Raw genomic sequence first — 55,518 nt, forward strand, 5'->3', positions numbered from 1 at the left:
CTGCTGGAGCGGATCCGCGAGACTGGCTCCATCTCTGCCGCCGGCCGGGCGCTGGGTATGTCCTATCGGCGGGCCTGGCTGCTGGTGGACGACCTGAACCGCATCTTCCGCGAGCCGGTTGTGAGCGCCGCGGTCGGCGGCAAGCATGGCGGCGGTACGGTGCTGACCGGGTTCGGCGAACAGGTGATCGACCATTACCGCGCGGTCGAGCGCGAGGCGCATGTGGCGACCGCCCACCGGCTGGCGGCGCTGGCCGCGGGGATCAATCCGGATTACGGCGCGGACAAGCAGGTGGACGACGGGAGCTTTGCCGGCGATCCGGGGGTGGGGCCAGGGTGTGGACGGTGAGGCTGTCGGTCGTCGACTGAGTATGCGGGTTGAGCTGGGTGCGCTTGCCCCCTCCCTAACCCTCCCCCGCGTTCCGCGGGAGAGGGAACTGCCGCTTTCTTCCCCTCTACCGCCGAAGGCGGGGGAGGGAGGGACCCGCGGCGGAGCCGTGGGAGGGAGGGGGGCGATGGCTTTGCCGAAACAAAAAGGCCGGGCGAACTGCCCGGCCTTTTCTTATCCAACCCAACGTGCCGCCTACGCGAACGCCTTGTATGCAATCAGCGTGAAGGTGTCGCGGACGCCGGGAAGCGTCTGCACATGCTCCGTCACGAAGCGGCCGATGTCGTCGTCCTGCTTCAGGTAGCATTTCATCAGCAGATCATACTGGCCGGAGATGGAATGCACCTCCGACACCTGTTCGATCAGCTGCACCGCCTGATCGGCGACTTCATAGGCGCGACCGAGATCGCATTTGACCATGACGAAGATGGTCTGCACGGGCTCAGCCCTCCTCGGTCGAGGCTTCGCTGGACGGACGCGGGCGGGCCGAGCGCAGCATGAAGGCCGGCATGTGATCGCCGAAGCCGATCACCGGCACATCATCGTCATCGTCGTCGCGGCGGCGGCGGCGGTCGCCACGGTCACGGTCGCGGCGCGGCTCGTTGCTGCGGCGGGATTCGGCGGCGGCCAGCGATTCGCGGGGCTGGCGCTCCTCACGAACCGGACGGTCTTCGCGCACGGAACGCTCCTCGCGGACGGGGCGCTCTTCACGGGCCGGACGCTCCTCGCGGGGAGCGGCAGCCTCCTCACGCGGGGCGCGCTCTTCACGGCCGCCGCGGGGCGGACGGGCTTCCGAGCGGCTGTCCGGCTTGGCACCACGGCCGCCACGACCACGGCCACGACCGCGGGAGCTGCCGTCTTCCTCGCCGAACTCGGCCGTCTCCAGGCCGTCGATGGCGATCATGGGAATCTCCCGCTTGATGAGGCGCGTGATTGCGCCGACAAGTTTCGTGTCGTCCGGCGTGGCCAGCATGAAGGCCCTGCCCTGCTTGCCGGCACGGCCGGTGCGGCCGATCCGGTGGACATAGTCGTCGGGGGTCAGCGGCACGTCGAAATTGAAGACGTGGCTGAGACCCTGGACGTCGATGCCGCGGGCGGCGACGTCGGAGCAGACCAGCAGTGAAATCTCGCCCTGCTTGAACCGCTCCAGCGTCTCAGTGCGCTTGGACTGCACCATGTCGCCGTGCAGCGCGCCGACATTGAAGCCGTGGCGCTCCAGCGACTTCTGCAGGACGGCGATGTCGCGCTTGCGGTTGCAGAAGATGAAGGCGTTCTTGACGTCCTCGGTCTGCAGCAGATGGCGCAGCGCCTTGCGCTTGTCCATGTCATGGACCAGCACCATCGCCTGGGTCACCGTCTCCGCCGGCGAGGCGGGCGGAGCGACGCTGATCTCCAGCGGCTGGGTCAGGAAGGCATCGGCCAGACGACGGATTTCCGGCGGCATCGTCGCCGAGAAGAACAGGGTCTGGCGGTTCTTCGGCAGCTTGCTGACGATGCGCTCGATATCCGGGATGAAGCCCATGTCGAGCATGCGGTCGGCCTCGTCGATGACGAAGACCTTGATGTCGTTCAGCATGATGTTGCCGCGCTCGAACAGGTCGATGAGACGACCCGGAGTCGCGATCAGCACATCCACGCCACGGTCGAGCTTCTTCACCTGTTCGGTGAAGGTCTCGCCGCCGATCAGCAGCGCCATGCTGAGCTTGTGGTACTTGCCGTAGGTCTCGAAGCTTTCCGACACCTGGGCTGCCAGCTCGCGCGTCGGCTCCAGGATCAGAGACCGCGGCATCCGCGCGCGGGCACGGCCCGACGCCAGGATGTCGATCATGGGCAAGGTGAAGCTCGCCGTTTTGCCGGTGCCCGTCTGCGCGCAGCCGAGCACGTCGCGGCGTTGCAGGACACAGGGAATTGCCTGTTCCTGAATGGGCGTCGGTTGGGTGTAACCCTTGTCCTCGATGGCGCGCAGGACGTCAGGGCCAAGCCCAAGTTCCGAAAAAAGCATCCAACCTGTTTCTGTTCTGGAGTGCGGAAATCGAGCGTTCGACGCCCGATGCCTGGATGAGGCCGAAGAATAGGAAGTCAAAGCTGCATGTCAATAGATCCGATGTTCCGAAACCGAAAATTGGCGCGAAAACACACTGCGTTGGCGAATTCGGCGCTCTGCGCTAGGCTGTCGTCCGGCAGTACCGCGAGTCGCGGCGCTTGCCGGCGCCCCGATGGGGGGCTGTCCGCTTCAAATGGAACGGTCGAGAGCATTTGATGATTCTTCGTGCCCAGGAATCGGTGCTGGTGGTGGTGGATGTGCAGGAACGGCTGCTGCCGGCCATCCACGACTCCGAGCGCGTCGTCCGCAACGCCGCGATGCTGCTGAAGGGTGCCGCCGCCCTGTCGGTGCCTGTGCTGGTCACCGAGCAGTATCCGCGCGGCCTGGGGCCGACGGTGGACGCGGTGCGCGCCCACCTGCCGGAAGGCTCGCCGGTGATCGAGAAGATCACCTTCGGCAGCACCGGCGAGCCGGCCTTCAATGCGGCGGTCGAGGCGTTGAATCGCCCGCAGATCGTGCTGTGCGGCACGGAGGCGCATGTCTGCGTGATGCAGACCGCGTTGGGGCTGCGCCAGCAGGGCCACGCGGTCTATCTGGTCGCCGACGCGGCGTCGTCGCGCACCCCTGCCAACCACGCCATGGCGCTGGAGCGGATGCGTGCCGCCGGCGTGACCATCGTCACCACCGAGATGGTGCTGTTCGAGTGGATGGAACGGGCCGGCACGCCGGTCTTCAAGGTCGTCAGCGCACTGGTGAAGTGAGCGCAGGAGAAGCCGCATGTCCGCTAACTCTACCAGCTCTGCCGGCCGCCCGGCCCTGATCCTGCTGCCCGGCATGCCGCTGGACGCGGCTCTGTGGGACCATCAGGTCCGGCACCTCGGCGACATCGCCGCCCCGCAGGTGGTCGAACTGGCGGATTGCCCCAGCATCGCGGCGATGGCCGACAAGGTTCTGGCCCAGGCGCCGGAGCGCTTCGCCGTCGCCGGCCTGTCGATGGGCGGTTATGTCGCGCTGGAGATTCTGCGCCGCGCACCGGAGCGGGTGGAGCGGCTGGCCCTGCTCGACACCAACGCCCGCGCCGACACGGCGGAGGCGACGGCGACCCGGCGGGAGGCGGTGGCGCTCGCCCGTCAGGGGCGCTATGGGCAGGTGATCCGCGCCGCCCTGCCCCGCCTGATCCACCCGGACCGATTGGCCGATGACGGATTTGTCCGCTCGGTTCTGGCACAGATGGAGCGCGTGGGCGTCGACGGCTATGCGCGGGAGCAGGAGGCGATCATCAACCGGGTGGACAGCCGGCCGGGGCTGGCCGCCATCCGCTGCCCGACCCTGGTGATCTGCGGGCGCCAGGACATCCTGACGCCGCCGGCCCTGCATGAGGAGATGGCGGACGCCATCCCGGGCGCCCGGCTGGTCCTGATCGAAGACTGCGGCCACCTGTCGGCGATGGAACAGCCGCAGGCGGTCACCGCGCTGATGCGCGACTGGCTGCTGCGGGACTGATTGGGCTCAGCAGTCGGACCCATTGCAGAACAGTTCCGCCCGCGGGCTGGGGAACAGCGAGAAGGTCATGTCGCTGATCAGGCTGCGGAAATCCGGATCGTCCGGCCCCTGCGGCCGGTCGAGCCACCCGGTGGCGGAGGTCAGCGCGGCACCCGATCGGCAGAACGCCCCCTGCACGACGATGGCCCCGCCCGGTGGAGAGGTCCGGATCGGGCCGTTCGTGCAAAGCTCCGAGTTCAGCGTGTTTTCCGCCACATTGAAGGCCAGCACCACCTTGTAGTCGCGCCGCGCCGTATCGTTGGGCGTGGTGGTGAGAGTGGTCTTCACGCCCATCACGCGGTTCTGCATGTGCGGCAGCACCTTCTCCGCGAAGCGCTCCGGCGGGAGGCCGAAGGGGTCGCCGTGCAGCACCACCCGCAGGTCGCGATTCCCCGCCGCATAGGCGACTTCGCTGCGCGTGTAGGCCGGGGTCGGCTCGCTCGCCACCACCCGCTCGTTGGAGCAGGCCGCGAGAGTCGAAGCGCCCAGCAGGAGGGCGGCGAGCGGCGGGAGCATGCGCATGATGTGATCGTCCGTTGATGTCGCTGCCCCCGATATGGGGAGCGGTGCCGCACCGGACGAGTGGGTCGGCCCGGTGCGTGACCTGAGCGTCACACGTCCTTCAGCCATTTGTCCGCGACGTGGCCGATCAGCGACGGATAGCCGGGAAGCTCCGGCCCGATCAGCGGAAGATCGAATTCGGCGACGATCCGCGCCACGGTCTCGTCGGTCAATTCCAGCCCGAGCGCACTGGCGCGGCGGGCGATGACGAGTTCCTGGCCCCAGACATAGACCCGCCGGGCGCCGGTGTTGCGCGCCATGATCCGGGACTGCTCCATCCGCTCGTCACCGTTGATCGGCAACCAGATGTCGGTCATCAGCGTGTCGGCCGGCTCGTCGGTGCGGAATTCCAGCGCATCGCCGTTGACGATGGTGATCTTGGCCACTGCCTCCGCCGGAAGCTGGTCGAACAGGCCGACGCTGCGGTTGACCTCGATCACGTCGGGATCGAGTTCGACGACCGTGACCCGCGTCACTTCCGGCCGCAGGGCCGCGTTCACCGCCGCCCAGCCCATGCCCATTCCCATCACCACCGTATGGCCGGTGGCGGCGCGGACGCCGATCTCCTGGCTCTCGATCTCCATCGGCGTCATCGACATCCAGCAATGAAAATCGCCGTCCGCCTCGCGCCGCAGCAGGGTGGCTGTACCGCTCGTCAACAGCGCCGAACTCCAGTAGCCGGCACTGAGCAGGATCGGCGCCACCCGCAAACGCCAGCGCCCGACCTCGCATGGCTGGTAGCGGGGAACGAAGAGGTCGGTGACGAAGGGAAGCAACGGTGACAACACGTCGGCGACCATCTCGGGCGGGATGGGATCGGGCGCATTGTCGGCACCGGAATGGGTCAAGGGGGGCATGCGCCTCCTGCGGGTCGGGCCGTGATCCGCGAGACTGTCTCCCGGAATGGCGGCATCGCGAATGTTAGCCCAGAAGGCGCATTCCCCAAAACGGCGAAATGGGTGTGGAAAATTCTATCCAGACTTCAGGGCTGGTCGTCGGCGTCCGGCATCATGCCGGTTCTGAGGTATTCATATGCGCGCCAGCGGTCGTCATGCGGCATGCGCGCCCGCCGCAGGGGTTCGGCTTCGACGAACAGCATACGACGGCGGAACGCCATCGGGCTTTCGACCAGCAGGATCGGCTTTTCCGCCTGCACCCCCGGAGGGAACCAGGGGCGGCGAAGGAAGCGGCAGGCTTCTTCGGTCCAGTCCGGTGGCGTGCCGAGATGCCAACGGCGCACCAGATGTTCGCCCACTGCCCCAGCATAGGCATCGAAGACGTCGTCGCCGAGCAGTTCCGGCGACTCCTGGACCCGGGCATAGCGGCTGGCCTCGTCCCGGTCCATGTAGAATTCGTCGAGGAATTCGCCCAACGCCACCGAGAATGTCTGCTGACCGGACTTATAGCGTCGGACGGCCGCGGCCAGCGTTCCAGGACGGCGGTTCAGGTCGTCGGTCATTCTCGCACCCCCGGTCGGCGTAGCCTTGAACGATGTCGTCGATCTTGGCGGCGATGCGCGCATTTATTCCGGGAACCTGCGGATAGCAGAGCGTCACGAGTTCAGCCAACTGCTCTGGCGTTGCCAAGCCTGTGACATCCATCAGAAAATAAAGGTCCCGCCTGTCCCGGGCCAGACCTTCGGGATCGTCAAGCCGGTTGGCGAGCAACTTCATCGCCAGCATGTATTCGGGGGTCGGCAGGTAGACGCGAAGACCGACCGGCCCCTTTTTGGGAAACTCCCCGAACGGAAGCAGGTTCGGCTGAGGATTGCCCTTCGGCGGAGCGACGCTCTTCACCGCCTGATTGAGCCAGTCTTCGGGTAGGCCGAGACGGCGCCCAACAGCATCGGCCAACTGGTAGCCGCGGCTGCGTTCGCTGAGAAACACCGCATCGACGTCTCGTGTCACGTCGCGGATGTTGCCGGCAAGCAAAAGACACGATCCCCCGTAAACCGCGATGTCGATGACCTTGCCGTCCTGTGCGGCAAGGTCACCCATCATCTCGAACGCCTGTTCCAGCAGGTTCCTCGACAGCTCCACGAAGCCTCCGCCGATCTCGCGCCTCCGCGCCGCCGCCATCAAACGTCGATGTCGTCGGCCTTCACGAACTTCGCATTGTCCTGGATGAACTTGAAGCGCAGCTCCGGCCGCTTGCCCATAAGGTCTTCCACCAGCGACCGCGTGCGCTCGCATTCCGGCTTTTCCTCCGGATCCGCGGCATTGGGCACGACCACGCGCAGCAGCGAGCGCTTGGACGGGTCCATTGTCGTGTCGCGCAGCTGGGCCGGCATCATCTCGCCCAGGCCCTTGAAGCGGCTGATGTCGGGCTTCTTGCCCTTGAACATCTTCGACAGCAACTCGTCCTTGTGGGCGTCGTCGCGGGCGTAGACCTGCTTGTTGCCGTGGCTGAGACGGTAGAGCGGCGGCAGGGCGAGGTAGAGGTGGCCCTCCTGGATCAGGCCCGGCATCTCGCGGTAGAAGAAGGTCATCAGCAGCGAGGCGATGTGGGCGCCGTCCACGTCGGCGTCGGTCATGATGATGACGCGCTCGTACCGCAGCTTGTCGGTCGAGAAGTCCTTGCCGATGCCGCAACCCAGCGCCTGGGTCAGGTCGTTCAGCTCCTGGTTGGCCTTCATCTTGTCGACGGACGCGCTGGCGACGTTCAGGATCTTGCCGCGCAGCGGCAGGATGGCCTGGGTCTCGCGCTGGCGCGCCTGCTTGGCGGAGCCGCCGGCCGAATCGCCCTCCACCAGGAACAGCTCGGTGCCCTCCGGGGAGTTGCGCGAGCAGTCGGCCAGCTTGCCGGGCAGGCGCAGGCGGCGGGTGGCCGACTTGCGCGTCATTTCCTTGGACTGCTTGCGGCGCGCCCGCTCCTCGGCCTTTTCGATCAGGCGTTCAAGCAGGCCGTTGGAGCTCTGAGGATCACCGGACAACCAATGGTCGAAGTGGTCCTTCACCGCGGTCTCGACGAGGCGCTGCGCCTCCGCCGTCACCAGCTTTTCCTTGGTCTGGCCCTGGAAATGCGGTTCGCGGATGAAGACCGACAGCAGGACGCAGGCGTCGCCCATCACGTCGTCGGCGGTAACCTGCCCGGCGCGCTTGTTGTTCGTCAGCTCGCCATAGGCCTTCAGGCCGCGGGTCAGCGCGGTGCGCAGGCCGGCCTCGTGCGTGCCGCCCTGCGGGGTCGGCACGGTGTTGCAGTAGGTGTGCGAGAAGCCCTCGTCATCGTCGGGCCACGCAACCGCCCACTCCACCCGGCCCTGGCCGTTGGGGAAGTCGAGCGCGCCGGCGAAGGGCGCCCGCGTCAGCGTCTTACGGTCCTTCAGCGCGGCGTTCAGGTAATCCTGAAGCCCGCCGGGGAAATGCAGGGTTTCCGAAGCGGGCGTGGTGGCATCGACCGACAGCAGCGAGGGGTCGCAGCTCCAGCGGATTTCGACGCCGCGGTAGAGATAGGCCTTGGAGCGCGCCAGCCGATAGAGCCGATGCGGTTCGAAGTGAGCGGACTCGCCGAAGATTTCCGGGTCGGCGTGGAAGCGGATGGTGGTGCCGCGCCGGTTGACGTTGCCGCGATGGGCCAGCGGCCCCTGCGGCAGGCCGCGGCTGTATTCCTGGACGTAGAGCTGCTTTTCGCGGGCGATCTCGACGGTCAGCCGGTCCGACAGGGCATTCACCACCGACAGGCCGACACCGTGCAGACCGCCCGAGGTCTGGTAGACCTTGTTGGAGAATTTTCCGCCGGAGTGCAATGTGGTCATGATGACCTCCAGCGCCGACTTGCCCGGATATTTCGGGTGGTCGTCGATGGGGATGCCGCGCCCGTTGTCGCGCACCATCACCGTATAGTCGGCGCCCAGTTCCAGGTCGATTCGGCTGGCGTGACCGGCTACCGCCTCGTCCATGGCGTTGTCCAGGACCTCCGCCACCAGATGGTGCAGCGCACGGTCGTCGGTGCCGCCGATATACATGCCCGGTCGGCGCCGGACAGGCTCCAGCCCCTCCAGAACCTCGATGTCCTGGGCGGAATAGCTGTCGGCCTTGGGGGCCGTGTTCTCGAAAAGATCGCTCATGACGGGATGATAGGAATTTCGTCAGGGGTGCGCAAGCGCGTCCTGGGCCGTTTATAGTGCGGTGCCACAGGCTTTGGGGCAGGAATTTTTCGTGACGCCGGAGGAAGCATGAGCGCAGCGGACACATATGACTTCGACAATGGCCCTGCCCTGCGGGCCATCGCGATGCCGGCGGACACCAACCCGAACGGCGATATCTTCGGCGGCTGGCTGCTGGCGCAGATGGATTTGGCCGGCGGCACGGTGGCGGTGCGGCGCAGCCATGGCCGCGTCGCCACCGTCGGGATCGAGGCGATGACCTTCCACAAGCCGGTCTTCGTCGGCGACGAGGTCAGCTGCTTCGCCCGCATCGAGAAGGTCGGCCGCACGTCGCTGCGCGTCCGCATCGAGACCTGGGTGCGGCGCGAACGCTCCGGCTCCGATCCGATCAAGGTGACGGAGGGCGTGTTCACCTACGTCGCCATCGGCGAGGACCGCAAGCCGCGCGAAGTGCCGCCGGAGTAAGACGCCTCAGGCAGCCGGCGCCTTGACGAAATGCTGGTGGCCGTGGTCGCACTGGCCGCGGGCGTGCTTGTCATCGCAGCTTTCGCCGGAGGTCAGGCCAATCCAGGCGTGGAGCGTGGTGGGGTCGAAGCCGGCCTCGCGACGGTCGCCGACCTGGATCAGCGGGCGGCGGATCAGCTCGCGGTCGGCCAGCAAGGCGGCCAGCGCCATGGACTCGTCGAGGGCGGCGGGCTTGACGGTGCCGGACTTCACCGCGGCGGCGCGGCGGTTGAACCAGGCGTCGACCTCCCTGTCGCCGAAGAAGGCGCGGAGATCGGCCGCCGTCAGATCGGCGGTGGCGATGTCGCGTTCGACCAGCGTGTGACCGGCGGAGGTCAGCTGCTGCTTCTGCTTGGCGTTCGCCGGGCAACCGGCCAATCCATAGAAAATCACCTCGGCCATGGGGCACTCCGCTGCTGGATGGGCGATCCTGATCCGGGCAGCAATCAGGACCGATTTCGTCCAGTCTAACGGCGGTGCAGCATGAAAAAGGGCGCGACATTCTGCCGCGCCCACATTTTTTCTATGGGTATTCCGAAGCGGTCGGCAGGCTCACTTCTGCAGGCGCTTCAGGGCGTCCTCGACATACTGGTTGGTGTAGGTCTTGGACAGGTCGATGTTGGCGGACGCCACTGCCGGATCGAAGGCCTTCAGCACCTTCAGCGCGGCTTCGGCGCCGTCCTGGGTGAAGCGGCCGTCGGGCGAATAGGTCGGCTTGGAATGCTCGAAGGCCTGGGCGTAGAGGTCCTTGTTGCCGAGGAAATACTCCGGCGGCAGCACCTTCAGCACATCCTCCGTGCTGGCCTTGTTCAGCCACAGCATGGTGCGGACGAAGACGTCGGTCAGCGCCTGGGTGGTCTTCGGGTTCTCCTTCACGAAGTCCGGCTTGGCGTAGAGTACGGCGGCCGGATAGGGGCCGCCATAGACGTCCATGGTGCCCTTGGCCGTCCGGGTGTCGGCCAGCACGGTGATGTCGCCATCGGCCTCGGCCTGGCTGATGACCGGGTCGAGGTTGACGATGGCGTCGATCTCACCGCGCTTGATCGCGGCGATGGCGCTGGGGCCGCCGCCGACGCCGATGACCGAAACGTCGTCCGGCTTCATGCCCAGAGAGGTCAGGACGTAGTTCAGCATGAAGTTGGTGGAGGAGCCGGGGGCGGTCACGCCGACCTTCTTGCCCTTCAGGTCCTTCACCGACTTGACGGTGCCGGCCTTGTTGACAGCGGCCAGCACGATGCCGGGATAGCGGCCGAGCTGCGTCACCGCGACGATCGGCTGGCCCTTGGCCTGCATCTGGATGGTGTGGTCGTAGGCGCCGGTGACGACGTCGGCCGAGCCGCCGATCAGGGCCTGCAGGCTCTTGGCGCCGCCGCCGAAGTCGCTGATCTCGACGTTCAGTCCGGCATCCTTGAAGTAGCCCAGCCGCTCGGCCAGCGTCAGCGGAAGATAGTAGAGCAGCGGCTTGCCGCCGACTGCAATCTTGATGTCGGTCTTCTCGAGCTTCTGCTGGGCGGCGGCCAGTCCGGCGGTTCCCAGAGTTAGGGCGACCGCGGCGGCCGCGATCAGCGATTTGAATTTCATTGGTTTCCTCCCTTTTTCGATTTCCCTGTGGGATTTCAGTGCTGCCCGCCGCTGGTATCCTGCGGGCGCCAATGCAGAAGCCGCTTTTCGATCATGGTGACGGCGGTGTCGATCAGGACGACGAAGATCGTCAGCACCAGCATGCCGGAGAAGACGCCGACGGTGTCGAACACGCCCTCCGCCTGATGGATGCGGTAGCCCAGCCCGGCGGCGGAGCCCAGATACTCGCCCACCACCGCACCGACCATGGCGAAGCCGACGGCGGTGTGCAGCGAGGAGAAGACCCAGGACAGGGCCGAGGGCAGATAGACGTGGCGGAACAGGTCGCGGGAGCTGGCGCCCAGCATACGGGCGTTGGCCAGGACCACCGGGCTGACCTCCTTCACGCCTTGATAGACGTTGAAGAAGACAATGAAGAAAACCAGCGTCACCCCCAGCGCCACCTTCGACCAGATGCCGAGCCCGAGCCACAGCGCGAAGATCGGCGCCAGAACGACTCGAGGCAGTGCGTTGGCGGCTTTGATGTAGGGGTCGAAGACGATGGAGACCAACGGCGCGCGGGCGAACCAGAAGCCGAAGGCGATGCCCGCCACCGTGCCGATGACGAAGGCCAGCGCCGTTTCCAGCAGCGTGATGCCGAGATGGTACCAGATGACGCCCGAGGCGAAATCGGCCCAGGTACGGGCCAGCACCGCTCCCGGCGTGCCGAAGAAGAAGGGGCTTAGGATCTTGGTGTCGGTCAGGACATGCCAGATCAGGAAGAAGGCGATCAGGACGCCCAACTGAAGCAGCAGGATGGCCGGACGGCTGGGCAGGCGTTTGGCGTGGGATCTCATATTCGTCACCGCAGCTTGGTCTGGGCGTAGCCCTTCAGCACCTCGTCGCGCAGCTGCGACCAGATCTCCTGGTGCAGGGCGAGAAAGCGCGGAGTCATGCGGATTTCCGCCACGTCGCGCGGGCGGTCCAGATCGATGCGGTATTCGCCGATCAGCCGCGCCCCCGGCCCGGCGGACAGCACCAGCACCCGGTCGGACATGGCGATCGCCTCCTCCAGGTCGTGGGTGATGAAGACCACCGACTTGCGGTCCGCCGCCCACAGGTCGAGCAGCTCGTTCTCCATCATCTGGCGGGTCTGGACGTCGAGCGCCGAGAAGGGCTCGTCCATCAGGATGATCTTGGGATCGACGATCAGCGTCTGGGCCAGCGCCACGCGCTTGCGCATGCCGCCCGACAGCTGGTGCGGGAAGCGATCGCCGAACCCCTCCAGCCCGACGCGCGACAGCCAGGGCCGGGCGCGGTCCCGCGCCTCTGACTTCGAGACGCCGCGGAATTCCAGTCCGGCGGCGACATTGTCGAGCGCCGATTTCCACGGCATCAGCGCCTCGGCCTGGAACATGTAGCCGGCCTTGGGATTGATGCCGGTCACCGGCTGCCCAAAGGACAGCGCGCGGCCTTCGCTGGGCTTCAGCAGGCCGGCGGCGACGTTGAGCATCGTCGATTTGCCGCTGCCGGTCGGGCCGACGATCGACACGAACTCCCCATCGGCGACGGTGAAGCTGGCGCCCTGTACGGCGGTGTAGGAACGTCCCCGGCCGTCGGGTGAGGGAAAGGTGCAGGTCACGCCTTCCAGCTGGAGGGCGGGCGCCGCGGCGGCCTCGGCCATGTCGGTATGGTCCTTATCTTTTTGGCGGTGCGGTTCGGCGGGCGATGCGCTTTGGTTGGAATGCCATACTGTCCGAACTGAAGCCTATCGGCAACCGATTGAGATCTCCGTGGAATCCGAAAGGAGCCATTCCGCAAACGCACCGCTTACGGTGTCAAAGAAGGGACGCGGGCCCTTATCGGTTGCCGCGGCGGCCCGCCGTCCAGCATCAATGCTTCCATCAATGGCATAGATCGAAAGCCAGTCCTTTTTCCTTCGCGGAGCCGATATGCCCACGCTGCCGAAACGCCCGTTGATCGCACTTGCCGTCCTGGCCGCCCTGCTCGCCGCGTGGCTCGGTTTCGCCGCCTGGTACGATCACCACCAGCGGGCGGACGAGCGGCCGGCCACCTACAGCGCGCTGATCGAGCAGGCGGGCCGTGGGGAGATCAGCTCCATCACCTTCGCCAACGGCACCGGCCATGCGGTCGCCGCCGACGGCAGCCGCTACCGCGTGGTCATGCCGGTCACCGACGATCTGCTGAAGGAACTGCGCGCCCACACGGTCGCCATCTCCTTCGAAGAGGGGCCCGGCGGGCTGATGGCGCAGACGGTGGGCGTGCTGGACCGCGCCGCGCCCTTCGTGGTGGTGGCCCTGCTGATCGGCGGGCTGCTGATGAGCGGCGGGCAGTTCTTCGGCATGGGCCGCGCCACCCGCGTGCGGCCGGAGGACACCAACACCGTGTTCGCCGACGTGGCCGGCGTCGACGAGGCGAAGGAGGAGCTGCGCGAGACGGTGCAGTTCCTGAAGGACCCGCGCCGCTTCGCCATGGCCGGCGCCCGCGTGCCGAAGGGCATCCTGCTGGTCGGCCCGCCCGGCACCGGCAAGACCATGCTGGCGAAGGCGGCGGCGGGCGAGGCCGGCGTGCCGTTCTTCGCCGCGTCGGGGTCGGATTTCGTCGAGATGTTCGTCGGTCTGGGCGCGGCGCGCGTGCGCAGCCTGTTCAAGACCGCCCGCGCCAACGCCCCCTGCATCCTGTTCATCGACGAGATCGACGCGCTGGCCGGCAAGCGCGGCGAATCGACCAGCCATTCGGAACGCGAGCAGACGCTGAACCAGCTTCTGGTGGAGATGGACGGGATCGTCGAGGGGGGAGAGGTGGTGGTCATCGCCGCCACCAACCGGTCGGAGATGCTGGACCCCGCCGTGCTGCGCCCCGGCCGCTTCGACCGCCACATCCATGTCAGCCTGCCCGACGTGGCCGGGCGCGAGGCCATCCTGGGCGTCCATGCCGGCCGCCTGACCCTGGCCCCGGATGTCTGCGCGCGGACGGTGGCGCGCGGCACGCCGGGCTTCTCCGGCGCGGAACTCGCCAACCTGACCAACGAGGCGGCGCTGTCGGCGGCGCGCCAGGGCCGCGTCGTCGTCACCATGGCGGATTACGAGGCCGCCAAGGACCGCGTGCTGATGGGAACGGAACGCCGCAGCCTCGCCCTGACGGCGCACGAGCGGCGGCTGATCGCGGTGCATGAAGCCGGCCACGCGCTGGTGTCCTTGCGCTGCCCGCAGGCCGACCCGATCCACAAGGCCACCATCATCCCGCGCGGCGGCGCGCTGGGCATGGTGGTGCGGCTGCCGGAGGGCGACCGCGTTTCGGTCTCGCGCGCCAAGCTGATGGCCGACATCGCCGTCGCCATGGCCGGCCGCGCGGCGGAGGAGATGGCTTTCGGTCCCGAACACGTCACCACCGGGGCCGAGGCCGACTTCCGCGCCGCCACCGATCTGGCCCGTCGCATGGTCACCGCCTGGGGCATGAGCGAGGAGATCGGCTTTGTCGCCCATGCCGCGGCGGAACCGGGTGCGCGGTCGGAACGGACGGCCTGGCGCATCGACGAGGAGGTCCGCCGCCTCACCGACGAAGGCATGGAGCATGCCCGCCGCCTGCTGCGCACCAACCGCGACGCACTGGACGGGATCGCCCAGGCCCTGCTGGAGCGTGAGACCCTGAGCGGCCACGAGATCGCCGAACTGGCCGACCGCGAGCAGGAGCGCGCCACCGAAGCGGCCTGAGGCCGGGCAAGGACAGTCCGGCACTTTCCGGGGCGCTACCCTGATAAGGAAATGTCCCGCATTGCGGCATGGGTGCATACGGGGGTAGACTGACCCTTACGCGAATAGGGGTTACAGGAGAGGGGCGCGATGACGGGGCCGCTATCCCGCCGCAGGGTTTTGAGAACCGCGCTGCCTCTTCTTTCCGCCCTGCCCTTCCTGGTCTCCCGGCCGGCGGCGGCGCACCAGACCCCCGCCGTCATCCGAGTCGGCGCCTACGAATTTCCGCCCTATGTCGACGAATCGGGCGGCGGCGTCACGCGCGACCTGCTGGACCTGTTCAACACCGCGCAGGATGAATTCCGGTTCGACATGGTGAGGACCGCTCCGCAGCGGCGCTATGACGATCTGGAACAGGGGCGGTTCGACATGATCGCCTTCGAATGCCTCAGCTGGGGCTGGCAGGATCGTCCGGTCGACGCAACCCGGCCCTTCCTGCGCGATGCGGAGGTGTTCGTCGCCAGGGCGGCGCCGGGAATAGACCAGCATTATTTCGACGACCTGAGCGGCAAATCGATTCTCGGACGGCTGGGCTATCACTACGCCTTCGCCGGATTCGAGGCAGATCCCAAGCTGCTGGAACAGCGCCATCACACCCGCGTCACGGTGACGCACGAGGGCAATGTCCGCAGCGTCGTCGCCGGCCGGGCCGACCTCGCCATCGTCACCCGCTCCTTCCTGACCCGCTTCCTGCAGCGCGAGCCGGACCTGGCCCGGCAGGTCCTGGTATCCGAGCGCACCGACCAGATTTACGAGCACACCATCCTGACGCGGCACGACCGCAAGATCACCGCCGGCTGGCTCGATACGCTGTTGGACCGGCTGCAGGCGGACGGACGGCTGGAGACCCTGTGGCGGCGCAGCGGAATCCTCGCGTGAGGCGGCGATCCTCTCTGCTGGCGCGGGTGGCCGGAGCCATCCTGCTGACGACGGCGAGCATCGGTGCTGCCGCCATGCTGCTGTCCGAGCAGATCGTCGAGGGGCAGCGCCACCAGGATCTGCTGCACCGGGCGGAACTGGTCGCCGCCACCCAGGCCGACGCACTGAGCGGCCCGGTGTGGGAACTCGACAACCGCAGCGCCGAGCGCATGATCGAGGCGCTGACCGTCCGCGATCCGGCCATCCGCTCTATCGCCGTCTTCGAGAGCGACCGCGAGGAACCGCTGGCACGCACCTCGTCGGGAGACGTCGGGGATGGCGCCGGTCGAATCACGGTCGAGCGCCCCATCGTCCTGCATGGGCGCGAGGGACGGGTGCAGACGGTCGGGCATCTGCGCATCGTCTATTCGACGGCCGAGGTGCGGCAGGCGACGTTGAACGCGCTGGTTCCGGTGGCCGGGCTGTTGCTGCTGTCGCTGCTGGGTGCGATGGCGGCGCTGGGGCTAACGCTGAACCGCATGGTGCTGCGGCCGCTGCGGCGGCTGACCCAGCTGGCCAGCGCCATGGCGCGCGGCGATTACGGCGCCCGCATGGATGCCGGGCGGAGCGACGAGATCGGCGTGCTGGCCGACGGCTTCAACCGGATGGCGGCGACGGTGCAGGACCATACCAGCACCCTGGAAAGCCGGGTCCGCGAACGGACGGAGGCGCTGGCCGCCACCAACCGCGCCATCATGGACAGCATCAATTACGCCCAGCTGATCCAGTCCGCCATCCTGCCGTCGGCCGATGCGCTGTCGGCCGGGCTGACCGAGCATTTCGTGCTGTGGCGCCCGCGCGATGTGGTGAGCGGCGATTTCTATGTCTGCCGCGAGGTGGCGGACGGCTTCGTCGTCGCGGTGGCCGATTGCACCGGCCATGGCGTGCCCGGCGCCTTCATGACGATGACCGCCAGCGCCATGCTGAACAACGCACTCGACCAGATGGGCGCGGACGATCCGGCGGCGGTGCTGGCCGCCGTCGACCGCAAGGTCCGCGCCGCCCTGCACCAGGAGGGGAAGGCGCGCAGCGGGACGGACTGCTTCGACAATGGTCTTGACCTGGGGCTGTGCCACATCCGTCCGGCCGAAGGACGGCTGGTCTTCGCCGGCGCCCGCGTTCCGCTGCTGATGGTGACCGGCGGCGAGGTGACGGAGTTGCGCGGCGATCGCCTGAGCCTGGGCTATCGCCCCACCGCGAGCAGGCCGGTCCCCGAAGACGCCCCGGGTACTGCCGAGTCGCCCTTCACCAACCACAGCATCGCCCTGCGCCCCGGCCAGACCTTCCTCATCGGCACCGATGGGCTGGTGGACCAGAATGGCGGTGAGCATGGGCGCAGTTTCGGCCGGAGCAGGCTGCGCCAGCTGCTGAGCCAGGGCGGCGACGGACCGCTCGACCGGCTGAAGTCCGACCTGGAAAGCTCGTTGGACCGCTTCCAGGGTAACCGCGAGCAGCGGGACGACATCACCCTGTTCGGCTTCCGCGTGCGGCTGACCGACGCAGCCGCCGTTTCCGGCGCCGGATCCAGCCGCTACGCTGCGTAAAACTCCTGACCGCCTCCCTCAAATCTGTTACAGAGATGCTATTTTTTGTGACAGGTTGTGACGGCAACCCGTCGCGGACGGCAGAAGCCTGCCGAGTTTCTTTCAAAATTTAGGCATCCTAGGGTATGCTGCACCCGCTGAAGTGGTGATTGGGGAGAGCACGGCATGGCAGGTCCGACGATCGTCGTGGTCGAAGATGAGAATTCCCTGCGGTCCGACATGGTCGAGTATCTGTCGAGCTGCGGATTCGATGCGATCGGCGCACGCGATGGGGCGGAACTGGACCGGCTGCTGCGGAACCGCAACGCCGCCATCATCATCCTGGACGTGAACCTGCCGGACGAGGACGGGTTCAAGATCGCGGCCCGGCTGCGCGACAGCCATGGCGCCGGCATCATCATGGTGACCGCGCGCAGTTCCACCGTCGACCGCGTGGTCGGGCTGGAGATCGGCGCCGACGCCTATCTGGTGAAGCCGGTCGAGCTTCGCGAACTGGAAGCACAGGTCAAATCGCTGCTGCGCCGCCTGAGCGAGCGCGCCGCGGAAACGGCGATCCAGGCCGCCAACGGGACCGCAGGCGCCGAGGCCGGCGATTCTGCCGACGAGGCGCGCTGGTCGCTGGACCCTACGGAATGGAGCCTGACCAACCCGGCCGGGATCCGCATCAGCCTGACCAGCATGGAGATGAAGCTGACCAGCCTGCTGGCCGCACAGGCCCGCAAGCCGGCGACGCGCGACCAGATCTCTCAGGCGCTCTACAACCGCCGCTGGAACCCGGAAGACCGCTCCATTGACACCGTCGTCGGCCGCCTGCGCCACAAGGTGGAGGGCGCCATCGGCGGACCGGCCCCGCTCAAGTCGGTGCATGGGGTCGGCTATGTCTTCTCCGCGCCGATCCGGGTGGTCGGCGCCGCCTAGGGGTGGGTCAGTCCCAGGCTGGCAAACCCTGGCCCGGCGACGCCCGATCGGGCGTGCGGCGGGGGAACAGCAGGGTGAAGCTGGTGCCGCGATCCGGCGCGCTGTCCACGGTGATCGACCCCATCAGCGCACCGACCACCAGATTGTGGACGATGTGCAGCCCCAGCCCGCTGCCGCCACGACCGCGCCGGGTGGTGAAGAAGGGCTCGAACACTCTGGCGCGATGCTCCTCGATCATGCCGCGCCCATTGTCGGTGAAGCGAAGGCGGACGGTGTCGGGATCGGGACAGTCGACCGTGATCGTCATGTCCCCTGCCCGTCCGTCGGCGAACGCATGGGTCAGCGCGTTCATCACCAGATTCGACAGGATCTGCGAAAGCACGCCGGGATAGCTGTCCAGTTCCAGGTCGGCCGGGCAGCTCACCGCGACCGCATGGCCCGATGGCCGGAGCTTCGGCTGCAGGCTGACCAGCGTTTCCTGGATGTAGGCGGCGAGGTTGACGCTGCGCCGTTCGGCGCTGGCACGGTCGACCGCAACCTGCTTGAAGCCGGCGATCAGCTGCGCCGCCCGTTCGCAATTGCCGAGGATCAGGTCGGTGGTGTCGGTCGCGGTGGCGAGATAGCGGGTGAACTCCGCCTTGCCAAGCTCGCCTTCGGCGGCCCGCCGGCGCATCACCAAGGTGGCGTCGGCCAGATGCGAGGCGCAGGAAACGGCGATGCCGACCGGCGTGTTGATCTCGTGGGCCACACCGGCGACCAGCGCACCGAGGGAGGCCAGCTTTTCCGACCGGATCATCGCCTCCTGCGCCTCGCGCAGCCTGTCCAGCGCCGCCTCCGCCTCGCTGCGCCGCCGCTCCAACTCGTGGTTGGCGTCGCTCAACTGGGCCTGCAGCCGGTCGCTGACCCGCACGAGGCGCTGCTGCTCCCGCGTGCTGAGTTCGAAGGCGGCGATCAGGTCGCGGAACTCCGGCAGGCAATCGGGCGCCAGCGCGCCCAGCCTCGTCTCCAGCGCGCGGGCCTTGGCAAGCGCCTCCTCCTCCGCGGCGAAGAGGTTGAAGCTCACGGGACCCCGCCGGCGGGCAACTCCCGCATCTGGAAGACGACATGCCGCAAGTCCTCGGCGAAGTCCTCGCCGAGTTCGCGCATCGATTCGTCATTCTCTTCGACGCACCAGGTCACCGTCACCGGCCGCCCGCCCCGGGCCACCGTCTCCAGCATCTGGAAGATGTTCATCAGCGCCTTGGCGCTGGAGCTGTTGAAATAGAGAAGCTCCATGTCGAAGCGGATGGCGCCGCCGTCCGGACGGTCGAGAAAGCTGCGCAACGCGTTGAACACCGGACCGAAGAACCCGGCGACGTCGTCCGGGTAGGATTCTCCGGTCATGCGTAAATGGCCGACGGCGAAATCGAAGAAGACGCCCGGCGTGCGTCCGGTTGCGGGGATGATCAGGCTGTCCATGTCGTATCGCTCGGTTCGGCCGCTCACACGCGGACCTTGAGGCAGAAGAAGCTGCGGTCCGCGTCCATCGCATCGAAATCATAGTCGATGGGGTCGCTGGCCCGCCGTGCGATCTCGATCAGCCCCAGGGTCGCGCCACGGCTGCCGTCGTCCGGCTCCTCCCGAAGCTGTTCGCGGTAATAGGTCTTGATGCCGTCGCGATCCAGACTCTTCAAATGGTCCAGCCGCTCCTTCAGGCGCGGGACCTCGCTGTTGCGCACGGTGTTGCCGCAGACGATGAAGACCTTGCCCCCCTCCATCCCGATGGTGACCATGCCGGCACTGAGTTCCACCGCGCGGCCGGCGCTGCCCGACACCTTTTCCGCGGAATAACGGATGATGTTCTGCATCTGCTCGACGAAGACCGAGAAGACGCGGCGAATGGTGGGACCATCGGCCTCTTCCAGCGCCATTTTCTCGCGCAGTGCTTCGCCGAGGGAGTAAAGTATCCCTTCCGACAAGTATCCGCTGAAAGAGAACACGATCCCCCTCTCGTCGAGATCGCGTTTAATCGACGAATATTGTTGGGCGAGCATGGTTGTGGCCTGAGGTTCCACAGGTGCCGGGAGTCAGCCGACTATGTCATTTCCCTTGGAAAAGGGCCATAGTCTTTCGGGCATCGGGCTCTTGGGCAGCCGCGACATCGGGCTGCATCACACGGGAAGCACGACCCGGAAGGTCGATCCCTTTCCCAGCGTGCTGTCGACCGCGACGGCGCCGCCATGCAGATGAACGATCTGCTGCACCGTGTGCAGACCGATGCCGGTGCCCGGCACGCCGGACGCGCCCGACCCGCGGAAGAAGCGGTCGAACAGGCGCGGAAGCTCCGGTTCGGGAATGCCGCGGCCATGGTCGGTCACCTCGATCACCGCCATGGCGCCGTCGGTATCGCCGTGAAGATGGATCGCTTCGCCAGGACCGGAATATTTGACGGCGTTGTTGACGAGATTGGTCAGGACCAGCGCGATCAGGTTGGCGTCGACCTCCGCCCGCCGCGGCAATCCGGCCAGGGTCATTCGGAATTCACGGTCGGGATAGGCGACGCGGAACGGCCGGACGACATTGGCGATCAGGTCGGCCAAGTCGACCTCGGCCCGCTCCAGCACGAGGGCGTTGGTCTGCAGCCGCTCGTCGGTCAGATGGGCGTCGATCAGGCCGGTCAGACGCTGCACACTGCTACGGATCACCGCCAGCCGTTCCAGCATCTCCGGTTCCACCTGCCCGGCCCGCATCGCCAGCAGCTGCGCCGCGCTGTCGATGATGGCGAGCGGCGTGCGGAATTCGTGGCTGACCATGCCAAGGAACTGGCGCTGCCGGTCGCGGGCGAGCAGTTCGTGCTCCAGTGCCCGCTCCACCCGTTCCTTGGCCAGGATCAGCGCCTTCTGATTGGCGGCCAGTTCAAGCGTGCGCTCCTCCACCCGCTGCTCCAGCGAGTGGTTCAGCGCCACCAGTTCCTCGTACAGGCAGACATTGTCGAAGCCGATGGCGACACGGTTGCAGAACAGCTCCAGCAGGCGGTGCTCGTCCGCGGTGTAGGGCTCCGCCCGTTCAAGCCAGAAGACGGTCACGCCATGCTCGCGCGTGCGGAAGACCAGGACGCAATGGCCGTCGTGATAGAGGTTGCGCTGGGTCAGCAGGGCGTCCGCCACTTCCGTCGCCGCGCCGATCGACAGGACATCGGCCACCGGCAGCCCGATGCAGCCGGAAAAGACCCCCAGCCCCGCCACCACGGCGACCGTCCGGCTGCCATCGGCGCGGTCGACCGGACGGCAGGCCAGAACCGCCGGCGCGCTGCCGTGGTCGACGACGCGGGCGATCTGCTCCACCAGCCGTTCGACGAAAGCGCGCATCGGCCGCATCTCGAACAGCGGGGCGGAGGCGCTGAGAATCCGTTCCAGCCCCTGCCTGTTGCGCTCGATCGTCACGATGTCGCGCCAGGCGCGCAGCCCGCTGACCAGCGTGGTGAACAGACGCTGCGCCGTCAGCTCGCTCTTGGCCTTGTAGTCGTTGATGTCGTAGCCGACGATGACGTCCCGCTCCGGCGCCTGACCCGGCTGGCCGGTGCGCAGGATGATCCGCATGCGGCGGTTGCCCAATTCCTCCCTGATGTGGCGGACCAGCTTCAGGCCGGCATCCTCCGTCTCCATCACCACGTCGAGAAGGGCGATGGGCAGGTCGGGCCGCTGGGCGAGGACCGCCTTCGCCTCTTCCGCCGACAGGGCGCTCACCACCTCGAACGGGCGTCCGTCGAAGTCGAAGTCGCGCAGCAGCACCGCGGTCATGGCGTGAACCTGGGGATCGTCGTCCACCACCAGGACGGGCCAGGGCGTACCGGACGGCCGTTGAGAACTTGCCACCGTCGCAGCGCCGTCCTCCGGGCCGAACAGCAGTTCGTCGTCCAGCCCCCCGTCCATTCCCGCCATCCGCCGCCCCCGTCACACTATGCGTGATTGCCTATGCCTGCCGCAATGGAACCACCGTACGGTGCCGCTTCCAAGACCGATAAGGCGGATTGACAGCATTCGTTTCAATTTGTCGCATATGAACGAAGAGTCATGTACGGCAGAGCCAATGTTGTGCAATGCTTTATTACGACAGTGCATAACGGAGTGTCCGGAAAGTAAGGGTGCGAAGCGTCGACGACCACGGCGTCCCTGCCCGGCCGGCGCCGCCATGGCCGTCTCGCCTTTGTGGTTCACCGGGATTCTCATTTTCAGGGGCATCGAATTCGGGCCGTCGATCGACGCCCAGGATCGAAGCGATACGGAAGATGCCGACCATTCAGAGAATTTGTAGGCAGTTTTATCACGACATGGTTGTTGAGTGACGGGCGTTGACCTTTGCGCTATTCTCGAGCCTCGCCATACCCCCCGCAAACGGACGACCTCCCCCCGATGACCCCTGCCGGCTTCGAACAGGATGCACATGCCGCAGGACCCCCTGGCACCATCCGTGGTGGACGCAAGGCCGTTTCACCGGCAATTCTGGCGCTGCTGGCGGTCGCCCTCGCCCTTACGGCCGCCCTGCTGGTGTTTGCGGCCTATCAATACCGCAGCCAGGTGATCGACGAGGCGGAGACCCACACCGCCGCGATCGCACGCGTGCTGGAGGAGCATGCAGCCAAGACACTCGGCATCCATGCCGCCACCCTGTCGCATATGGAGTGGATGGTCGATGACCTGGGATGGGACCGGATCGACAGTTCTCCCCTGCTGCACGAACGCCTGAAAGCCATGGCGGCCCAGTCGCCGGAGGTGCAGTCCTATTGGATCACCGACGAGAGCGGACGCGTCCGCGTCAGCAGCTTCGAATGGCCGATGCGCCCGCTGAACGCGAGCGACCGCGAATATTTCCGTGCTCTTGTAAACCCCGGCAGCGCCTTCCACATCGGCCCGCGGTTGACGGGCAAGATCAACTCCGAGATTTTCTTCACTCTCAGCCGCCGGATGGAACTGTCGAACCACCAGTTCCAGGGGGTGGCACAGATCTCCCTCCTGCCCAGCTATTTCGCCGACTTCTACCGTTCGGTCCTGCGAGGGTCGAGCGACGTCATCCTGCTGATGCGCGAAGATGGCGAGGTGCTGGTCCGTACCCCGCAGAACGCCCCGGCCAATCGCACCGACATCGGACGGTTGCCGGAACTGATCTCGGTCCCCGACAGGAACGGCGTCTTCCATGCGGTGACGCCCTCCGACGGGGTCGAGCGGCTGATGGCCCGCCGCAAGGTGCCGGACATGCCGATCTATGTGGTCTACGGCACCGACGTCGGCTCCATCGAAAGAGCATGGCACGACCGGGTGATGCCCTACGCACTGTTCGCGACACCGGCACTGGGACTGCTTGTCCTGCTTGGCGGCATCGCACTGCACCGGTCGCGTCAGGCCGCCGAGGCGCAGGAGGCATTGCGCCGCTCCAACGAGGCACTGGAGGACCGGATCACCGAACGCACCCGGCACCTCGACCAAGCCTTGGCCGACAAGGAGGTGTTGCTGCGCGACATCCATCACCGGGTGAAGAACAATCTGCAGGTGATCCTCAGCCTGCTGGAGTTGCAGGCGCAACGCGCGCCGGAACTGGAGGCGCCCTTCAGCGAGGCGCTGACCCGCATCAACACGATGGGACTGATCCACGAGCAGATCTACCGCGCCACCGGCATATCGGCGGTCGCGCTCGACAGCTTCATCGAGGCGCTGGCCGGGCATCTGAACAGCTTCCACAGCCGCCCAGGCAGGACCATCACCATCAGGCATCGGGTGGAACCGCTCAGCCTCGACCTCAACCGCGTGGTGCCCTTCGCCCTGATCCTGAACGAAGTGGTGTCGAACGCGTTCAAGCACGCCTTCACCGGCCGCTGTACCGGCACCATCGACATCATAGTGACGGCGGAGAACGGATCGCTGCATCTGACGATCCAGGACGACGGCACCGGTGCCCCCGAGCCGGAGGATCCCTCCACCCCCGGACGGCGGTCGATGGGCATGGACCTGATCCGGGCCTTCGCCCGGCAAATACGCGGCGAGTATCATTTCACCAGGGGAGCCGGCACACGGTTCGATCTGGTCTTTCCGCAGGAGAGCGACGCCGTTTAGACGCTTTCGGATGCTTCGATGAGCATCTGAAAGACTTCAGCGTTTGCAACGTTTGACGGGGCCGGGCTTGGGAGAGTTGGCCGCCACACCGGTGGTGGAGCCGTTGCCAGAGCCAGAGCCAGAGGCCAAGCCGTTCGGCGGTTCTTCGGCTTTCGGGAGCTTTTCCGCGATGCCGAACGCCAGTTCGCGCCGCCGCAGTTCAGCCAGGATCTCGTCGGGGGCGATGTCGAAGTCGGCCAGCAGCACGACCAGATTATACAAGAGGTCGGCCGCCTCCATCACCAGTGCGCCGCGGTCGCCGCGCATCGCCTCGATCGCCACCTCGATCGCCTCCTCCCCCACCTTCCGTGCCATGCGGGCTCGGCCCTGCGCCAGCAGCTTTGCCGTGCGCGAGGCTTCAGGGACGGAGGAAGGCTCGCGCCGCAGGGTTTGCACGGCCTCGTGCAGGCTGCGGAGCGGATCGGGACCGATGTATTGAACCATGTCCCTGAAATCGTTTTTCAAACCGGCGCTGTCAAGACGTTGGTTGGTCGACTAAACATTTCACCGGTGCCACTGGACGATCGGATCGCTCCCGGCCACTGACAATAGTCAGTGATACTGATTGATTTGGTATTTGACCATTGGCTGAAGGAAATCTCTGTATAGCTGTAATTTTTGCAGCAGCCAGCAATGCAAAGGCAGCGTATTTGGCATTGGGTATACCAGTATATAGTCTCCTCAACAGCCCGATGGAGACGACAATGACCACCACCACTTTCCAGCCCGGCACCGACAACCACACTTCGAACGACGCCCTGCACGCCGTCGCCGAATTCCCGGTGGCCTGGTTCGAAGCCACCCCGGCCTATCTGGTCCTTGGCCCGATCGGCGCCTTCCTGCGCGAATGGGCCGCCGCCACCCCGGCCGGCTTCGTCCTGAGCCTGCTGAAGCGCTGACGCCCGGCCACCCCGCGCAACATCCGATCAACGGAGTCGATCATGAGCATCCTCAGCCTTCATCACGGCGACCATGGCGTCCATAGCGACAGCCAGACCCTGCACCCGGTCCGCGACTTCGTCGCCGACTGGCTGGAAGCCACCCCCGCCGCCATCCTGCTGCGTCCGGTCGGTGCGTTCCTGACGGACTGGGTGAAGTCCACCCCGGCGGTGATCCTGTTCCAGTCCCTGCACCGCTGACCAAGTTCCAAGAACAAGAAAATTCGAGGGTTTGAAAGGCGACCGCGGCACAGCCCAATCATTCGGGCGGCCGCGGCCTTTTCTTTTTTGGGAGGTCCGCTTACGGCCTGCGCCTCAGGCGCCGCCGCGGACATCCTCGACCAGCAACTCCAGCCGCGGAAGATCGCGCACCACCAGCGCATCGGAGCGGCGTTCCAGCATCCCGTCGCGGGTCAGGTCACTCAACACGCGGGCCACGGTCTCGCGGGTGGTGCTGACGCGTGCGGCAATGTCGGAATGGACGGGGATCGGCGTAATGACCGCGGACGCGCCCTGCCGCGATGCGCGCCGGGCAAGGCGCAGCAGTTCCGCATGGACCCGGTTGTTGGCGCCGAGGGTCGACAGTTCCATGATGCGGTCGGTGGCGCCGCGCAGCTTGTCGCACAAGCGCAGCATCATCGCCATCGCCAGTTCCGGATGGGCGGTCACCAGGGCCTGGAAGGGCTTCGCCGGCAGGAAGGCGATCAGCGCCCCCTCCTCCAGCGCCACCACCGACGCGGAGCGCGGCCGGCCGTCCAGCGCCGACATCTCTCCCACCAGTTCCCCGGCATCGATATCGCTGAAGCTGATCTCGCGTCCGCCGGCCGAGTGGCTGAGCACCCGCACCCGCCCCTCCACCACGAACCCGACGTCACGGGTCTCGGCCCAATGGTCGATCAGCTGCTCATCCGGAGCGAAGCGGCGCCAGCGGCATTGGCGTGCCACCGCGGCGCGCTGATCGGCGGAAAGCGGACGCAGCAGCTCGATGCGGTCCAGCCCGGCGGCCGGCGTATCGGCCGGTGTGTCGGACAGCGCATTGGCCAGACTGTCGGATTTGCTCATTTCGGCCTTCGGCACGGGAAGTTCCGGAGCCGCCCCGGACTGTTTGTTGCGCCAAAGGATAGCGTGACCTGCGCAAAGGTGGAAGGCGCTGTGACCAATGGCCGGTGTCAACCCTCCGTTAACGCCGAACGCGCAGAAGGGAACGACGCCTCGCCGACCCGTCCCTCAACCGCACCCCGTTCATCGCTGCCGGAGCGCCGATCATGACCAGCCTGTTCACCGTGCCCACCGCCCGTCGTGTCGATTCGCAACGGCTGCTGTCGGTCGCCCTGATCCCCTTCGCCGCGGCCATCGCCATGGCGAGCACGGTCGCTGCCACCGGCTTCACCGCCAGCCCGCTGGGCGAGGCGAACAGCACGCTGGGCTTCCTGCTGGATTTCGTGAAGTTCTGCTATCTGGCCGTCGCCATGGCCCATCTGTCCGGCGCCATCGCCGACCGTACCTGCGGCGGCATGGCCGCCGGCCTGTCGATGGACGAATTCGACGCGCCGGAACCGATGTCGCGCGAAGAGTTCTGGCGTGCCTTCCCCAATCACGTCGACGGCGCCGCCATCGCCGGGGCCGTCACCCTCTTGTGCGTGATCGCCGGATCGCTGGTCGGCTGACCCATCACCGCCAAACGGCAGTTGAGAGAGGGCCGCGCTTGCCCCACTATGGCGCGGACAGACGATCGGCGGATGGGCGGGCGTGAGCGGAGATCAGACTGAACCGAAGGTCCCCGGCAAGGGTCAGGTGAAAGCCCAGACGAAGACCCAGGCGGCAGAGCCGGCGCGGCACCGCCGCGAGGGTATCGGGTTTATGGGGAGGCTGCGCGCCTATTTCCTGGCCGGCATCCTGGTGACCGCCCCCATCGCCATCACCGTCTATATCGCCTGGTGGTTCGTCTCGCTGATCGACGGCTATATCCGGCCGCTGATCCCCAGCACCTACAATCCCGAAAACTACCTGCCCTTCTCGATTCCCGGCATCGGCGTGCTGGTGGTCATCGTCGCCGTCACCCTGATCGGCGCCTTCACCGCCGGCTATGTCGGTCGTCTGGTTCTTGGTGTCGGCGAGGGGGTGGTCGGGCGCATGCCGGTCGTCCGCTCCGTCTATGGCGGGGTGAAGCAGATCTTCGAGACGGTGCTGGCCAAGAAATCCAATGCCTTCCGCGAGGTGGTGGCGATCCAGTATCCGCGCCCCGGCGTGTGGTCGCTGGGCTTCATAACTGGCGCCGCCCACCCGGAGGTGCAATTGCAGCTGGCGGGCGTGGCCGACGATTTCGTCAACGTCTTCATTCCCTGCGCGCCGCCCACCGCCGGCTATCTGGCGATGGTGCCGCGCCGCGAGGTGACCGTGCTGAACATGAGCGTCGAAGACGGGCTGAAGCTGGTGATGTCCGGCGGCATCGTCGTCCCGCCCGAGCGGCGCCCGACGCTGGTGGAGCCGCCGGCCGGCCCCGACCAGGATGGCCCCAACCAGGATGGCAACGACGATCAGCCCGACCGCAAGGTCTTGGCCGCCGCGTCGCGTTCGAACAGGTAGAGCAGGGTCCGCAACGCCTGCCCGCGCGGGCTGGCGAGGTCGGGGTCGCGGTCCACCACCAGCCGGGCATCGTCCCGCGCGACCGCCAGCAGGTCGCCATGCACGGCAAGGTCGGCCATCCGGAAGCCGGGCAGCCCCGACTGGCGCGTGCCCAGCACCTCGCCGGCACCACGGAGGCGCAAATCCTCCTCGGCGATGACGAAGCCGTCCTCGGTGTCGCGCAGGGTCTTCAGCCGCGCCCGCGCCGTCTCCGTCAGGTTCGAGTCGAACATCAACAGACAGCTCGACGGCTTCTCACCGCGCCCGACCCGGCCGCGCAGCTGGTGCAGCTGGGCGAGTCCGAAGCGCTCGGCATGCTCGATCACCATCACGGTCGCCTCGGGCACATTGACGCCAACCTCGATCACCGTGGTGGCGACCAGCACGTCCAGGCTGCCCTCGGCGAAGGCGGCCATCACCGCGTCCTTGTCCGGCCCACGCATCTTGCCATGGACCAGCCCAACCCGGTCGCCGAAGGTGGCGCGCAGGAAGGCGTGGCGCTCGGTGGCGGCGGCGAGATCGGTCTGTTCCGATTCGTCGACCAGCGGGCAGACCCAATAGACCCGCGCGCCTTCCGACACCTTGCGCTGAATGCCGTGGACCACCTCCTCCAGCCGGTCGAGCGCGATGGTGACGGTCTGCACCGGCTTACGGCCGGCCGGTTTTTCGGTCAGACGCGAGACGTCCATGTCGCCATAGGCGGTCAGCGTCAACGTGCGCGGAATCGGGGTGGCGGTCATCACCAGCACGTCCACCGCCCGGCCCTTGGCCGACAGCTGCAGGCGCTGATGGACGCCGAAGCGGTGCTGTTCGTCGATCACCGCCAGCGCCAGATCCTTGAAGGCGACATCCTCCTGGAACAGGGCGTGGGTGCCGACCAGCAGCGGCAGCTCGCCCGAGGCCAGCCGATCCAGCACGGCCTGCCGCGCTTTCCCCTTGTCGCGGCCGGTCAGCAGGCCAATCTCCACGCCCGCGGCCTTGCACAGCGGCGCGAGGCTTTCGGCGTGCTGGCGGGCCAGGATCTCGGTGGGGGCCATCAGCGCGGCCTGGGCGCCGGTCTCCACCGCGTTCAGCATCGCCATCAGCGCGACCACGGTCTTGCCGCTGCCGACGTCACCCTGGAGGAGCCGCAGCATCCGCCGCTCCGCAGCCATGTCGGCGTAGATGTCTTCCAGAGAGGCCGCCTGCGAACCGGTCAGCGAGAAGGGCAGCGCCGCGAGCGCCGCTTGACGGAGCCTGCCGTCGCCCTCGGTCGCGCGCCCGGCCAGCCGGCGTTGGCTCGCCCGCACCAGCATCAGCGCAAGCTGGTTCGCCAGCAGCTCGTCATAAGCGAGACGGCAACGGATCGGCGCGGTGGCGGCGAGGTCGCCCTCATCCTCCGGCGTGTGGGCGCGCTTCAGCGCCTCGGCCCAGGTCGGCCACTGCCGGCGGGCGAGCCATGCCGGGTCCTGCCATTCGTCGAGCGCCGGAATGTCGTTGAGCGCAGCGCGCACCGCCTTGCGCAGGGTCTTGGCCGGCAGGCCGGCGGTCATCGGATAGACCGGCTCCACCAGTTCCAGCTCTTCCTTGGCATCGACCGGGACGACGGCGTCGGGATGGGTGATCTGGGCGGTGTCGTTGAACCACTCCACCTTGCCGGAGACGACCATGGTGGTGCCGGCCGGGATCTGCTTCGACAGCCAGTCGCCGCGGACATGGAAATAGACCAACTCCAACACGCCGGTTTCGTCGGTGCAGCGGATCTTGTAGGGATGGCGCGGGTTCACCGGCGGCGCATGCGAATCGATGCGCACGGTCAGGGTGGCGATGCGCCCGTGCGGCGCCTGCGCGATCTTCGGCGAGAAGCGGCGGTCGACGACGCCGCAGGGCAGATGCCACAGCAGGTCGACGACGTGGGCGCCGGCGAGCTTCTCCACCAGCTTGCCCAGACGGGGGCCGAGGCCGGGAAGTGCCGTAACCGGTTTGAACAGCGGAAACAGGATGGCGGGACGCACTGGCGGGACGCTACCGGGAAAGCCTTCGAGGGCTTCCAGAAAGCCGGGTGGACCCAGCCACGTCAAGGCCACTGAACGGCATCTGAGAAAAGAAGGGACGGCGGAGCGCACCCGAGGCCAGGGGCCTATGGTGGGGGGCAACGTCGGCCTTGGATTTGGCCACGGACGCGCTCCGCCGATAGGTACCATCCGGAGGCAAACGGGAGAACCGGACGGTCATATCCGATGGCAGGGGACCATCGGGAAGAGACACCAGATAAGAAGACGCTCTCGTGACGGGCCGGTGTTTCAGGGGGGCTGGCCCGACCGCGTCACAGGAAGGACAATAGCCCGGCCGCCCTGTCCCCAACCTGACTCGCCCATGAAATCCACTTCATGAACTGCGGCCGCCTTTTTGGTGATGTCCATCGATGAACTGCCGGTCCACGGCACATGCCTGAGTCCCGGGAGCCGTCGAGCAGAGAAGGTCACTGAAGTTCTTTGATGGCGGTTGGAAGGGAAGCGTGATCCCGTCACCAGAAACGGCAGGCAACCGGCGGCTCCAGAGAATCCGAAGTGGTAATTCTTAATCCCCCGCCGGGGATATCTGGCATTTAAAGTTCTTTTAACCCTATTCGACGCCTAATCGGCCCCGCGGGACATTCGATCCCGAGAAGACGCTCTACCGATCATTAGACCCACACGACACCAAGGGAGCTACCCATGCCCGCACAGAAGGTCGCCGATGAAGTCCGCTTGGCCAGCCGCATCCATGCGCGCCTGCTGGACGCCTTCATCGACTTGACGGAGCGGGAACTGGCCGGACTGGCCCCGGGCTTCGCCGAGGAAAGCCTGATCGAGGCGCTGGAGGCATTGCGCGCCGCCCGCAAGAACTACGGCACGACCGCCGGGGTGATGGTCGTCTCGAACCTGGAATTGCCGCAGGCCTCCAACGCCGCCTGATCCCGGCGGGCTTCGTCGAACCCTCAGACGGAAGCCGGCTTGCGGCTGCGTGGCTTGCGCGCCTTGGGGGGCTCGGAAGTCGTGGCTTCCGGTCCGATGGACTTCACCACTGCCCGCGGCTTCGCGTTGGTGGTCTTGCGCGGGGCCTTCACCACCGCGACGACCGGGGCGACGTCGACAACGGCCGCCGCTTCGGCCAGGATCGCACGTTCGGCCTGGAGCCAGTGGTCGGCGTCACGGCCGTGGGGACAGCCCTCGGCCAGCCAGATCGCATAGGCGCGGTCACGGATGCGTTGTTCGAGATCCACGCTCATCACATCTCCCCAGGGAAGGTGGTTGGGTTTGCTGCGATGCGAAGACTGCACAATTCGCGACATACACGCAACCGAGCGGATCGTTATCGGCCCTCCGCCGCAGACCGCCGTACTCCCCGGCCGTCACTCCGATGACGTTTCGCCGTGGTCGGGCTGCCGGCTCTGCTGGACTTCGCGCCATTTGGCGACGTTGCGGTTGTGGTCGGACAACGACTTGGCGAAGACATGGCCACCGGTGCCATCGGCGACGAAATACAGGAACTCGTGCCGCTCAGGCTTCATCACCGCCTGGATCGACGCCTTGCCCGGATTGGCGATGGGACCCGGCGGCAGGCCGGTCGCCACATAGGTGTTGTAGGGCGATTCGAACTTCCAATCGTTGCGGGTCAGCGCCCGGCCGAGTTCTCCACTGCCATCGGATAGCGCGTAGATCACCGTCGGGTCCGACTGCAGCTTCATACCGGCTTCCAACCGGTTGACGAAAACTCCCGCCACCCTGGGCCGCTCGGCGGCGATGCCGGTCTCCTTCTCGACGATGGACGCGAGGGTCAGCGCCTGCTGCGGCGTTTCGAAGGGAAGGTTCTGGTCGCGGGTCTTCCACGCCTCCGCCAAGGTCTGGGTCATCGCCGTCTGCATCCGCTCGATCAGGGCGCTGCGGCTGTCGCCATAGGCGTAGTGGTAGGTCTCCGGCAGGAGCGAGCCTTCCTTCGGCGGCTTCGCGAGATTGCCGGTCAGCATGGTTTCCCGCTCCAGAAGCGCCACCACCTGGGCCGAGGTCAGCCCTTCCGGCACGGTGAGGCGATGCACGACGGTGCGGCCCTGGCGCATCTGCTCCAAGACACCTTCGATGCTGATTCCTGCGGGGAACTGGTATTCGCCGGCCTTCAACTCACGGAAGGTGCCGGACAGCTTGGCCGCGGCGACGAACACCAGCGGCGAACCGATCACGCCGGAGTCGCCCAGCGTGATGGCAATGGCCTCAAGCCCGCTGCCGCGCGGGATGACGACCGTCTCAGCCTGCTCCAACGGTCCGGCGGCCGAATAGCGCTGGTAACCCCAGACGCCGATTCCGCCTGCCGCACCGACCGCGAGGGCCAGCGTCCCCGCGAAAATCCGGAGACCCCAGCCCATCGTTCACCTCTTGAAGACTGCAGACCGCAACGTCGGTGGGAGCTTCGCTTACGCGAATTCCTTGAACACCAGCGAGGCGTTGGTGCCGCCGAACCCGAAGGAGTTCGACAGCGCCGCACGCACGCGGCGCTCCTGGGCGACCTTCGGCACCAGATTGACGCCCATGCAGCTTTCCGACGGATTGTCGAGATTCAGCGTGGGCGGCACGATGCCGTGGTTGATCGCCTTGATCGAGTAGATCGCCTCGACCGCACCGGCGGCCCCCAACAGGTGGCCGATGGCCGACTTGGTGGAGGACATCGCCAGATTGTTCATGGCGTCGCCGAACAGGCGCTTCACCGCACCCAACTCGATCTCGTCGCCGAGCGGCGTCGAGGTGCCGTGGGCGTTGACGTAATCGATGTCGGACGGGTTCAGGCCGGCGCGCTTCAGCGCACCCTTCATGGCGCGGAAACCGCCATTGCCGTCTTCCGCCGGGGCGGAGATGTGGTAGGCGTCGCCCGACAGGCCGTAACCGACGACCTCGGCATAGATGGTGGCGCCGCGCTTCTTGGCGTGCTCCAACTCCTCCAGCACTACGACACCGGCACCCTCGCCGATGACGAAGCCGTCGCGGTCCTTGTCATAGGGACGCGAGGCCTTTTCGGGCGTGTCGTTGAAGTTGGTGGACAGCGCGCGCATGGCGGCGAAACCGCCGACGCCGAGCCGGCTGACCGCCGCCTCCGTGCCGCCGGCGACCATGATGTCGGCATCGTCCCACATGATCAGACGGGCGGCATCGCCGATGGCGTGCGCGCCGGTCGAGCAGGCGGTGACGACCGCGTGGTTGGGGCCCTTGAAGCCGTGCTGGATCGAAATGTGGCCGGAGGCCAGATTGATCAGGCAGCCGGGGATGAAGAAGGGCGACAGGCGGCGCGGACCCTTTTCATGCAGGGTCACGGCGCCGTCGGCGATGCCCGGAAGGCCGCCGATGCCCGAACCGACCATGACGCCGGTCCGCTCGCGCTCTTCATCGGTCTGGGGAACCCAACCCGAATCCTTGATTGCTTCCTGCGCCGCGGCGATGGCGAAGATGATGAAATCATCCATCTTGCGCTGATCCTTCGGCGAAACGAAGGAGTCGGCGTTGAACTCGCCTTCACCCGTTCCGCGCGGGAGCTGCCCGGCGACTTTGGAGGCCAGGTCCGAAGCATCGAACCCCGTGATGCCGCGGATTCCCGACGTTCCGGAAATCAGCCGCTCCCAGTTCAGCGCGTGGCCGACGCCGAGCGGCGTGACCATACCGAGTCCGGTGACGACGACACGTCTCATGAGGCTGTTCCTTGACCTTTCCTCGAATAAACTGTCGACGATCTGGTCGTCGACGGCCAGGCCCCGCGCTGCTGGTATCGCAATTGCGGTTCGCCTGGCCCTCGGGGGCTCAATGCCCGCGGCCCGATCAGGCGGCGGCGTTGGCCTTGATGAAGTCGATGGCGTCCTTCACCGACAGGATCTTCTCCGCGGCGTCGTCCGGGATCTCGACACCGAACTCTTCCTCGAAGGCCATGACCAGCTCGACGGTGTCGAGGCTGTCGGCGCCCAGATCGTCGATGAAGGAGGCGTTCTCCACCACCTTCGACTCCTCGACACCCAGGTGGTCCACAACGATCTTCTTCACGCGCTCGGCGATGTCGCTCATCTTTTAAGACCTTCCAATCCTTGAAACCGCTCGGGATAATCCGGTCGGAGCAACACGCCAAGAACGTGCCGTCCTGCCGCGAAAAGCCCCGTCCGATAACACATTTCAGCAGCCTTGACCAGCACCCGCGAGGGAGCCCGGTTGGCGCCGTTCTTCACACGTGGCGATGCCGCCCCGTCGGATCCTCATCAGATCATGGCCATGCCGCCGTTGATGTGCAGCGTCTGGCCGGTGACGTAGGCGGCCTCCTCGCTCGCGAGGTACACGACCCCGGCGGCGATCTCGTCCGGCTGGCCCATGCGGCCGGCCGGAATGGCGGGGAGCAGCTTCTGCTTCTGCTCGTCGTTCAGGGCGTCGGTCATGGCCGTGGTGATGAACCCCGGCGCGACGCAGTTGACGGTGATGTTGCGCGAGGCCAACTCGGCGGCCAGCGACTTCGACATGCCGATCAGGCCGGCCTTGGACGCAGCATAGTTGGCCTGCCCCGGATTGCCGGTGACGCCGACGACCGACGTGATGTTGACGATGCGGCCCCAGCGGCGCTTCATCATGCCGCGCATGGCGGCCCGCGACAGGCGGAAGGCCGCCGTCAGGTTCACGTCGATGACCGACTGCCAGTCCTCGTCCTTCAGGCGCATCGCGATCTGGTCGCGGGTCAGCCCGGCGTTGTTGACGAGGATGTCGATCTTGCCCAGGGCCGCCTCGGCGTCCTTGAACAGCTGCTCGGTCGCCGCGGCCTCGGACAGGTTGCCGGGCACGACGAAGGCGCGCTCGCCCAACTCGGCGGCCAGGGCCTCCAGCGGAGCGACGCGGGTGCCGGACAGCGCGACGGCTGCGCCCTGGGCATGCAGCGCACGGGCGATCGACGCGCCGATGCCGCCGGACGCGCCGGTGACGAGGGCCGACTTGCCGGTCAGGTCAAACATGGATGGCCTCACGAGGCTGATGTATCACGGGTCTGAAGGGATCACAGGGTCTTCAGGAACGACTCGACATCGGCCGGCGTTCCGACCGACACCGCCGTCAGATCCTTGTCGATGCGCTTGGTCAGCCCGGCGAGAACCTTGCCCGACCCGACCTCGACCAGCCGCTCGACACCCTGCTCCTTCATATAGAGCACGCATTCGCGCCAGCGGACCATGCCGGTCACCTGCTCGACAAGCAGGCGGCGGATGGCGTTGGGGTCCGACACCGCCGAGGCGGTGACGTTCGCCACCACCGGAACCACCGGGGCGGAAATCGTGACGTTCGCCAGAGCCTCCGCCATGGCGTCGGCGGCCGGCTGCATCAGCGAGCAATGGAAGGGAGCAGACACCGGCAGGCGCACCGAGCGCTTCAGCCCGCGTTCCGCCGCCAGGGCAATGGCGCGGTCGATGGCGTCGGCGCTGCCGGAAATCACCACCTGCCCGACAGAGTTGTCGTTGGCGATGCTGCACACTTCGCCCTGGGCGGCGTCGGCGGCAATGGCCTGCGCCTGGTCCAGGTCGGCGCCCAGCAGGGCCGCCATGGCGCCCTTGCCGACCGGAACCGCCTTCTGCATCGCCTGCCCGCGCAGCTTCAGCAGGCGCGCGGTGTCGCCCAGCGAGAAGGCGCCGGCGGCGCAGAGCGCCGAATATTCGCCCAACGAGTGGCCGGCGACGAAGGTGGCATGCTTGGACAGGTCGACCCCGCCCTCGCTCGCCAGAACCCGCATCACCGCGACGCTGACCGCCATCAGGGCGGGCTGCGCGTTCTCGGTCAGGGTAAGGTCGGCCTCCGGGCCTTCGACCATCAGTCGCGACAGCCGCTGGTTCAGCGCGTCGTCCACCTCTTCGAAGGTGTGACGAGCGACTTCGAACGCTTCGGCGAGTTCGCGGCCCATGCCGACAGCCTGGCTGCCCTGCCCCGGAAAGACGAACGCCCTGGTCATGCTTCGGTGAAACCCTGGATGAATGCGCCCCGCCCCTGCGGCGGCACCATGGATTGGGCGACAGTCATACCCTCACTTTTGAGCAAGTCAAGCGACGCGCGATGACCAAAGCGACAATGGTGCGATAAAACGCCACGTATTGACGCAGAAGGCCCACGAAAAACCGCCGTGCGGAAGGGGTTGTTCGTGGGCTGACCCAGACGTACCGCAAATCGGGTCTTGCGGGTCTTGCGCCTTATGCTGCGGCGCAAATCAAAGCGCCGCGGTCATGCCTTGCCCACAAGCGCCACCCTGGTCCAGGGCCTGATCTGCGCCAACGCCTCCAGCACCATCGGGCCGATCAGGCCGGCGATCAGCGCCACGCAGAAAATCACGCCATCCCCAGCGTCCAGCCGGTGCAGCACCACCCGCGCACCGGCGGCGAACAGAGCGTGATGCAGGTAGATGGCGTAGGAGGAGGCTCCCACCATCCGGAAAACCCGGCCCGTCGGCATGGCATGCAGCAGCGTCACCGCTCCGCCCATCCCGCACAGCAGCGCGACACCACTGTTCCAGCCGAAATGCGGCAGATAGCCCCACAGCGACGCCTGATGCAGGGCCACGCCGATGGCGAGCGCGGCAGCGGCGCCGCCAACCATCGCCGACCGGGGAACCATGGCGCGGAAGCGGGTCACCCCCACCCCCAGCAGGAAGTGCGGCAACAGGAAGCAGGCCTCGTTGACCGACAGGATGTTCGAGTCGACATGGACCGTCAGGCACATGACCACCGCAACGGCCATGGCGAACACAAACCCGCCCGGCCGGTCCATCGCGTGCAGCGCGTCGAGCAGCGCGACGCCCGTGAAGATCAGGAACAGCGCCTGCAGATACCAGAAGTGGGCATAGGAGAAGACGTAGATCCGCCACATCGAATCGGGGGCGGCGGTCCCGTTCGCACCCGGCGCATGGGTCTGCAGCAGATAGAAGAGAGTCGACACCACCAGGAATGGAAAGCCCAGCCGGCGCAGCTTCTTGACGAAGAAGGTGCTCAGCCGGTCGCCTGTGGCGGGGTTCAGGGCGTACACGAGCCCCGAGATGAAGGTGAAGAGCGGCATGCGGATCAGTTCGAAGCTGTCGGTGGCGTAGCGGTACACCGACCCATCCGCCACCTGCATGCCGGCCCCAGGAATACCGACCACGTGGTAGGCGACCAGCAGGATGCAGGCCAGCCCCCTCAGTTCCACGACATGATACGGCAACATGTTCTTGCGCATGGGGCTACTCCAGGCACCGGGCTATCAGCGCCGCGGACGGAGCGCGCGGTCGACCGACGCACCGCGAACTCCGCCGTAAACGGCAGGCTGAACATGGCGCCTGGAGCGATCCAATGCACTTCGGTCAAATGCGCCAGAGCTTATCCCGCGCGATAGCCCCCCCTGCCCCGCCCGGCCCACCCCTTGCCCAAAGCAGCGCGGCGGGGGTCATCCGGGCAGCTCTCTATAACGCGAATAGATTTTTCCGGAAGGTGGCGCATCCCGGGCCGGATTTCCGCTTGCTACCACCGCCGGCCTGTGCATACTGCGCCGCTTCATAACTCCTTGCCGGCGGTCCGCCGTCGGCTAGGCCCGGGCAGCTGATCCAATCCATGAGGGATGGGGCGCAGCGCCGGACCATGAACAGCCATGGGGAGTGCAATGGCACTTTACGAGTGCGTGCTGATCGCGCGCCAGGACATTTCGGCCGCCCAGGCCGAGCAGCTCTCTGAGCAGTTCGCCCAGATCGTTCGCGACAACGGCGGCACGATCGCCAAGAGCGAATACTGGGGTCTGAAGACCCTCACCTACAAGATCAAGAAGAACCGCAAGGGTCACTACACCCTCTTCAACATCGACGCTCCGGCCGCCGCCGTCGCCGAGATGGAGCGGAACATGAGCATCAGCGAAGACGTGCTGCGCTTCATGACCGTGCGTGTCGACGCCCTCGATGCCAACCCGTCGGCGATGATGCAGAGCCGCAACGAGCGTGGTGAGCGCGGTGATCGTGGCGACCGTGGTCCGCGTCGCTTCGACGACCGTGGCCCGCGTCCGCCGCGCCGCCAGGAAAACGTTGCCGCCGCCGAAGGGGAGACCGCGTAAATGTCCGACAAGCAGACCACGGGCGCTCCGGCCCGCACCGGCGGCGCACGCCGCCCGTTCTTCCGTCGCCGCAAGACCTGCCCGTTCTCGGGCGCGAATGCTCCGGCGATCGACTACAAGGACGTCAAGCTGCTGTCCCGCTTCATCTCCGAGCGCGGGAAGATCGTCCCGAGCCGCATCACCGCGGTCTCGACGAAGAAGCAGCGTGAACTGGCCCGCGCCATCAAGCGCGCCCGTTTCCTGGCCCTTCTCCCCTACGTGGTGAAGTAAGCCCGGCAACGGCCGAACTGTTTCGGTGAAGGTTCTTCAAGGGGTTTCCATGGCCTTGGGTCCGGCCGTACCGCTGGTGGTCGCCGTCGGCGGCGGTCTGGCAAGCGCGTTCTTCTACCTGTCGGTCACGTTCGGCGGGATGGGTGCGCTGATCCTGGGCTATCTGGCCCCCCTGCCGCTGTTCCTGACGGGACTGTGGTTAGGGGCTCCCGCGGTGATGCTGGCCGGTCTGGCCGGCGCCGCCGCGGTGATGCTGGGCACCTCCGGCAGCATGCTGGTGGCACTGTCCTACCTGGTGACCGGGGCCGCCCCGGCTATCCTGGTGGTGCGGCAGTCGCTGCTGGCGCGCACGCGGGAGGATGGAACCCTGGAATGGTATCCACCCGGCCGGGTCCTGATGGGCTTGACCGGGATGGGTGTGGCGGCGCTGCTCGCCGCGGTGATCCTGACGCTCGACCAGCCCGGTGGGTTGGAAGGGCTGATGCGGCAGACCCTGGCCCGAGTCGTCGAGCCGGCGTTCCGTTCGCAGGGCCAGCCGGCCCCGGATCCCGAGGATTTCTGGGTGGCGGCCGTCCTGCCGGGGCTGGTTGCGGTCTCATGGCTTGTCATGACGATCGTCAACGCGGTGCTGGCGCAGGGGGCGCTGATGCGGTTCGGCCGCAACCGGCGCCCTGCCATGCGTCTGGCCGAGCTGGAATTGCCAAACTGGCTGGCGCCGCTGTTCGCGGTGGCGGTCGCGGCGGCCTCGGCCGTACCGGGAACCTTCGGGTTCCTGGCGGTCAATCTGGCTCTGATCCTGGCGGTACCCTTCGCCTTCGCTGGACTTTCGGTGGTCCATGTATTCGCCAGCAGCAAATCGGCGCGCACGCTGATCCTGGTTGGCTTCTACATGATGCTGTTTCTCTTCGGGTGGCCGATCCTGCTTTTGGTCGGCCTGGGCATGATCGAGCAATGGATCGGGCTGCGCCGCCGGTTTTCCCCCGCGGCCCCCGGTCAGGAGGACGAGTGATGGAAGTTATTCTGCTGGAGCGGGTCGAGAAGCTCGGCCAGATGGGTCAGGTCGTGAATGTGCGTCCTGGCTTCGCCCGCAACTATCTGCTGCCGCAGAAGAAGGCCATGCGCGCCACCAAGGCGAACCTGGCCGTCTTCGAGAAGCAGAAGGCCCACCTTGAGGCCGTGAACCTGGAGCGCCGCAAGGACGCCGAGCAGGTTGCGACCAAGATGGACAACGTGTCGGTCGTCGTGATCCGTCAGGCTGCCGAGACCGGCGTCCTGTACGGTTCCGTGACCACCCGCGACGTCTCCGACGCGCTGACCGCCGCCGGCTACAAGACCGACCGCAAGCAGGTCCAGATCGACACCCCGATCAAGACCCTGGGTCTGTTCAAGCTGCGCGTCGTCCTGCATCCGGAAGTGTCGATCGCGGTTACGGTCAACGTCGCCCGTTCGGCCGAAGAGGCCGAGCTGCAGGCCCAGCGTGGTGGCATGATCACCGCCGCCGACCTGCGCGACGAGGAAGACGAAGAAGAGACCTACGTCGAAGAGACCGCGACCGAGGAAGAGGAGGGCTGATCGCCCTTCTGCGGCTGAAGTCCCGAAGACGCCTTTGGGATTTTGGCGGCACGTCGTACCGCTCGTCCGGAAACCGCCCGCCCCATTGGGGGCCGGGCGGTTTTCCGCATTCCGGGCAGGCGGCAGCAACGACAGACATGACTGTGTGCATACGTCCGCAATACCCAATTGGGTAGCAGTTCTGACCGATTGACGAATTGTCGCACCCCTTCCTGCGCGCCATGCTTGGAACGGCACCGCGGAAGGAGTTCGGCATGCTGCTGGTTCGTCTGCTTGCCGCCGCCAAGGGCGACGGAACCCTCAATCTCGTTACGGCCGATGGGAAACACCATCGGATCGGATCCGGGTCACCAAACCTGACCCTCCGCCTTCACGACCGCGCCGTGGAGCGCGACCTGCTCATCAATCCGCGCCTGCGGTTCGGCGAAGCCTATATGAACGGCCGCTTTTCGATCGAAGGCGGCGGCATCTACGACCTGCTGTCGATGCTGATGAGCGGTGCCGAGGTGCAGGGCGCCCTGGGCCGCGCCCTGGAGTCGCTGTCGCCGCTGCTGCGTCGCGTGCAGCAATACAATCCGATGCGGCGTTCCCGCCAGAATGTCGAGCACCATTACAACCTGTCACGCCAGTTCTACCAGCTGTTCCTCGACCGGGACATGCAGTATTCCTGCGCCTATTTCGCGGAACCCGGCCTGTCGCTGGACGAGGCCCAGGAGGCCAAAAAGCGGCACATCGCCGCCAAGCTGCTGATCGTGCCCGGCATGCGGGTGCTCGATATCGGCTGCGGCTGGGGCGGCATGGCGCTCTATCTGGCGCGGCATACCGGAGCGCGGGTGACCGGCATCACCCTGTCGTCGGAACAGCTCGCCGTGGCGCGCCAGCGGGCGGACGAGGCGGGGCTGTCCGACCGGGTCACCTTCGAGCTGCGCGACTATCGCGAGTTCGCCGCCGCCCATCGCGGGGCCTTCGACCGCATCGTCTCGGTCGGCATGTTCGAGCATGTCGGCGTGCCGCAATACCGCAACTACTTCGACGCGGTGCGCGACATGCTGAACGACGAGGGCGTGGCGCTGATCCATTCCATCGGTCGTCTGGACGGACCGGCAAGCACCAACCCCTGGATCCGCAAATACATCTTCCCCGGCGGCTATTCCCCTGCCCTGTCGGAGGTGCTGCCGGTCATCGAGCGGTCCGGCCTGCTGGCCACCGACCTGGAGGTTCTGCGCCTGCATTATGCCGAGACGTTGCGCCACTGGCGGGCCCGCTTCACCGCCCATTGGGAGGAGGCGAAGGCGCTGTATGACGAGCGCTTCTGCCGGATGTGGGAGTTCTATCTGGTCGGCGCCGAACTGGCCTTCCGTCTGCAGGGCCATATGGTGTTCCAGGTGCAGGTCGCGCGCTCGCTGGGCGCCGTGCCGCTGACACGCGACTACATGCTGAATGCGGAACGGGACATTGCCGGCGCATCGGCCGGCCAATCGACGGAGTTGCGGCCGTCTCGCACCCCGGAGTCGGCGGCCTGACCGCACCAAGGGCCGGATTTGCAGTTCTTTGGCGGCATTCCGCCGCCAAAGCGGCTCGATCCGGCCAACCGGTAATACCAATTGACCATCATGGCCGGCTGCGGGGCTGCGTTGCAAGCAGAATCATGCGACATCGACGCCTAAGCCACCGCCGTGCCTTCCTTTCCGTCACGGGGCGATGCTATATAACCGCGATTGATTTCCGCCCGGGGTACCGGGGAGCCACCCAAGCGGCAGGCTCCCCGGCAACAAGCGCCCGCTGGACGACGCGCCCGGCTCCCAAGGAATGACAACGCCCTTACCCGTTCGGGGAGATCTCGCACCCATGACCAAGATCAAGGTAGCCAATCCGGTCGTCGAACTCGACGGCGACGAGATGACGCGCATCATCTGGCAGTTCATCAAAGACAAGCTGATCCTGCCCTACCTCGACATCGACCTTAAGTACTACGACCTCGGCATCGAGAACCGCGACAAGACCGACGACAAGGTCACCGTCGAGTCCGCGAACGCCATCAAGCAGTATGGCGTCGGCGTGAAGTGCGCGACCATCACCCCGGACGAAGCTCGGGTGAAGGAGTTCAACCTCAAGAAGATGTGGAAGTCGCCGAACGGCACGATCCGCAACATCCTGGGCGGCACCGTCTTCCGCGAGCCGATCGTCTGCTCCAACGTTCCGCGCTACGTCCCGGGCTGGACCAAGCCGATCATCATCGGCCGTCACGCCTTCGGCGACCAGTACAAGGCCACCGACTTCGTCGTTCCCGGCCCGGGCAAGATGACGATCAAGTGGGAAGCGGCCGACGGCAGCCAGCAGATCGAGCACGAGGTGTTCGATTACCCGAGCGCCGGCGTGGCGATGGGCATGTACAACCTCGACGATTCGATCGAAGGCTTCGCCCACTCCAGCTTCATGTACGGCCTGGAGCGCGGCTACTCGGTCTATCTGTCGACGAAGAACACGATCCTGAAGGCCTATGACGGCCGCTTCAAGGACATCTTCCAGAAGGTCTTCGACGAGACCTACGCCGGCCAGTTCAAGGCCAAGGGCCTGGTCTACGAGCACCGCCTGATCGACGACATGGTCGCCTCGGCCCTGAAGTGGGAAGGCGGCTTCGTGTGGGCCTGCAAGAACTACGACGGCGACGTTGAGTCGGACGTCGTGGCGCAGGGCTTCGGCTCGCTCGGCCTGATGACCTCGGTTCTGGTCACGCCGGACGGCAAGACCGTCGAGGCCGAGGCCGCCCACGGCACGGTGACCCGCCACTATCGCGAGCACCAGAAGGGCAAGGAAACCTCGACCAACCCGATCGCCTCGATCTATGCCTGGACCCAGGGTCTGGCCTATCGCGGCAAGTTCGACAACACCCCGGACGTGATCAAGTTCGCCCAGACGCTGGAGCGCGTCTGCGTCGAGACCGTCGAGTCCGGCTTCATGACCAAGGATCTCGCCATCCTGATCGGCCCGCAGCAGCCGTGGATGACCACCAAGCAGTTCCTGGACAAGCTGTCGGACAATCTGGAAAAGAAGATGGCCGCCTGGTCGTAAGGCCGGCACCGTCTCTGTCCAGCGCTTATACTTCGCAGGGTGCGACGCCGCGTCCGGGTCAAACCGGACGACGGCTCAGCTAGGGTTCGGGCGGGGAGTTTCGGCTCCCCGCTTTTTTCTTGCCCGATTCGTGAAAGGACCGAACCCGATGCCCAACAATCTGTTCCGTGTCGCCGTCGTGGGCGCCGGCGAAACCGGAACGCCGCTGCTGCGCAAGTTGCTGGCCGCCCCCTTCGTCGAGTTGCTGGGGGTGGCGGACCTCGATCCCGAGGCGCCGGGTATGCGGCTTGCGCATGATCGCGGCGTGAAGACCACCACCAATTTCCATGAGCTGGCACAGTTGGGCGAGCAGTTGGATGTGCTGATCGACGTCACCGGCGTGCCGGCCGTACGCGATGCGCTGCGCAAGGCGATGCAGGAGACCGGCAACCACCATACGGTGATCGTCCACGAGATGGTCGTGCAGCTGATGCTGTCGCTGCTGAACGGCGAACTGGTCCGGCTGAAGCACGATACCCAGGATTATTGAGACGGATCATCGCGGCGGAGGCGGGATTTGCAGCCTCTGCGAATTGCCTCATGATGGGCAGAGGACGCCCGGTGCGGCGTCCGCCCATGTCAGGAGCGGCCATCGATGGAACTCGGCATTCTGGTTATCGCGGCGTTCGTGCTGGTCGTCATTCTGGCGATCACCAGCGTCCGCATCGTCCCCCAGGGCTTCAACTTCATCGTCGAGCGGTTGGGCCGTTATCAGGAAACGCTGCATCCCGGCTTCAACGTGATCTTTCCGATCATCAGCTCGGTGCGGGCCAAGGTGGACATGCGCGAGACGGTGGTGGATGTGCCATCGCAGAGCGTCATCACCAAGGACAATGCCGCGGTGACCGCCGACGGCGTCCTGTATTTCCAGGTACTCGACCCGATGAAGTCGACCTATGAGGTCAACGACCTGCAGCGGGCGATCCAGACACTGGCGATGACCACCATCCGCACGGTGATGGGCTCCATGGACCTGGACGAGTTGCTGAGCCAACGCGAGGCGATCAACGCCAGCCTGCTGCGCGCGGTGGACGAGGCGACGGCCTCCTGGGGCGTGCGGGTGACCCGCATCGAGCTGCGCGACATCACCCCGCCCGACGACATCGTCCAGGCGATGGGCCGGCAGTTGAAGGCAGAGCGCCTCCGCCGCGCCCAGATCCTGGAGGCCGACGCCGAGAAGGAAAGCCAGATCCGTATCGCCCAGGGCAAGCTGGAAGCCGCCAAGCTGGAGGCCGAAGCACGCGAGCGCCTGGCAGAGGCGGAGGCCAAGGCCACCCGTCTGGTGTCGGAGGCGGTGGCCCAAGGGTCGAACCAGACGCTGGGTTATTTCCTCGGCCAGAAATACATGGAAGCCTTGAAGGCCTTTGCCGCGTCCCCCAACCAGAAGACCATGATCCTGCCGGTGGAGTTGGCAGGCGTCGCCGGTGCGCTGGCGGGGTTGGGCGATCTGGTGCGCGATGCCACCCCGTCCCGGCCGCCCTCCTCGCCCTCACCCGCTCCGCGTAATCCCTGGTCGGTGCCGCCCACCACGACCGCGTCGGACGGGGAGTGAGCGAATGTCGCCTTTGTTGTGGGGAGCGCTGGGTGCCGTGCTGATCGCGGCGGAACTGGTGATCCCCGGTATTTTCCTGGTTTGGTTCGGTGGGGCGGCGCTGCTGACCGGGCTGGTGACGGCGCTGTGGCGCGACTGGGGGCTGGTCAACGAGGCCGGATTCTTCACCGTCGCCGCAGGCGCGGCCGTCTCGGTCGCCATCATCCTTGCCCGTCGCCGCAACGCATCGGTGGAGGGCAATGCGGAGCGGATCAATGACCGGGCCGGGCAGCTGGTCGGACGCGCGGTGACGCTGAGCGAGCCGATCGTCAATGGACATGGACGGGTGTTCGTCGGCGATACCTTGTGGTCGGTCGAGGGTCCCGATCGGCCGGCAGGTGCGGCGATGCTGGTCGCCGGCCACAAGGGGATGGTGCTGGTGCTTCGCGATGCGGCAGAGGGGCGGTAAGGCCTCGGCTGCGCGGCCAATCTCAGAATTCTGCCAACAAAAAAGCCCGCCTCTCCCCCGAGAGCGGGCTTTTTTGAATGGCTTATCGACCGGTCAGGCGGCGCCGACGTTGCGGTCTTCCTCACGCTTCTTGCCACCCGAGGCGGGCTGGTAGGCCAGCGCGGCGTGTTCCGCGCAATAGGGCATGCCGGGCAAGGCGTTCTTGCCGCAGAAATGGAAATCCTGGTGCTTCGGGTCGCCGACCGGCCATTTGCACATCCGCTCCGTCAGAGCAAGGATGGTGGCGCCGCGCGTCGGCTTCTTCTTGATGGGCGACGGCCGGCCAGACAAGCCCAGGCGATGGGCCTTGCCGATGACCGCGTTGCGGGTGATGTCTCCCAGAATGTCGGCGATCTCGCTCGCGCTCAACCCCTGGGACCAGAGATCCTTGAGCTGTTGAATCCGCTCGTCCGTCCAACTCATCCCCGAGTACTCCCGATCCGGTGTCCGGTTATGCTGTGGCAAACAGGTCACGGTCTAGTGCCGTTTTCCATAAGCCGCAACATTTTGTGCCAGCCGGTGAAGAAGCTACCAGATGACGGCCGCAGACGATAGGGGGGCGCGGCAACATTCCTGTTGATAAGTCCGTGGGCAGACTCACGAGTTCAGCGCGCCATAGACCTCTTCGGCGACGCCGGACAGGGTATCCCGATCGGCTTCTCCGGCGACGGCCAGCGCCAACCCATTGTCCTGCCAATACAAAGCGCGCACACCGCCATCCTGGGCGAAGCGGAACGCTGAACCGGAGGTATTGGGAGAGGGGCGGATATACAACGTAATGCGACGCCCGGCCGCATCCTCGTACATGTACATTGCAACAGGTCCAGCGGAATCGGCCAAAAGCCGCCCGCCGATCAGCTGGTAGCCCCCTCTTGTGACTTTTGGGCAACGCATGTTCTTGCCCAGCCGCTTGGACAGCCAGTTCACCAGATGGGCCTCCTCGTCGACACCAATCTCGACCGGATGGCGGACTTCGACGGAGAAAACGCGATGGGCGGCGACGGCATCGGCGATGAAGGCGGCGGTCAGCGGCTCGGCCCGCCAGCCGACGCGGTCGCGCAGCAGCCAGCCGCCGGCGCCGCCGGCGACGAACATCAGGAGGGAGGCGGCGATCGCCGTACCCCACCAGGCCCCCCTGCCCCGGCGTTGCGGGACCGGAGCGGCATGGTCGCGCGCGGTGAAGGGCGGGGTCAGGCGGTCGGGCAGCGGCTGGTCGATCAGCGGGCCGAAGCTCTGGCCGAGCAGCGAGCGCTGGGCACGGTAACGGTCGAAGCGCTGGGCGATCTCGGGATTGTCGGCAAGGTGGCGCTCGACGTCGGCCAGCCGTTCCTCCGGCAACTCGCCGTCCAGCCAGGCATGAAGCTCGGCCTCGGTCACGGGATTGCGGGTGCCGCTCATCACTTGATCCTCCTGACGACCTGCTGGGTTCCACCGTCCAGCAGGACCCTCAATTTTTCGCGCGCCCGGGCCAGCCGCGACATCACCGTCCCGATCGGCAGTTCCAGAACCTCCGCCACCTCGCGGTAGGACAGCCCCTCCATACCCGTCAGCAGCAGGATGGTGCGGTGCTCGTCGGACAGTTGGGCGAAGGCGCGGACGAAGTCGCGCACCGCCCCGCGGTCGGCCGGCGGGGCGCTCAGCGCCAGATCGTCGGCGAGATCCTCCACCGGCACTTCCGCGCCGCGCCGGCGCCGGCCGCGCTGGCCGGAGATGTGCAGGTTGTGCAGGATCGTCATCAGCCAGCCGCCGAGCTTCGACGGGTCGCGCAAGGCGTGGCGGTTGGCCAGCGCCTTCTCCACGCAGTCCTGCACGAGGTCGTCGGCGTCGGACCGGTTGCCCACCAGGGCTGTGGCATAGCGCCGGAGCCGCGGCACATGCGCGGCGATGGCGCGGTCGTCGATGTCTGGCGGGGTCATGTCGGGTCCGGGCAGGGCGTCGTCACCTGTCATGACGCCCTGCCCTGCCGGTTTATTCCCGCTGCGGCCATGGGATCACTGGCCCGGCGAGGAGAAGCCGGCCTTGCCGTCGAAATTGCTGAGATTCTCGGTCTGGGTGAAGTCGATCCCCGCTTCCGCCAAGCGGCCAAGCAGTTCCACGATGGCGCCATGCTGCACCGGGCCGTGCTGCGACAGGAAGCGGCAGCGCCAGTGGTCGGTGCAGAAGACGTCGGCGTTGCCGTCCGGCCAAACCCGCTGCGAGCGGTTGGAGATGCTGGTCAGCTTCAGCGCGTCGGTCGACAGCGGCAGCACCAGCTCCGCCAGATCGTCGGGCAGCCCGCCAGACCATTGCAGGAAGACGTCGACGCCGACCAGTTCCTTCAGCGCGCGCACGCGCGGGGCCAGCCGGTTGATGCCGTCATAGGCCGGACGCGCTGTCGAGTAGCCGACCGGCGGCATGGTGACCGGGGTCTGGCCCAGCCGCTCCACCACCGCTTCGGCGAAGGCGGCGGTGCCGGCACGAACCCGGCCCAGCCCGCGGGCATAGATGTCGGCGGTGTGGATGCCGTCCTCGATGGTCTTCAGCCACGCATTGTGGATGCGGGCGGCGATGTCGCCCTGGCCGATATGGACCAGCATCATCACCGCGGCCATCAGCAGGCCGGACGGGTTGGCGATGCCCTGCCCGGCGATCATGGGGGCGGAGCCGTGGATCGCCTCGAACATGGCGCAGGTCTCGCCGATGTTGGCGGAACCGGCCAGCCCGACCGAGCCGGTCAGCTGGGCGGCGATGTCGGAAACGATGTCGCCATAGAGGTTCAGGGTGACGATGACGTCGAAGCGCTCCGGCTGGTCGGCCAGACGGGCGGCGCCGATGTCGACGATCATGTGGTCGGCCTTGATCTCCGGATAATCGGCCGCGATCTCGTAGAAGATTTTCAGGAACAGCCCGTCCGTCATCTTCATGACGTTGTCCTTGACGAAGGCCGTCACCTTTTGCCGGTGGTTGGAGCGGGCGAAGTCGAAGGCGTAGCGGACGATTCGCTCCGAACCCGGCCGCGAGATCAGCTTGACCGACTGGATCACGTCGTCGGTCTGGCGATGCTCGATGCCGGCGTAGAGGTCTTCCTCGTTCTCGCGGATGATGACCACGTCCATGCGCGGGTGCCGGGTCCGCACATAGGGGTGGTAGGACACGCAGGGACGGACGTTGGCGAACAGGCCGAGCGTGGTGCGGGCGACCACGTTCAGCGACTTGTTGCCGTATCCCTGGGGCATGGTGATCGGCCCCTTCAGGAAGACCCGCGTGCGGCGGATCGACCCCCAGCCGGCGGCATCCAGACCGCCGGGATGGCCCCGCTTGTAGACGGCCTCGCCGGCCGGAACCTCTTCCACCTTCAGCCGCGCGCCGGCCGCGTTCATCACATATAGCACCGCGTCCGTGATCTCTGGGCCGATGCCGTCGCCGCGTGCGACCGTGACGGGGGTGATATCGCGCATGCACTCACTCCAAGGGGACGCGCGACCGTAGACGCAAACAGGGGCCTTTTTCAATGGTTGGAGGCAGCGACGGATCGCAGCAATCGGTGAACCGCACCCCCGCCCCCGCGGCATGCGCGGGAGCGGGGAGTGCGGCACCGGTCAGTGATGCGCCCCGGCGACGCCGCCGCGGCCGTCGGGCACGCCGATGCTGACATTCTGCATCATGCCCTGGTCCTCGTGGTCGAGGATGTGGCAGTGCAGCACATACTCACCGATGAAGCGCTCGTAGCGGGTACGGACGGTCACCTTGTAGACGCCCTTCGGCGGCTGGTCGGTGGTGAGCGCGCTGCTGTTGTCGCTCTTCACCCAGATGGTGTCCTTCCAAACCCCCTTCATGCCGGCATAGTCGGGATCGCCCGAGCCGGGCTCGCTGACGTCGCGGCCGTCCGGACCGATGATCGAGATGATCTCGAACGGGTTGACGTGGATGTGGAAGGGATGGCTGACGAAGTAGGAGGCCAGTTCCCACTGCTGGGCGGTGCCCAGAACCACCGGCCGGTTGACCACGCTCGGCTGGTAGGCGGCGGCGCCCTTCGGACCATAGGTGCCGTCGGGATTCTCGACCACCTGGAAGCTGTTGGCAACCTGGAACAGCGGGTTGGTGCGCTTGCCCCCTTCCGGCGGCAGGTTGATGAAGAAGGTCAGCTCCTGCTTGGGCTGATTCATCACCTCATGCTCGGTGATCGGCCGGTGGGCGGTGAACTTGGCGAAGCGCGGGCAATAGGGAGTGTCGACCATCGTCTTGGCCATGCAGCGGGCGGTCAGCCCGTCGATGACCTCCTTGGCGACCGATGGCGCGTACTTCGTCGCGTTGACCGACAGTTGGCGGATGGTTTCCTTCACCGGGTCCTTGACCACGCGGTCGCCCTTCACCCGGACGAAGCCGAGCACGCCGGTGGAGGTGGCGGTCTGGTCCGGACTGGCGTTGGCAGCCGCCGGCTTGTTGACGACGCAATAGATGCCGGGTTCGGGGAAGTTGACCAGCAGGTCGTCACGATAGCCCGGCTGCATCGGCACGCTGGTGCGCACCTGCCCCTCTGCCATGGTCAGGCCGTCGGAGGCCGCCAGGATGTAGGGCACCGGCTGTCCGGTGCAGCGTTCCTTGGCGAAGCGATCCTGGTCGGCGGCCGACAGGGTCTTTTCGGCCTGGAAGAAGCCGGTGGGATCCAGCTTGCGGAACTCCACCGTGATGGGGGAGCGGACGCCGCCATGGATCAGGCGCCAGCGCTCGGCCTGCCCGGTCTTGGCGTTGGCGAACATCGGGCGCACGCGGCCGTTGACGGTGGTGAAGCGCCCGGACTGTTCCCAGGTGCCCGGCCCGAACTGCTGGTAGGACACGACCTCGCCCACCTCGCCCGGCGCGCAGCTCCAGTCGATCGAGCCGTCGGACTTGGTCTTCAACTGGCCGTCCTTGGTGCAGGCGTAGGGGATCTGCTCGAACAGCAGGACCCGCTCGGTCATCGCCACGCCCTTGGGGCTCTTCAACAGGGTGTCGAGGTCGCCATTCGCCTCCGGGGTCGGCGGGCGGTCGCCGCGGATGATCAGCGCGCCGGCCATGCCGCTGCCGACCTGCAGAGCGGTCGAGCCGTGGCGGTGCGGGTGGTACCAGAAGGTGCCGGCCGGATGATCGGCCGGGATGTTGTATTCATATTCGAAATCGACGCCGGGATTGATCGACACCAGCACATTGTCGCTGTTGCCGGTCGGGCTGACCCAGACACCGTGGCTGTGCAGGTTGGTGCCGTTGAAGCAGTGCGGCGTGTTGATGTCCGCCGCAGCCTGATTGGCGCAGTTCGGATCGTCCGGCAGCTGGTTGTGCAGCTTGATGCGGACGGTGTCGCCCGGCGTCGCTTCGATGGTCGGCGCGACATAGGGATGGGCGGGATCGACGTTGGTGCCGCGATAGCTGCGCAGCCGCACCGCGTCCGGACGGCCCTGGGCCGGGTTGCGGATGTAGCCGTCGGTGAAGGAGACGAACAGGTCGTAATTGCGCGACTGGCCGGCGTGCGGACGCGCGGTCGCCTGCGGCTGGCGCATCAGCAGCGAACCGACGCGGGGCGATTCGGAATTGGTCAGCACCGGCGGATTGCCGACCGCCTCGCCGGCCGTATCTGGATTGTCCTTCGCCGCCGCCGCGGTTGCCGCCATGGCGGACGGCGCCGCACCCAGCGCGAGGGGCAGCAGCAGGCCGATCAAATATGCATGCCTCATGAATTACTCCCTCTGAAAAGCCTTATGGGAGCCGATATGATTCCTGATAATTGATCTTTTCAACATATATACACGTTATCTCGCATGGGCCGATCCGCCGATGCGGGGGCGTCGATCGGCGCGGCGGATGGAACGTTTGAAACGCCGTGAACCGTTTTCCGGGCGGCGTTCCATTGTTCCACTGCGCTACCGGCGCCGGGTGAAGGCGCCCTGCCCGCCCCGCCGTTCCAGGGCGGAGCCGAGATTGGGGAACGGATCGTCGGGATTGAAGGTCCAGGGATAGACGCCCTTCGGCCCCTCCGCCTCCGGCCGGGCGAGGATCGCGGCGACCGCCTGCGGGTCAGGCGGCGTGCGCTCGCGGATGGCGCCGGGGACGCTGTCGTCGTCGAGAGCGGCGGGCGCGTCGGCTTCCGGGGCGTCTTGGGGGGCGGTTTGGGGTTGGGGGACCAGAGAGTGGGCCGGGGGAGCGGCGGCGTCCTTGCCGTCCCGACTGTCGAGGGCATCGGCCTCCCTGAACAGGCCGAGCCGCTCGGCCAGCCAGCGCACGGTGGAGGGATCGCCGGCTGAGACCAGCCGCTCGATCTGCTCCGTCACCAGGGCGCGCAGCGAGGCGAGCCGAAGGTCCGATTCGCGGTTCAGCGCCTGCCTCTCCCACCAGACGCGATGCCGGAAGGCCTGCGAGCCGTAATAGGCCCGCCACAGCGTGGTGCGGCTGCAGCCCATGGCACGGGCCACCTGCTGGAACGAAGCCCCGCGCGCCAGCATGCCGGCGGCCATGATCCACTGTTCCTCATGAAAGCGCGAACCGGGGACGAGCGAGCCTTCGGGCGGCACCGGCGGCTCCTCGGCCCAGAGCGGGAAGCTGTCGGCGGGGCGGCTGGTGGGGGGCAAGCAATCGGGCATATCCGGGATCGGGTGGGTAGGCGCTCCTATTTCAACAAGACATAAAAGAACTTCTGAGGATAGAAATCATATTGTGGACAAGCCGATAAACTCTGAGTCGGACGAGTTCCAGATCAAAGGCATACTGCAATGCTACACACTGATTTGAGGGGATGCCAAATCCCGATCCTGCAAACACCTCCGCCCTTGGGCTCATTGCCGATCTGATGCGAAAGGGGAACGCTTGGCCGGATCGTCCGCATTGGGATTAAAATGCGGAAAGCCATTGAAAGTCATACGCTTAGAGCAGCGTAGTGCGGGTTTTTCCGCCAATGGCCCAGGGCGCGGCAACCTCGGACTTCTGCCAAGCGCGGGTGCACCTTGCGGGTTGATGCGGATAAAATCTTATTTCCGTCGATTATAACAGGCCGTTACCAGCCATGCACGGAATTTGGAAGGACAGGCTCAAGCTCGTTCCGTTTCCGCTCGTCCATGCCAGCTCCGCGTCGACCTGCTGAGCAAGCATCTCGATCAAGCGAATACCCGAGTTCCGTGTCCGCTGCGCTGGAAGGCCAACCCCGTCGTCTGCCAATCTCATGTGAATTTTCTCGGGCCAAGACGTGTCCAATTCCAGCATAATTTCTCCAATTCCCTTTGGAAATGCATGCTTTGTGCTGTTCGTGATGAACTCATTGGCGATTAGCCCTAGCGAAACAGCAGTTTTATGATCTACATATACCTCAGAGATACAAAATTGAATCGTTATCATTCCTCCAACCCCATGAATGTTAACTGCATTTGTACAGAGGTCCCGTAAATACCCACCCAAGTCCACTGTGGAAACTTGATTGGCTTCATAGAGACGCGCATGAACGAGACGAAGCGCTTCAATCCGCCCGTGCATTTCATCAATGATCCGAAAGGTCTCTTCGCTCTTTGCCTGACTACCTTCAAGAACAAGAAGGCTGGATATGGATTGAAGATCATTCTTTACGCGATGCTGAAGTTCACGCATCGACATTATTCGATGCTCTTCTGCCCGCTTTAGAAGAGAATTGGTGCTTCGCATTGTATTGTAAACATTTGAGAGTTCCTCAAAATCATTTGGCGGCGGCGGCGGCAGTCCCTCTCCCGGCGTTCGCATGGCTTCCGCCACCTGAACCAATTCGGTAATCGACCGGGAAAGGCGACGAGCGTAACGCAACACCAGCAGCGAGGCACCGCCGAGCGCCAGAGCGCTGGCAATGATCGCAACCCACATCGAATGGCGCCGTGGCACATCGAACAGGGAATCCGGTGCAGCGAACGCTACAGCCCAGTCCGCGATCGTGGAGCGTGAAAAAACAAGTGACAGCGGCTCCCCTTCCAAGGCCGGTCCGTTCGCATGTCCGGAAGACGCCGTTACGATGGCTTCCTGCACCCACTCAGGGGCCGGCTTTCCGACTGACTCCGTGGCTGCGCGTGTGCGGGCGACGACGACACCGTTCTGATCGATGATCCCAGCAACCCAGCCATCGGGTATCATCTGATTTTGCAGGAGAGTTTCCCATTTCGACGCGGTGACCACAGCAACGAGAGCGTAACGCTTGCCGTCTCTTGCTTGAGCCGGGACAAGAACCGCAGCGACATGTGCACCCGCAATTGGCCCGTATAACAGACGAGATATCTGCGGTCGGCCTGTATCAATGGCCCTGGTAATCTCCGAAGTGATATCAGCTGCCTTTACCGATGTTCCGTACGGAAATGCAGTACTGAAAACCACGCTTCCATCGGCGTTTCGAAGTGTTACATGGGACCAATAGGGGTGTTTATCTTTGATTGCCTGAGCAATTTGGTAAAGCCGCTCCGGATCTCCATCGACCGCCATCGCTGCTGCAAGCCCCTCCAACGCAGACGTGGTGATGAGCAACTGCTGATCGAGAGCCGTGGCGATGGCTTTCACGGTTAGAGACATCTCCGCTTCGGCGAACTTCCGCTGAGCGTTCATGCTCCAGACCACCAGACCCACAGCAATCAGAGCCATCGCGGCCAACGCGGTAACCACGATGCGGAGAAGGTAGCGGCCGATATTGTGTCGGGCTGATTTGGTCGGGAAAAATCCTGTTAAGTCCGTGTCAACCAAGGTCCGGACCTCCGTTATATGACTTTGAGAGGTAGCGCAGGAATTCTCGACTGCACAGCCCTTCACATATTAATATTTCCAGAAATAAAATTAGGTAAATAACGCATTACGCCGCAGTCAGCTTCCGAGATTGGCTTTTATAACCTTCCACCAATACGGGCGCTGAATATCGCTGAATTTCCTCAAGGTCGCAGTTCCGGCGATGCAACCCAATTGGCCGGAACGGTTGTTCAGCCAAATATTTAGTTTGCAATGGAAGGTTTTTCAGGAAAAAAGAATCTCAACCAATCCGTCCGTCATCGGCACGCCATCGACCACCCGGGTTTGCTCACCGCCCCAACTCCCGCATAGCCCCGTCCAGCCCCTCCAGCGTCAGCGGGAACATGCGGCCTCCCATCAGGCGCTGGAGCAGGCGGGTGCTTTCCGTGTAGTCCCAGTATTGCGGCGGAGTCGGGTTCAGCCAGACCGCCTTGCCGTAGACCGACAGCAGGCGCTGCAGCCACACCTGACCGGCTTCCTCGTTCCAGTGCTCGACGCTGCCGCCGGGATAGACGATCTCGTAGGGGCTCATGGCGGCGTCGCCGACGAAGACCAGCTTGTAGTCGGCGGGATAAGTGTGCAGCACGTCCCAGGTGGACAGGCGCTCGGTGTGGCGGCGGGCGTTGTCGCGCCAGACGCCCTCGTAGACGCAGTTGTGGAAGTAGAAGTGCTCCAGGTGCTTGAATTCGCTGCGCGCGGCGGAGAACAGCTCCTCCACGAGGCGGATGTGGTCGTCCATCGAGCCGCCGATGTCGAGGAACAGCAGCACCTTGATCGTGTTGTGCCGCTCCGGAACCATCTTCAGGTCGAGCCAGCCGGCGTTGTTGGCGGTGGCGCGGATGGTGCCGGGCAGGTCCAGTTCGCTGGCCGCTCCGCTGCGGGCGAACTTGCGCAGGCGGCGCAGGGCCACCTTGATGTTGCGGGTGCCGATCTCCACCCGGTCGTCGAGGTTCTTGAACTCACGTCGGTCCCACACCTTGACGGCGCGGCGGTGGCGGCTCTCGTGCTGGCCGATGCGCACGCCCTCAGGATTGTAGCCGTAGGCGCCGAAAGGCGAGGTGCCGGCGGTGCCGATCCACTTCGATCCGCCCTGATGCCGGCCCTTCTGCTCGGCTAGGCGCTGGGCCAGCGTCTCCATCAGCTTCTGCCAGCCGCCGAGCGCCTCGACTTGCGCCTTCTCCTCGTCGGTCAGGAAGCGCTCGGCCAGCTTGCGCAGCCACTCCTCCGGCAGGTCGGTGACGGGGACCTCCTCGCCGGCTGGGGTGTCGTCGGTCAGGCCCTTGAAGGTGGCACCGAAGACGCGGTCGAAGCGGTCGAGGTTGCGTTCGTCCTTAACCAAGCATGCACGACTGAGATAATAGAAGTCCTCGACGCGGAAGGACGCGGTGCCCTGCTTCATGGCCTCCATGAGCGTCAGGTACTCCGTCAGCGAGACGGGGACGCCGGCCTTGCGCAGATCGAAGAAGAAAGACGTGAACATGGGCGCGGTCCTTCGAATCGGGGTTCCCCCGGGGCGGAGAATACTGCAATGCCCCAGCCGAGAGAACAGCATGAGCCTGCCAAACGCCTCCCTTTCCGGCGCTCCCCTCCTCGATTTCGCGCGCGCGCTGGATTTCGCCGCGCACAAGCACATCGACCAGCGCCGCAAGGGCGTGCGGGCGGAACCCTACGTCAACCACCTGTCGGAAGTGGCCCTGCTGGTGGCGCAGGCGACGGAGGGCAAGGACCATGTCGTGGTGATCGCGGCGCTGCTGCACGACACGCTGGAGGACACCGACGCCAGCTATGAGGAGATCGAGGAGCTGTTCGGCGTCGAGGTGGTGCAGGTCGTCGCCGAGACCACCGACGACAAGCGGATGTCGAAGGCCGAGCGCAAGCAGCACCAGATCGACGCCGCTCCCCATGCCTCGACGCGGGCGAAGCTGGTGAAGCTGGCCGACAAGGTGTCGAACCTGCGCTCCATGGCGCACAGCCCGCCCGCCGACTGGCCGCTGTCGCGCAAGGTCGAGTATTTCGAATGGGCCTATGCGGTGGTCGCGGGCCTGCGTGGCGTCGATGCCCGGCTGGAGGCTCTGTTCGACCGCGCCTATCACGACGGGCTGGCGGAACTGCGCGGCCAAGCAGCGTGAGGGACGGCTTGAGGAAATGAGGGGGTAGGACGGATCGG

At 66.0% G+C, this 55,518-nt stretch carries 57 protein-coding genes (1 of these 57 running past the window's edge); 24 read left to right on the top strand and 33 right to left on the bottom strand.

The genetic code is table 11. The features are described from left to right. A protein-coding gene (locus TSO5_RS09765; RefSeq protein WP_109151404.1) for a winged helix-turn-helix domain-containing protein crosses the window boundary here: on the top strand, positions 1–348 show its 3' portion. 66 nt of this gene lie to the left of the window's left edge; the window shows 348 of its 414 coding nt (coding positions 67–414); its start codon lies beyond the left edge, outside the window; its stop codon occupies positions 346–348. A 234-nt stretch (positions 349–582) separates the two neighbouring features. On the opposite strand, the gene TSO5_RS09770 is transcribed toward TSO5_RS09765, so the two are convergent. Both TSO5_RS09770 and TSO5_RS09775 read right to left on the bottom strand, forming a co-directional pair. Next, on the bottom strand, positions 583–825 hold the full coding sequence (locus TSO5_RS09770) for an Lrp/AsnC ligand binding domain-containing protein (protein ID WP_085089209.1): 243 nt from the start codon (positions 823–825) through the stop codon (positions 583–585). A 4-nt stretch (positions 826–829) separates the two neighbouring features. Further along, positions 830–2,389, bottom strand: coding sequence for a DEAD/DEAH box helicase (locus tag TSO5_RS09775; protein WP_109151405.1), 1,560 nt, complete (start codon positions 2,387–2,389; stop codon positions 830–832). Between the two features lie 257 nt (positions 2,390–2,646). Between TSO5_RS09775 and TSO5_RS09780 the strand changes: the two genes are divergently transcribed. Further along, positions 2,647–3,192: a hydrolase gene (locus TSO5_RS09780; RefSeq protein ID WP_109151406.1), complete on the top strand. Its 546-nt coding sequence runs from the start codon at positions 2,647–2,649 to the stop codon at positions 3,190–3,192. A 16-nt stretch (positions 3,193–3,208) separates the two neighbouring features. Further along, positions 3,209–3,934: an alpha/beta fold hydrolase gene (locus TSO5_RS09785; RefSeq protein WP_109151407.1), complete on the top strand. Its 726-nt coding sequence runs from the start codon at positions 3,209–3,211 to the stop codon at positions 3,932–3,934. Positions 3,935–3,940: 6 nt separating this feature from the next. Here the strand turns inward: TSO5_RS09785 and TSO5_RS09790 are convergent, their stop codons facing one another. The 5 genes from TSO5_RS09790 to parE all read right to left on the bottom strand — a co-directional run bounded on the left by TSO5_RS09790 (position 3,941) and on the right by parE (position 8,600). Further along, positions 3,941–4,495, bottom strand: coding sequence for a hypothetical protein (locus tag TSO5_RS09790; protein WP_109151408.1), 555 nt, complete (start codon positions 4,493–4,495; stop codon positions 3,941–3,943). 89 nt (positions 4,496–4,584) lie between these two features. Further along, positions 4,585–5,391, bottom strand: a complete 807-nt coding sequence (locus tag TSO5_RS09795) for a hypothetical protein (RefSeq protein ID WP_247870676.1) — start codon at positions 5,389–5,391, stop codon at positions 4,585–4,587. Positions 5,392–5,516: 125 nt separating this feature from the next. Next, positions 5,517–5,993 (bottom strand): hypothetical protein, encoded by a 477-nt coding sequence (locus TSO5_RS09800; RefSeq protein WP_109151409.1) that lies wholly within the window; start codon positions 5,991–5,993, stop codon positions 5,517–5,519. Next, positions 5,935–6,612: a hypothetical protein gene (locus TSO5_RS09805; protein ID WP_109151410.1), complete on the bottom strand. Its 678-nt coding sequence runs from the start codon at positions 6,610–6,612 to the stop codon at positions 5,935–5,937. The genes TSO5_RS09800 and TSO5_RS09805 overlap by 59 nt, the downstream gene beginning before the upstream one ends. Then, positions 6,612–8,600: a DNA topoisomerase IV subunit B gene (gene parE / locus TSO5_RS09810; RefSeq protein ID WP_109151411.1), complete on the bottom strand. Its 1,989-nt coding sequence runs from the start codon at positions 8,598–8,600 to the stop codon at positions 6,612–6,614. Before parE ends, TSO5_RS09805 begins: the two co-directional genes overlap by 1 nt. Positions 8,601–8,708: 108 nt before the next feature. On the opposite strand from parE, the gene TSO5_RS09815 reads away from it, so the two are divergent. Then, positions 8,709–9,104, top strand: coding sequence for an acyl-CoA thioesterase (locus TSO5_RS09815; RefSeq protein ID WP_085089201.1), 396 nt, complete (start codon positions 8,709–8,711; stop codon positions 9,102–9,104). A gap of 6 nt (positions 9,105–9,110) precedes the next feature. Here TSO5_RS09815 and TSO5_RS09820 read toward each other — a convergent pair whose 3' ends face one another. The 4 genes from TSO5_RS09820 to TSO5_RS09835 form a co-directional block, all read right to left on the bottom strand. Continuing rightward, on the bottom strand, positions 9,111–9,545 hold the full coding sequence (locus tag TSO5_RS09820) for an ArsC/Spx/MgsR family protein (RefSeq protein WP_109151412.1): 435 nt from the start codon (positions 9,543–9,545) through the stop codon (positions 9,111–9,113). Positions 9,546–9,695: 150 nt separating this feature from the next. Next, positions 9,696–10,724, bottom strand: a complete 1,029-nt coding sequence (locus TSO5_RS09825; protein ID WP_109151413.1) for an ABC transporter substrate-binding protein — start codon at positions 10,722–10,724, stop codon at positions 9,696–9,698. Between the two features lie 35 nt (positions 10,725–10,759). Beyond that, positions 10,760–11,560, bottom strand: coding sequence for an ABC transporter permease (locus tag TSO5_RS09830; protein WP_109151414.1), 801 nt, complete (start codon positions 11,558–11,560; stop codon positions 10,760–10,762). 5 nt (positions 11,561–11,565) lie between these two features. After that, complete coding sequence (locus TSO5_RS09835; protein ID WP_109151415.1) at positions 11,566–12,387, bottom strand: ABC transporter ATP-binding protein; 822 nt, start codon at positions 12,385–12,387, stop codon at positions 11,566–11,568. A gap of 268 nt (positions 12,388–12,655) precedes the next feature. On the opposite strand from TSO5_RS09835, the gene ftsH reads away from it, so the two are divergent. The 4 genes from ftsH (at position 12,656) to TSO5_RS09855 (ending at position 17,856) form a co-directional block, all read left to right on the top strand. After that, on the top strand, positions 12,656–14,437 hold the full coding sequence (gene ftsH, locus TSO5_RS09840) for an ATP-dependent zinc metalloprotease FtsH (RefSeq protein ID WP_109151416.1): 1,782 nt from the start codon (positions 12,656–12,658) through the stop codon (positions 14,435–14,437). 129 nt (positions 14,438–14,566) lie between these two features. Further along, complete coding sequence (locus tag TSO5_RS09845; protein ID WP_109151417.1) at positions 14,567–15,355, top strand: transporter substrate-binding domain-containing protein; 789 nt, start codon at positions 14,567–14,569, stop codon at positions 15,353–15,355. Then, positions 15,352–16,938 carry a SpoIIE family protein phosphatase gene (locus TSO5_RS09850; protein WP_247870677.1) on the top strand — a complete coding sequence of 529 codons (1,587 nt, stop codon included), beginning with the start codon at positions 15,352–15,354 and terminating at the stop codon, positions 16,936–16,938. Before TSO5_RS09845 ends, TSO5_RS09850 begins: the two co-directional genes overlap by 4 nt. Before the next feature lie 165 nt (positions 16,939–17,103). Further along, a complete protein-coding gene (locus TSO5_RS09855) occupies positions 17,104–17,856 on the top strand; it encodes a response regulator transcription factor (protein ID WP_109151419.1) in 753 nt (250 codons plus the stop codon). A 7-nt stretch (positions 17,857–17,863) separates the two neighbouring features. Here the strand turns inward: TSO5_RS09855 and TSO5_RS09860 are convergent, their stop codons facing one another. The 4 genes from TSO5_RS09860 to TSO5_RS09875 form a co-directional block, all read right to left on the bottom strand. Further along, positions 17,864–18,919: a HAMP domain-containing sensor histidine kinase gene (locus tag TSO5_RS09860; RefSeq protein ID WP_109151420.1), complete on the bottom strand. Its 1,056-nt coding sequence runs from the start codon at positions 18,917–18,919 to the stop codon at positions 17,864–17,866. Beyond that, the gene (locus tag TSO5_RS09865) at positions 18,916–19,314 is read right to left on the bottom strand and encodes a DUF1987 domain-containing protein (RefSeq protein WP_109151421.1); all 399 of its coding nucleotides are present in this window, start codon (positions 19,312–19,314) and stop codon (positions 18,916–18,918) included. Before TSO5_RS09865 ends, TSO5_RS09860 begins: the two co-directional genes overlap by 4 nt. 23 nt (positions 19,315–19,337) lie before the next feature. Continuing rightward, on the bottom strand, positions 19,338–19,889 hold the full coding sequence (locus TSO5_RS09870) for a SiaB family protein kinase (protein ID WP_109151422.1): 552 nt from the start codon (positions 19,887–19,889) through the stop codon (positions 19,338–19,340). Positions 19,890–20,006: 117 nt separating this feature from the next. Continuing rightward, entirely contained in the window at positions 20,007–21,767 is a 1,761-nt protein-coding gene (locus tag TSO5_RS09875; RefSeq protein ID WP_247870679.1) for a DUF3369 domain-containing protein, read from the bottom strand. A gap of 480 nt (positions 21,768–22,247) precedes the next feature. Here TSO5_RS09875 and TSO5_RS09880 point away from each other — a divergent pair, with 480 nt between their 5' ends. Beyond that, positions 22,248–23,942, top strand: a complete 1,695-nt coding sequence (locus tag TSO5_RS09880) for a histidine kinase dimerization/phosphoacceptor domain -containing protein (RefSeq protein WP_109151424.1) — start codon at positions 22,248–22,250, stop codon at positions 23,940–23,942. Positions 23,943–23,978: 36 nt separating this feature from the next. On the opposite strand, the gene hisE is transcribed toward TSO5_RS09880, so the two are convergent. Then, positions 23,979–24,425, bottom strand: a complete 447-nt coding sequence (gene hisE / locus TSO5_RS09885) for a phosphoribosyl-ATP diphosphatase (RefSeq protein ID WP_109151425.1) — start codon at positions 24,423–24,425, stop codon at positions 23,979–23,981. Positions 24,426–24,685: 260 nt separating this feature from the next. Here hisE and TSO5_RS09890 point away from each other — a divergent pair, with 260 nt between their 5' ends. Together TSO5_RS09890 and TSO5_RS09895 are read left to right on the top strand one after the other, a co-directional pair. Beyond that, positions 24,686–24,880 carry a hypothetical protein gene (locus tag TSO5_RS09890; RefSeq protein ID WP_247870680.1) on the top strand — a complete coding sequence of 65 codons (195 nt, stop codon included), beginning with the start codon at positions 24,686–24,688 and terminating at the stop codon, positions 24,878–24,880. Between the two features lie 42 nt (positions 24,881–24,922). Further along, complete coding sequence (locus TSO5_RS09895) at positions 24,923–25,120, top strand: hypothetical protein (protein ID WP_109151427.1); 198 nt, start codon at positions 24,923–24,925, stop codon at positions 25,118–25,120. Positions 25,121–25,234: 114 nt separating this feature from the next. On the opposite strand, the gene TSO5_RS09900 is transcribed toward TSO5_RS09895, so the two are convergent. Further along, positions 25,235–25,981: a Crp/Fnr family transcriptional regulator gene (locus tag TSO5_RS09900; protein ID WP_109151428.1), complete on the bottom strand. Its 747-nt coding sequence runs from the start codon at positions 25,979–25,981 to the stop codon at positions 25,235–25,237. A 203-nt stretch (positions 25,982–26,184) separates the two neighbouring features. Here TSO5_RS09900 and TSO5_RS09905 point away from each other — a divergent pair, with 203 nt between their 5' ends. Together TSO5_RS09905 and TSO5_RS09910 are read left to right on the top strand one after the other, a co-directional pair. After that, positions 26,185–26,586, top strand: coding sequence for a hypothetical protein (locus tag TSO5_RS09905; protein WP_109151429.1), 402 nt, complete (start codon positions 26,185–26,187; stop codon positions 26,584–26,586). A gap of 82 nt (positions 26,587–26,668) precedes the next feature. Continuing rightward, on the top strand, positions 26,669–27,505 hold the full coding sequence (locus tag TSO5_RS09910; RefSeq protein ID WP_247870681.1) for a DUF502 domain-containing protein: 837 nt from the start codon (positions 26,669–26,671) through the stop codon (positions 27,503–27,505). Here the strand turns inward: TSO5_RS09910 and recG are convergent. Further along, positions 27,457–29,538: an ATP-dependent DNA helicase RecG gene (recG, locus tag TSO5_RS09915; protein ID WP_109151430.1), complete on the bottom strand. Its 2,082-nt coding sequence runs from the start codon at positions 29,536–29,538 to the stop codon at positions 27,457–27,459. The two genes, TSO5_RS09910 and recG, sit on opposite strands and share 49 nt — an antisense overlap. A gap of 702 nt (positions 29,539–30,240) precedes the next feature. Here recG and TSO5_RS09920 point away from each other — a divergent pair. Continuing rightward, on the top strand, positions 30,241–30,480 hold the full coding sequence (locus TSO5_RS09920) for a hypothetical protein (RefSeq protein WP_109074449.1): 240 nt from the start codon (positions 30,241–30,243) through the stop codon (positions 30,478–30,480). A 23-nt stretch (positions 30,481–30,503) separates the two neighbouring features. Here the strand turns inward: TSO5_RS09920 and TSO5_RS09925 are convergent, their stop codons facing one another. The 7 genes from TSO5_RS09925 to TSO5_RS09955 all read right to left on the bottom strand — a co-directional run bounded on the left by TSO5_RS09925 (position 30,504) and on the right by TSO5_RS09955 (position 36,765). Next, positions 30,504–30,794, bottom strand: a complete 291-nt coding sequence (locus tag TSO5_RS09925) for a DUF2934 domain-containing protein (protein ID WP_109151431.1) — start codon at positions 30,792–30,794, stop codon at positions 30,504–30,506. A 123-nt stretch (positions 30,795–30,917) separates the two neighbouring features. Next, complete coding sequence (mltG, locus tag TSO5_RS09930; protein ID WP_109151432.1) at positions 30,918–31,925, bottom strand: endolytic transglycosylase MltG; 1,008 nt, start codon at positions 31,923–31,925, stop codon at positions 30,918–30,920. Positions 31,926–31,973: 48 nt separating this feature from the next. Next, on the bottom strand, positions 31,974–33,236 hold the full coding sequence (gene fabF, locus TSO5_RS09935; protein WP_109151433.1) for a beta-ketoacyl-ACP synthase II: 1,263 nt from the start codon (positions 33,234–33,236) through the stop codon (positions 31,974–31,976). 127 nt (positions 33,237–33,363) lie between these two features. After that, positions 33,364–33,603 carry an acyl carrier protein gene (locus tag TSO5_RS09940; RefSeq protein WP_014247969.1) on the bottom strand — a complete coding sequence of 80 codons (240 nt, stop codon included), beginning with the start codon at positions 33,601–33,603 and terminating at the stop codon, positions 33,364–33,366. Positions 33,604–33,791: 188 nt separating this feature from the next. After that, a complete protein-coding gene (gene fabG, locus TSO5_RS09945) occupies positions 33,792–34,529 on the bottom strand; it encodes a 3-oxoacyl-[acyl-carrier-protein] reductase (RefSeq protein WP_109074453.1) in 738 nt (245 codons plus the stop codon). Between the two features lie 41 nt (positions 34,530–34,570). Then, positions 34,571–35,512, bottom strand: a complete 942-nt coding sequence (gene fabD / locus TSO5_RS09950; protein WP_109151434.1) for an ACP S-malonyltransferase — start codon at positions 35,510–35,512, stop codon at positions 34,571–34,573. Between the two features lie 266 nt (positions 35,513–35,778). Continuing rightward, positions 35,779–36,765, bottom strand: a complete 987-nt coding sequence (locus tag TSO5_RS09955; RefSeq protein ID WP_109151435.1) for an acyltransferase — start codon at positions 36,763–36,765, stop codon at positions 35,779–35,781. Positions 36,766–37,185: 420 nt separating this feature from the next. Here TSO5_RS09955 and rpsF point away from each other — a divergent pair, with 420 nt between their 5' ends. The 9 genes from rpsF to TSO5_RS10000 all read left to right on the top strand — a co-directional run bounded on the left by rpsF (position 37,186) and on the right by TSO5_RS10000 (position 44,579). Beyond that, on the top strand, positions 37,186–37,626 hold the full coding sequence (rpsF, locus tag TSO5_RS09960) for a 30S ribosomal protein S6 (RefSeq protein ID WP_085089177.1): 441 nt from the start codon (positions 37,186–37,188) through the stop codon (positions 37,624–37,626). Further along, positions 37,627–37,896: a 30S ribosomal protein S18 gene (gene rpsR, locus TSO5_RS09965; protein WP_012974291.1), complete on the top strand. Its 270-nt coding sequence runs from the start codon at positions 37,627–37,629 to the stop codon at positions 37,894–37,896. A 49-nt stretch (positions 37,897–37,945) separates the two neighbouring features. Further along, the gene (locus tag TSO5_RS09970; protein WP_109151436.1) at positions 37,946–38,905 is read left to right on the top strand and encodes a DUF2232 domain-containing protein; all 960 of its coding nucleotides are present in this window, start codon (positions 37,946–37,948) and stop codon (positions 38,903–38,905) included. After that, positions 38,905–39,468: a 50S ribosomal protein L9 gene (gene rplI / locus TSO5_RS09975; protein WP_109151437.1), complete on the top strand. Its 564-nt coding sequence runs from the start codon at positions 38,905–38,907 to the stop codon at positions 39,466–39,468. The genes TSO5_RS09970 and rplI overlap by 1 nt, the downstream gene beginning before the upstream one ends. Before the next feature lie 254 nt (positions 39,469–39,722). Beyond that, positions 39,723–40,991: a cyclopropane-fatty-acyl-phospholipid synthase family protein gene (locus tag TSO5_RS09980; protein ID WP_247870682.1), complete on the top strand. Its 1,269-nt coding sequence runs from the start codon at positions 39,723–39,725 to the stop codon at positions 40,989–40,991. 325 nt (positions 40,992–41,316) lie between these two features. Then, on the top strand, positions 41,317–42,540 hold the full coding sequence (locus TSO5_RS09985) for an NADP-dependent isocitrate dehydrogenase (RefSeq protein ID WP_109151438.1): 1,224 nt from the start codon (positions 41,317–41,319) through the stop codon (positions 42,538–42,540). A 148-nt stretch (positions 42,541–42,688) separates the two neighbouring features. Then, positions 42,689–43,069: an oxidoreductase gene (locus TSO5_RS09990; protein WP_109151439.1), complete on the top strand. Its 381-nt coding sequence runs from the start codon at positions 42,689–42,691 to the stop codon at positions 43,067–43,069. Between the two features lie 105 nt (positions 43,070–43,174). After that, positions 43,175–44,131 (top strand): SPFH domain-containing protein, encoded by a 957-nt coding sequence (locus TSO5_RS09995; RefSeq protein ID WP_109151440.1) that lies wholly within the window; start codon positions 43,175–43,177, stop codon positions 44,129–44,131. 4 nt (positions 44,132–44,135) lie between these two features. Further along, positions 44,136–44,579, top strand: coding sequence for an NfeD family protein (locus TSO5_RS10000; RefSeq protein ID WP_247870683.1), 444 nt, complete (start codon positions 44,136–44,138; stop codon positions 44,577–44,579). 93 nt (positions 44,580–44,672) lie between these two features. Here TSO5_RS10000 and TSO5_RS10005 read toward each other — a convergent pair whose 3' ends face one another. From TSO5_RS10005 to TSO5_RS10040, 8 genes are all read right to left on the bottom strand, one after another. After that, complete coding sequence (locus tag TSO5_RS10005) at positions 44,673–45,041, bottom strand: GcrA family cell cycle regulator (protein ID WP_109074461.1); 369 nt, start codon at positions 45,039–45,041, stop codon at positions 44,673–44,675. Positions 45,042–45,215: 174 nt separating this feature from the next. Then, the gene (locus TSO5_RS10010; RefSeq protein ID WP_109151442.1) at positions 45,216–46,016 is read right to left on the bottom strand and encodes an anti-sigma factor; all 801 of its coding nucleotides are present in this window, start codon (positions 46,014–46,016) and stop codon (positions 45,216–45,218) included. Continuing rightward, positions 46,016–46,567, bottom strand: a complete 552-nt coding sequence (locus TSO5_RS10015; RefSeq protein ID WP_109151443.1) for an RNA polymerase sigma factor — start codon at positions 46,565–46,567, stop codon at positions 46,016–46,018. The genes TSO5_RS10010 and TSO5_RS10015 overlap by 1 nt, the downstream gene beginning before the upstream one ends. A gap of 42 nt (positions 46,568–46,609) precedes the next feature. Further along, the gene (locus TSO5_RS10020; RefSeq protein WP_109074464.1) at positions 46,610–48,055 is read right to left on the bottom strand and encodes an NADP-dependent isocitrate dehydrogenase; all 1,446 of its coding nucleotides are present in this window, start codon (positions 48,053–48,055) and stop codon (positions 46,610–46,612) included. Between the two features lie 141 nt (positions 48,056–48,196). After that, positions 48,197–50,308 carry a multicopper oxidase family protein gene (locus TSO5_RS10025; RefSeq protein ID WP_109151444.1) on the bottom strand — a complete coding sequence of 704 codons (2,112 nt, stop codon included), beginning with the start codon at positions 50,306–50,308 and terminating at the stop codon, positions 48,197–48,199. 186 nt (positions 50,309–50,494) lie between these two features. Beyond that, complete coding sequence (locus TSO5_RS10030) at positions 50,495–51,199, bottom strand: hypothetical protein (RefSeq protein ID WP_247870684.1); 705 nt, start codon at positions 51,197–51,199, stop codon at positions 50,495–50,497. 409 nt (positions 51,200–51,608) lie between these two features. Next, on the bottom strand, positions 51,609–53,312 hold the full coding sequence (locus TSO5_RS10035; RefSeq protein ID WP_109151446.1) for a sensor histidine kinase: 1,704 nt from the start codon (positions 53,310–53,312) through the stop codon (positions 51,609–51,611). Between the two features lie 328 nt (positions 53,313–53,640). Then, positions 53,641–54,831 carry a VWA domain-containing protein gene (locus TSO5_RS10040; protein WP_109151447.1) on the bottom strand — a complete coding sequence of 397 codons (1,191 nt, stop codon included), beginning with the start codon at positions 54,829–54,831 and terminating at the stop codon, positions 53,641–53,643. A 70-nt stretch (positions 54,832–54,901) separates the two neighbouring features. Between TSO5_RS10040 and TSO5_RS10045 the strand changes: the two genes are divergently transcribed. After that, the gene (locus tag TSO5_RS10045) at positions 54,902–55,480 is read left to right on the top strand and encodes an HD domain-containing protein (protein WP_109151448.1); all 579 of its coding nucleotides are present in this window, start codon (positions 54,902–54,904) and stop codon (positions 55,478–55,480) included. The last annotated feature ends 38 nt before the right edge of the window (positions 55,481–55,518 follow it).

It is taken from the genome of Azospirillum sp. TSO5 (assembly GCF_003116065.1).
Classification (GTDB): domain Bacteria; phylum Pseudomonadota; class Alphaproteobacteria; order Azospirillales; family Azospirillaceae; genus Azospirillum.

Bases quoted from the DNA above. Each gene is read 5' to 3' on its own strand.
- TSO5_RS09775 (WP_109151405.1), bottom strand. From the start codon at position 2,389: ATGCTTTTTTCGGAACTTGGGCTTGGCCCTGACGTCCTGCGCGCCATC.
- TSO5_RS09780 (WP_109151406.1), top strand. From the start codon at position 2,647: ATGATTCTTCGTGCCCAGGAATCGGTGCTGGTGGTGGTGGATGTGCAG.
- TSO5_RS09785 (WP_109151407.1), top strand. From the start codon at position 3,209: ATGTCCGCTAACTCTACCAGCTCTGCCGGCCGCCCGGCCCTGATCCTG.
- TSO5_RS09790 (WP_109151408.1), bottom strand. From the start codon at position 4,495: ATGCGCATGCTCCCGCCGCTCGCCGCCCTCCTGCTGGGCGCTTCGACT.
- TSO5_RS09795 (WP_247870676.1), bottom strand. From the start codon at position 5,391: ATGCCCCCCTTGACCCATTCCGGTGCCGACAATGCGCCCGATCCCATC.
- TSO5_RS09800 (WP_109151409.1), bottom strand. From the start codon at position 5,993: ATGACCGACGACCTGAACCGCCGTCCTGGAACGCTGGCCGCGGCCGTC.
- TSO5_RS09805 (WP_109151410.1), bottom strand. From the start codon at position 6,612: ATGGCGGCGGCGCGGAGGCGCGAGATCGGCGGAGGCTTCGTGGAGCTG.
- parE (WP_109151411.1), bottom strand. From the start codon at position 8,600: ATGAGCGATCTTTTCGAGAACACGGCCCCCAAGGCCGACAGCTATTCC.
- TSO5_RS09815 (WP_085089201.1), top strand. From the start codon at position 8,709: ATGAGCGCAGCGGACACATATGACTTCGACAATGGCCCTGCCCTGCGG.
- TSO5_RS09820 (WP_109151412.1), bottom strand. From the start codon at position 9,545: ATGGCCGAGGTGATTTTCTATGGATTGGCCGGTTGCCCGGCGAACGCC.
- TSO5_RS09825 (WP_109151413.1), bottom strand. From the start codon at position 10,724: ATGAAATTCAAATCGCTGATCGCGGCCGCCGCGGTCGCCCTAACTCTG.
- TSO5_RS09830 (WP_109151414.1), bottom strand. From the start codon at position 11,560: ATGAGATCCCACGCCAAACGCCTGCCCAGCCGTCCGGCCATCCTGCTG.
- TSO5_RS09835 (WP_109151415.1), bottom strand. From the start codon at position 12,387: ATGGCCGAGGCCGCCGCGGCGCCCGCCCTCCAGCTGGAAGGCGTGACC.
- ftsH (WP_109151416.1), top strand. From the start codon at position 12,656: ATGCCCACGCTGCCGAAACGCCCGTTGATCGCACTTGCCGTCCTGGCC.
- TSO5_RS09845 (WP_109151417.1), top strand. From the start codon at position 14,567: ATGACGGGGCCGCTATCCCGCCGCAGGGTTTTGAGAACCGCGCTGCCT.
- TSO5_RS09855 (WP_109151419.1), top strand. From the start codon at position 17,104: ATGGCAGGTCCGACGATCGTCGTGGTCGAAGATGAGAATTCCCTGCGG.
- TSO5_RS09865 (WP_109151421.1), bottom strand. From the start codon at position 19,314: ATGGACAGCCTGATCATCCCCGCAACCGGACGCACGCCGGGCGTCTTC.
- TSO5_RS09870 (WP_109151422.1), bottom strand. From the start codon at position 19,889: ATGCTCGCCCAACAATATTCGTCGATTAAACGCGATCTCGACGAGAGG.
- TSO5_RS09875 (WP_247870679.1), bottom strand. From the start codon at position 21,767: ATGGACGGGGGGCTGGACGACGAACTGCTGTTCGGCCCGGAGGACGGC.
- TSO5_RS09880 (WP_109151424.1), top strand. From the start codon at position 22,248: ATGACCCCTGCCGGCTTCGAACAGGATGCACATGCCGCAGGACCCCCT.
- hisE (WP_109151425.1), bottom strand. From the start codon at position 24,425: ATGGTTCAATACATCGGTCCCGATCCGCTCCGCAGCCTGCACGAGGCC.
- TSO5_RS09890 (WP_247870680.1), top strand. From the start codon at position 24,686: ATGACCACCACCACTTTCCAGCCCGGCACCGACAACCACACTTCGAAC.
- TSO5_RS09895 (WP_109151427.1), top strand. From the start codon at position 24,923: ATGAGCATCCTCAGCCTTCATCACGGCGACCATGGCGTCCATAGCGAC.
- TSO5_RS09900 (WP_109151428.1), bottom strand. From the start codon at position 25,981: ATGAGCAAATCCGACAGTCTGGCCAATGCGCTGTCCGACACACCGGCC.
- TSO5_RS09905 (WP_109151429.1), top strand. From the start codon at position 26,185: ATGACCAGCCTGTTCACCGTGCCCACCGCCCGTCGTGTCGATTCGCAA.
- TSO5_RS09920 (WP_109074449.1), top strand. From the start codon at position 30,241: ATGCCCGCACAGAAGGTCGCCGATGAAGTCCGCTTGGCCAGCCGCATC.
- TSO5_RS09925 (WP_109151431.1), bottom strand. From the start codon at position 30,794: ATGAGCGTGGATCTCGAACAACGCATCCGTGACCGCGCCTATGCGATC.
- mltG (WP_109151432.1), bottom strand. From the start codon at position 31,925: ATGGGCTGGGGTCTCCGGATTTTCGCGGGGACGCTGGCCCTCGCGGTC.
- fabF (WP_109151433.1), bottom strand. From the start codon at position 33,236: ATGAGACGTGTCGTCGTCACCGGACTCGGTATGGTCACGCCGCTCGGC.
- TSO5_RS09940 (WP_014247969.1), bottom strand. From the start codon at position 33,603: ATGAGCGACATCGCCGAGCGCGTGAAGAAGATCGTTGTGGACCACCTG.
- fabG (WP_109074453.1), bottom strand. From the start codon at position 34,529: ATGTTTGACCTGACCGGCAAGTCGGCCCTCGTCACCGGCGCGTCCGGC.
- fabD (WP_109151434.1), bottom strand. From the start codon at position 35,512: ATGACCAGGGCGTTCGTCTTTCCGGGGCAGGGCAGCCAGGCTGTCGGC.
- TSO5_RS09955 (WP_109151435.1), bottom strand. From the start codon at position 36,765: ATGCGCAAGAACATGTTGCCGTATCATGTCGTGGAACTGAGGGGGCTG.
- rpsF (WP_085089177.1), top strand. From the start codon at position 37,186: ATGGCACTTTACGAGTGCGTGCTGATCGCGCGCCAGGACATTTCGGCC.
- rpsR (WP_012974291.1), top strand. From the start codon at position 37,627: ATGTCCGACAAGCAGACCACGGGCGCTCCGGCCCGCACCGGCGGCGCA.
- TSO5_RS09970 (WP_109151436.1), top strand. From the start codon at position 37,946: ATGGCCTTGGGTCCGGCCGTACCGCTGGTGGTCGCCGTCGGCGGCGGT.
- rplI (WP_109151437.1), top strand. From the start codon at position 38,905: ATGGAAGTTATTCTGCTGGAGCGGGTCGAGAAGCTCGGCCAGATGGGT.
- TSO5_RS09980 (WP_247870682.1), top strand. From the start codon at position 39,723: ATGCTGCTGGTTCGTCTGCTTGCCGCCGCCAAGGGCGACGGAACCCTC.
- TSO5_RS09985 (WP_109151438.1), top strand. From the start codon at position 41,317: ATGACCAAGATCAAGGTAGCCAATCCGGTCGTCGAACTCGACGGCGAC.
- TSO5_RS09990 (WP_109151439.1), top strand. From the start codon at position 42,689: ATGCCCAACAATCTGTTCCGTGTCGCCGTCGTGGGCGCCGGCGAAACC.
- TSO5_RS09995 (WP_109151440.1), top strand. From the start codon at position 43,175: ATGGAACTCGGCATTCTGGTTATCGCGGCGTTCGTGCTGGTCGTCATT.
- TSO5_RS10000 (WP_247870683.1), top strand. From the start codon at position 44,136: ATGTCGCCTTTGTTGTGGGGAGCGCTGGGTGCCGTGCTGATCGCGGCG.
- TSO5_RS10005 (WP_109074461.1), bottom strand. From the start codon at position 45,041: ATGAGTTGGACGGACGAGCGGATTCAACAGCTCAAGGATCTCTGGTCC.
- TSO5_RS10010 (WP_109151442.1), bottom strand. From the start codon at position 46,016: ATGAGCGGCACCCGCAATCCCGTGACCGAGGCCGAGCTTCATGCCTGG.
- TSO5_RS10015 (WP_109151443.1), bottom strand. From the start codon at position 46,567: ATGACAGGTGACGACGCCCTGCCCGGACCCGACATGACCCCGCCAGAC.
- TSO5_RS10020 (WP_109074464.1), bottom strand. From the start codon at position 48,055: ATGCGCGATATCACCCCCGTCACGGTCGCACGCGGCGACGGCATCGGC.
- TSO5_RS10025 (WP_109151444.1), bottom strand. From the start codon at position 50,308: ATGAGGCATGCATATTTGATCGGCCTGCTGCTGCCCCTCGCGCTGGGT.
- TSO5_RS10040 (WP_109151447.1), bottom strand. From the start codon at position 54,831: ATGTTCACGTCTTTCTTCTTCGATCTGCGCAAGGCCGGCGTCCCCGTC.
- TSO5_RS10045 (WP_109151448.1), top strand. From the start codon at position 54,902: ATGAGCCTGCCAAACGCCTCCCTTTCCGGCGCTCCCCTCCTCGATTTC.